Raw genomic sequence first — 57,671 nt, 5'->3', positions numbered from 1 at the left:
AGATTTTTGCCATAACGCTTGCTGCGGAAAGGAAGGTGACAATGTCATGCAAGCCCAGGCTGAGGTAATAATTTAGTATGACAAAATCATACTATAGAAAGTTCAAAGCCTGCGCTGCAGAAATATCAGGCATAAAAAAGCGCCGTACAGCAAATCACTGTACGGCGCTTTATCAGATATCAGATCGGATGCAGTTTACAACTTACTTCTTGCCAGGTTTCTGAAAGCTTGGTCTCACCAAACTGGCGGCCTTGCCCGCTGCCTGCACTGTCAGAGTCACAGCTGGCACGTCATCCGTTTGCAACTTCGCTTGCACAGTCAGTAATTCATCGCGACGGAAGGCATGAATCTGCACCGTCTCACCTACGCGATAACGACCCAGCGCCGTAGCCAGACTATCAGCAGCATCTGCAGCAGTTACACGCAAACCATTTATGGCGATGATGACATCGTTTGGCGACAAACCAGCGACATGTGCTGCACGGCCTTCATGTGCATTGGCGATCTTGCAGTCATTGCCGTCACGCACCACACGCACGCCAAGACTGGCTTTTTTGCTTGCACTGCCATCGTTTACCTGCAAGGCGAAGTCTGCATACAGACTTGCCAGCGGAACGTCTTCAGTACCACGCACATGCTTGTCGAGGAAGCGACGCACATTCACGCCAGTGACTTGCTCCACCAGACTTTCAAATTCAGTCTCGCCCAGGCCTTGCTGTTTGCCTGACAGGCTGCGCTCATAAAAGTCGCGGCCGAATTTTTGCCACATGGTGCGCATGACGTCATCAAGGGATTTTTTACCTGCAGTTTCTGCACGTATCATCAAATCCAGGCCCAGTGCCACCAGAGAACCTTTGGTGTAATAGCTGACTATCGCATTCGGTGAATTTTCATCCTGGCGATAATACTTGGTCCAGGCATCAAAGCTAGATTCAGCCACGCTTTGCTTTGTACGACCGCTGCCACGTGTCACCATATTGATGGTCTTGGCCAGCAACTTGAAGTAAGCAGCTTCATCAATCACGCCTGAGCGCACCAGCATCAGGTCATCATAGTAGCTGGTGAAACCTTCAAATACCCACAACAGGCTGGTGTAGTTTTCGTGACGCAAATCATAGTTGGCAAAGGCCGCAGGCTTGATACGCTTGACGTTCCAGGTGTGGAAATATTCATGGCTGCACAGGCCCAGGAAGCCGCGATAGCCATCGCTCATTTCTGCATGGTGTTTGACTGGCAAATCAGTGCGGTTGCAAATTAACGCGGTAGAAGCACGATGCTCCAGGCCGCCATAACCTTCGCCGACCACCATGGTCATGAAGACATAGCGGTCCATCGGTGCTTTCCTGGTACGCGGCTCAAAAAAGGCGATCTGGCTTTCGCAGATTTTTTGCACATCAGCGACGATGCGCTCCATGTCCATATTAGGTACTTTGCCGGTGACGACAAAATCATGCGAGATGCCGTGCGCATCAAATGTCGCCAGTGCGAAATCACCCATTTCAACCGGGTGATCTATCAACTCGTCATAATTGGCGGCTATATAAGTGCCAAAGCCGTAGCGCTTGGCTTTCAACTCGGGCAAGGACGTAGCAACGCGCCAGGTATTGCAGGCGATATCATCAGAACGCTGGATATCAACCACATGCGGATTCATTTCCTGGCCATGCACACTCAGAAACACGCTGGTGCCGTTGAAGAAGCCATGGCTTTGATCCAGGTGGGCTGCACGAACAGACAAATCCCAGGCATAGACTTCATAAGTGATACGCAAAGCGCCTTTGCAAGGCGCGGCTTGCCATGTGTGCTTGTCGAGCTTTTTCAGTGCGACTTTTTTGCCGTCAGAGCTGGCCTTGATCTGCACGATATTGCGGGCAAATTCACGCACCATGTAACTACCAGGTATCCATGCCGGCAGGCTGACAATCTGGCCTTCCGCATCAGGTGCTGCGATATCCAGTGTGACCAGGTACATATGGCCAGCCAGATCTTTGGGAACAATACTATAAGCCAGTGCATGCGCTGATACAGCCGCGCCAGGTCTCTTTGTTGTTGTCGTTTTTTTCATGCTGAACGATCTTTCTGATACTTTATTTATTAATTAGTCTGCTGATTCAAGCCGGGTACCAAGGCTGTGTATGCATGAATTATATGAATACATAACTCAATTTTAAGCTGTGGGATAGTTGCGTACATTCGCGGCGATAAAGGTAAAAATTTGCGCGCCGACTACCACACGGGTCAGTTGCAAACGTAAATTGATAAACCATTCTGGCACGCCATAACTTTGGTACAGCCGCTTGTCTATCTTATAGGTCATGATAAAACCAGCGACCTGCACCACGAAGCCAATCAACATTTGACTCATAAACAACCAGGCAATAATAATCGGGACCACGCCCCAGATAAGAGCCTTTTTTGTTTCTTTCTCATTAGCGCCACCTGCCATGAGAACCACTCCCCAGTGCAAACCACCAAGGAAAGAAAGAATCACAATGCCATAATGCAATTGCGCTTTGATGAGTGCTCCCAACCATTCCGGGTGGACGATCCAGCAAGCCAGTGTCAAGAAGACAAATGGCGCAAGTCCAGCAAAACCTATCCGTACCGCCAGTTTTTGATTGAGATTATTCATAGATTTTGGCAGCACCAATACCGCCACGTCTTAAATCAGGTGGAAGAAAACCGCTATTCTATGGTTATTTTAGTTGTATAGATATATCTGAAAGCTATTTAGAAGCAACAAAGCTGAATGGGAAAGTGAAAAATTGTAGAAAATCCATATAGACTTCAAGCATCCTCTGCGAAAACATGTCTTATTTGCAGTATTTTTATCACAAAATCATCTATCTGGATAATTCAAGCCCCCGGCTTGCCCATCGCTGCAAGGTGAAGCATCAAGGCATCCGGGGTATCTATATCCTCATGAATGCCAGGGTCATCGACCGTCACCTGCGTCACCAGATCACTATGCAAAAGACTGCGAGCTCCCACATCTCCCTGCAAATACAGCAATTGCGATAAATACTGATGCGCAAACCCAACCGGGTTGCCACGCCGACCCTGATATACAGGTACGGCTATCCCTGCGCCCGCTTGCAGGGCGTCAAAGAGTTGCATCATGGTGGAAAGATGTACTGCAGGCATATCAGCGAGAGCGATCAGCCAGCCTGCACTATCGGCGGTGGCGCGCAATGCATGCTTGAGGGAATTGGCCATACCTGCATCTGCATCATGACAGACCAGACAATCAATACCCAGGGCCTGCAACTGATCTGCCAGCACAGGTGTATCTGGCCTCAGCATCGCTACACTATGCGGCATGACAGCCAGCAAATTCTGCGCACTATGCTGTGCCACAGATAGCCCATCAGCCAGTTTTTGCAAGAGCTTGTCTTGCTGGCCACTGGCATCAAAACGACGGCCACGCCCCGCTGCCAGCAAAATACCTGTCCAGCGTGGCGGCGAAGTCATAGCAAAAAGTTTTAGTTGGCTTTATTGCCGCTGGCTGCCGCAGCGATCCTGCTCTCCAGCACTTTGATATCCAGCGCGCCTGGCGCGCGGCTACCATCTGAGAAAATAACAGAGGGAGTACCGCTCACCCGCATTTTTTGCCCCAGTGCAAATATCTTATCATTTGGCGTATTGCAATTGGCTGGCGCTTCTGGCGCTGCCTTGCCATTCAACATCCAGTCATCCCATGCTTTATTACGGTCAGCAGAACACCAGATATTTTTTGATTTGACCTTGGAATCGTCGGCCAGAATGTTATACATGAAAGTATAGACCGTGATGTTATCCAGACTATTGAGCGTCTTGCGGAACTGTTTGCAATAGCCGCAGTTCGGGTCTTCAAACACAGCGATGACGCGCTTGCCATCACCCTTGACCATCTTCAGCGCAGATTCCAGTGGCAGGTCAGAAAACTTCACCTTGCTCAAATCATCTATCCTGGCCTTGGTATAGTTTGTACCGGTTTTTGCGTCAATGACATCGCCAGTGAACAAGTATTGTGCTTTTTCATCTGTGTACATCACATCCGAACCTATACGCACTTCATACAGGCCAGAATAAGGTGTCTTGGTCACCGAATCAATTTTCACACCTTCACGAAAAGTGGTTTGCACCAGCTTGCGTACAGTCGCCTCTTGCGGCGTCTCGGCAAAGGCAGAAGCACTCAATATGCTGCTACCAACAGCCAGCGCCATGACCAACAGGCCTTGTATTGTTTTATTCATCTTTATTTTTTCTTTCATATACGGGACAAAGCTCACATCAACACTATCGCATGAGGATTTCATCACCAGTTGCTCGCATCGCACACTCCAAACTTACCAGAGTGCCGGGTTTATTTCCCCATGGCGTGAGCGATTAATTTGTTCTTTATGACTGGCAAGCGGTCCAGCAAGTTCAATCCCAGATCACGTATTGTACGCAAAGGCGTCAAGTCAGATGCAAACAGGCGCGCCAGACCATCTGTAGTCGCCAGCATCAGCATCACTTCTTCCTTGCGCGCACGCTGGTAACGGCCCAGCAAACGGGCATCACCACAATCGCGGTGCGCTTCTTTTTCTTTAATTACCTTCAGCAAGTCCACCACATCAGCAAAACCCAGATTCATACCATGCCCCGCCAGCGGATGCACAGCATGCGCAGCATCACCCACCAACGCCACCCGTTCCGCGATCATGCTGTGCGGGCGTATCAGGCGTAGCGGGAAAGCCTTGATCGCCTCCGGCAACACTGGCTGCAAAGCCCCCAGCACCTCACCACAATACGGCATCAAACGTTCAACCAGAGCAGACAAAGGCTCGCGCAATAAAGTCTCGGCCAGTGCATCAGGTGCCGACCATACCAGAGAAACACGATTACCAGGCAAAGGCAGCAGGGCGATAATGCCCTGCTCTTGCACAAACCATTGGTGAGCGACGCCATGATGTGGTTTCGCGCATTCAAAATTGGAAACCACACCTTGCTGATTATACGACCGGTAATCGAGGCCAATATCGCAGGCACCACGCACCCACGACTGCGCACCATCAGCACCAATGACCAGAGATGCACGTATGCTGCTGCCATCATCCAGCACCACTTGTGCCGCATCAGGCTGCACCGATAAAGCCTGCGCCCTCCCCGACACCAGCGTCAGATTTTGTGCAAACCGCAAAGCCGTATCCAGCGCCTGGCTGAGATTCTTGTCTTCGATGATCCAGGCCAGTTCATTCACATGCGCGCCATAAGCATCAAAACCCAGCTTGCCCGCATCGATCCCGCCACCCTGCACCTGCATGGCCGACACCGGCGCCACCCGCGCCTGATCCAGCGCATCCCAGACCTTCAATGAAGACAGCAAATCATGCGCCACATGGTTCAGCGCATATACCCGCACATCCCATTCAGCAGAACCAGGAATAACAGCAGACGAACCAGAACCCGGCGCACATAGCAAACTGACACGCAAACCCGCCTGAGCAAAGCCCAGAGCCGCAGCCTTGCCAACAGCCCCATTACCAACGATACAAATATCGCAATCCCGCACCTGAGCAGACATCAGTCCCCCATCAAAAACCAGATAATGCCCCATTATACGGGAAGCCCACCCACCTGCCAGATGCGCCAGATCAATGCCCCTTCATAGAGAGGAACACAGGTTTTTTCAGAAAAAGCTTGCAAACCGCCTCCGACATGTCTATAATTCTTGGTCTTGGCCTGGTAGCTCAGTCGGTAGAGCAGAGGATTGAAAATCCTTGTGTCGGTGGTTCGATTCCGCCCCGGGCCACCAAGGAATATGTAGTAAAAAGAAGGACTTACAGCGATGTAAGTCCTTTTTGCATTGGTCTCCGAGTTCTACAAATTTTGGTATAGTTCTACAATTTTAATGCGTTTATTAAATAACTATAATTGTGAAGAGGGCTATGACTTGCGAATTGAGCGCGTTAACAGAACTTGTACTGGTCCTTTCAGCGTTCGCAGCATCAATATCTGATCTCAGTCGTCATCAACGCCAACCCTTCAGGTTGGCTTTTTTGTTTTCGCAAGGATAAGATGCCTCAAAGTCCCCAACTATTACGACGTTTGCTGCGAGCGAAAGACCGGATGGATGGGGCTGCTCATGAGGACTGGCCTATCCACAAGCTGGCTGAAGTGAGTGCCGTATCGGCGGCGCACTTTGCGCGTGAATTCAAGAAGGCTTTTGGCCTGCCTCCTCATCGTTACCTGCTTACGCGTCGCATCGAGCGAGCCAAAACCCTGTTGCGCGATACTGATCTGCCGGTTACTGAGATCGCTCTCCAGACTGGCTGGACCAGCCTGGGCACCTTTGGGCGCATTTTTCGTGATATTACCGGTGAAAGCCCGGGAGAACTGCGGGAACGCGAACGCACACTTCCGCATGCGGGCGTGCATATCCCGGAGTGTGTCATGCGCAATGCCGCGCGTCCTGATCTCAATACAGCAGTTTTGGAGAAGCGGCGAATCGAAGCCGCTGGCAAACTGGAGCCTCAATCAAATCAGGAGGATATATGACTCAAGGTGTTAATGTGGCAGGTCTGTACGTGCATGATCAGGATGAAGCGCTGGCATTCTACGTTGGCAAGCTGGGGTTTCTCGTCCACACCGATGTTCGTAATGGTAATTATCGCTGGCTGACGGTCCAGCATCGTGACCAGCCGTCTTTCCAGCTCGGTTTGTTCGTACCCGGCGCACCGCTGCATGATGCGGCAACCGCGCAAACCTTGCATGAGATGGTGGCAAAAGGTGCCATGCCAGCAAACGTACTTGTGGTGGATGACTGCCGCGCTGCCTACGAGCGCCTGAGCAAATGCGGCGTTGAGTTCACGCAAGAACCCGTCGATCGCTATGGCACTGTGGATGCAGGCTTTCGCGATCCTTCTGGCAATGGCTGGAAAATGATAGAAGCTGCGTCCAAGCCACAAAAGGGGAAATCATCATGAACTTGAGCAATTGGATACGACAAAGTCACCGCTGGCTGTCCATTGTTTTCACGCTGACAGTCATCGCCAATTTTGCAGCAAGAGCAATCAGTCAGGGTGAGCCCTCAGCGTGGATAACATATGCGCCGCTGCCGCCACTTTTTCTGATGTTACTTTCAGGTTTATACATGTTCGCCTTGCCTTATACAAACAAGAGGCGCATCAGGTCACATACATAAGCTTTACTACCTGAGTTACCAAGAAATGAAAGCCGGTTAACAAATTACATTGTTAAGCGGCTGTTCGCATTGATCTGATTTTTCTTTTACTTTTTCTGGTAAAAATCTGAAATTGGAAACACAACACATAAAAAAATGCAGCTATAGTCTTTACGGATCAGCAATCTCTGTTCTAGTTTACTGCTTTAGCAGTATAAGAAAATAATTTCGCCAAATTTCTCCTTTTGATATCCACCTTTACTGATTTCGCATTTGCCGAAAACAAAATTTATGACGCCTCAAAAAGCGAAAACCATTCTGGAATCTCTGGCACTCGGAATACACCCGGAAACTGGAGAAGCTTTGCCAGATCAAGGAATTTTTAATCAACCCCAGATTATCCGAGCCTTGTTTCTTGCAACCCAGGCGCTGAATGCCGGGGAGCCGCGCGCCGAAACAGCAACAACAAGCGTCACGACTGTCGCGACAGGTAAGTCATTGCCAACAAATGCAGGAAAACCCTGGACGACAATTGATGACACCGAGCTCCTGACTGCCTTTGATGCTGGGGCACAGGTAAGCGAAATCGCCAGGGAATTTGAACGCTCAAGGGGATCAATCAACTCCAGACTTGTGCGCCTGGGACGATTGCAGGAAGCAGACAAAACTTCGGAAGTTGATCCAGGCAATTCATGATGATCGCAAACCTTGTGTGATGCGATAAATTGAACAACTTGTTTTTACAGGCGATGCTTGATTGCATCACTGTCTTAGGCGTGATCCCCCTCCCTGCGTCCTGATACATATTGGGTTTTCAATAAATATATACGGTCACATATATTTCCTGTTTTTTGCCTGAAACTCAAAAAAATATACACAAACGTATATATTTCTTTATTCGATCCCGCATTTACACTAAAATATATACGTTCGCATATATTTTAGGTGCAGCATGATAAAAATCCAGATAACGACAGTAGCAGAACTTGGTGAGGTGATTCGTGCTACGCGCAAGGCCAACAACATTCGGCTTGATGATGTGGCCAGCATGGCTGGACTCAGTCCCGTTTTTGTTGGTGATGTCGAATATGGCAAAAGTACCGTTCAAATGGGTCGCGTACTGCAGCTACTGCGGGAGCTGGGTCTCAAACTGGTCGTCGATGTACCAGTATCGACAATGCCGGAGCTGCAAAAAATTCATGAACGAGGCGGTCTGGTTCGTCCGGGCATGCGCAAAAATCAGCCGGACCTTGAAAAATGACAGGCACCCTGCTCGCGTATATCAATGATGTCCATGTCGGCACGCTGAGTGCCGACAACAATATCTGGCAATTTAAGTACACCCAAGCCTGGGCAAGTGCCAATGACGGGTATGACCTCTCCCCAGCGCTGCCACGCGCTACGGCCCAAGGTTCGCCCGGGATTCACATTGATGGCAGCAGTACGCGACCAGTGCAATGGTATTTCGATAACCTGCTACCTGAAGAAGCCATGCGCACAGTATTGGCTGGCCAAGCCAAAGTATCGGTAGAAGATGCATTTGGCCTGTTGACTTACTATGGTCGTGAATCGGCAGGTTCGCTGACGCTACTCCCCGAAGGTGAGGTGCCTGTAGTGGGTGGCATGAGCCCACTCCCATTGGATCAACTATCTGCGCGCATCAGGGCGATGCCAAGGATCCCGCTGAACGCCAATTCACCGAAACACATGTCACTGGCTGGCGCGCAGCACAAACTGGCAGTCATCTACCAGAATGGTGAACTCTTTGAACCCGACGGCCCGACCGCATCAACACATATTCTCAAACCGCAGCATCCAGAAAAAAAAGCCTACCCCTCGACAGTCGTGAACGAGTACTTCACTATGCGCGTCGCGCGCGAAGCAGGTTTGGACGTTCCACAAGTACATCGCTTGTTTTGTCCAGAGCCGGTGTACATCATTGAGCGGTTTGACCGGGGCCCGAACGCCTCTGGCGGAGTTGACAGGTTGCACGTAATCGATGCATGCCAGTTGCTCAACACTGACCGCGTATTTAAATACAAAGCCGCAACTGTCGAGACGCTGGCCAAGTTGGTCGACAAGCTTCAGGTGCCAGCGGCTGGTCGCCAATGGCTATATGACTGGGTAGTGTTTAACATCCTGATGGGCAACGCCGATAACCATCTTAAGAACATTTCGTTCATGGTTTCGCATACAGGGATAGTCATTTCACCTTGCTACGACCTGTTATGCACTGCGGCTTACGATACATTGGCTGTTAACCCAGACTCTGGTTCATGGCCCGAAACCAGCATCACCCTCATGCTCAATAGTGAAGCAAGATTTTTCTCAGACATCACCCGTGATGTAGTGATCGCTGCTGGCATCACTCTGGGACTGGGTCGCACGACAGCACAGCGCAGGCTAGACAGGCTTATTAGAATAGTGCCGCCCGCCGTCGCCAAGGTTCGCGCAGAAATTCTTTCTGAAAACTCACAGCAAACCGAAGAAGTGCAATGGGAACTTGAGAACGACTCGCGTATGCTGGGTATTATTGAGAATCTTGTCGTGAAGTGGATGGTCGAACAGCTTCAGTAACCCCCTGTTGGCAATCCAGAACTCGGCCCCGCTGGATAAGCAAGATAAGCTCTTCATAAAAACTCAATGAACAGAAATTCTGTCTGTCAGAGCTACATTCCCCGTCGAACATTTATCTAAAGAGCGCAATCTTTGCAAGCTCTCGCAGATTCAAGACTAAGCCAGTTATCACTTGCAGTTCGCTCGCTTATGTATAACGGTGGTGATCAAGTTACCGCGACCAATACCTTGAATCAAGCTTTAAGCGAGTAGGTATTACAAAGCACTCAGCTCCCGCATATTCATAGTCGGAAAGATTCGTTTTGCTGCGCAAAGTGCCCTCCTATACTGGGCCGTCTATCAATTGCCTGCCAATCCACTAAGTCACTACATATATGAAAAAGAATCTACTTGCCCTCGCCGTTGGCGTTTTCCTTATGGGAAATGCTGTTGCCGAAACCAAAGAGGTTGTTATTGCTTACCAGGACATGGTCGTGCCGTGGCGCTATGCACAGGAAACGCACAACCTGGAACAAAAAACCGGGTACAAGGTGACGTTTCGCAAGCTGGCCAGTGGTGCTGATGTTATCCGTGCGCTGGCTTCTGGTTCAGTACAGATAGGTGAAGCAGGTTCGGCACCGATTGCGTCTGGCTTGTCGCAAGGTTTGAATATACAGTTATTCTGGATACTGGATAACATCAATGACGCCGAAGCACTGGTTGTACGTAATGGCAGCAATGTCAAAACGCTGGCCGATCTGAATGGCAAGCGTATTGCCGTGCCGTTTGTCTCGACCTCGCATTTCCATACCTTGCTGGCATTGGAACATGCCAAAGTTGATGCGCGCGGTGTCAAGATTATCAACTTGCGTCCACCAGAAATTGCTGCAGCGTGGGAACGGGGCGATATTGATGCAACCTTCATCTGGGACCCGGTGCTGGCCAAAGTGAAGAAGACCGGCAAGACCCTGATCTCTTCTGGCGAGATCGCCAAACAGACTGGCACTGCAACCTTTGATGGCATCGTGGTCAACAAGGATTTCGCCAAACAGAATGATGTATTCCTGACTGAACTGGTGAAGCTGCTAGCGGCGACGGATGCAGATTACCGCAACAACAAGGCAAACTGGAAAACAGACTCAGCGCAAATCAAGGCAGTCGCCAAATGGGCTGGCGCCGAGGCGGCTGAAGTGCCTGCCAGCCTGGCCTTGTATGAGTTTCCGACTTTGCAGCAACAGGCCTCTGCACAATGGCTGGGTGGTGGTGCGGCTAAATCACTGGCTGCTACAGCTGCCTTCCTGAAAAGCCAGGGCACCATCCAGACGGTTTTGCCAGACTACAGCGTAGGAGTCAATGCCACATGGGTACGCAAAGCAGCACAGTAAGCACATCTGCGGCTCACAATGGCGGCCGGCTAGATATACGGCGGCTGTCGGTGCGCTTTGCCGGTACCGGGCCACATGAAGCACTGGCCTTGTCCGACGTCAACCTGTCTATCGCGCCAGGAGAATTTGTCGTCGCGCTTGGCCCTTCAGGATGTGGCAAAACGACTTTGCTGAATTGCCTGGCCGGTTTCATACAGGCATCTGAAGGTGAGCTTACGCTGGACGATGTGGCAATCACCGGCCCCAGCCCTGAGGTGGGTGTGGTGTTTCAAAAGCATGCGCTGATGCCATGGTTGAATGTGCTCGACAATGTCGCACTGGGATTGCGCTTCCGCGGTATCGCGCGTGAGCAACGCAATGCGCTTGCGCTGGACCAGTTGCGTCTGGTGGGGCTGGAGCAATTTGCTGCGTCCCCCGTCTATCAATTATCTGGTGGCATGCAGCAGCGCGTAGGGATTGCCCGTGCGCTGGTTAATAATCCGCGTGTGCTGCTGATGGATGAACCCATGGGTGCACTCGATGCCTTGACGCGCGAGGCCATACAAGAGCTGCTGGTCAAGGTCTGGCAACGCAGCGGCAAAACTATTTTCTTCATTACCCATAGTGTTGAGGAAGCGCTTTTTCTGGGTACGAGGGTGATCGTCATGTCGCCACGTCCAGGCCGTATTGCCCAACAATTCGAGTTGCCGTTTTCTGGCGAATATCTGGCCTCGGGCGATGCGCGTGCCGTCAAGTCTTCGCCTGATTTCATCGCATGGCGTGAACGCCTGCTGCAGCTTGTGCATCATCCTGTTTGAAGGTATCACCATGTCACCACCATCCACCTCAGCTATAACCCCTGATACCGTTTATACAGAACTTGCAAAGCAAGATGCTGCGCCGCAAATTCCTGTGGCCAGGGTGTACCCGCGACCGGGCAGTGGTAAGACCCTGGGCGTGACTATCGTCACCGTCGCAGTACTGCTGTCTGGCTGGTGGCTCCTCACCGCAAGGGCCTGGGTGGAGCCCTTGTTCCTACCCTCGCCTGCTGCCGTATGGCTGGCTGCTCAACAGGCCTGGACAGGCAATATACAAGGCGGGCTGCCCTTACTCCAGCATCTGGCCTGGAGCCTGGTACGCGTGTTTGGTGCATTCTTGCTGGCGGCTATCAGCGCCGTACCGCTGGGTTTATTGATGGGCACCAACCGTATCGTGCGCGGCATCTTTGATCCCATCCTGGAATTTTATAGACCGTTGCCACCACTGGCCTATCTGCCCTTGATCGTGATCTGGTTCGGCATCGATGAGACAGCCAAGATATTGCTGATCTACCTGGCCTGCTTTGCGCCCATAGCAGTAGCTACCCGCGCTGGTGTCATCAAGGTAGCGTCGGAACAATTGCATGCGGCATTGTCCATGGGTGCAAGCCAGTGGCAGTTATTGCGGCATGTGATCTTGCCAGCGGCACTGCCTGATATTCTGACCGGCCTGAGGATAGCCATAGGTTTTGGCTGGACCACCCTGGTCGCGGCAGAAATGGTGGCGGCCACGGCTGGCGTGGGCCAGCTGGTATTGAATGCATCCAGCTTCTTGCGCACTGATATCGTGGTCATGGGCATCATACTCATCGCTATCGTGGCTTATCTGTTCGACCTGCTCATGCGCCGTCTCGAACGCCATCTCGTGCCATGGAAAACGCAGGGCTGAAATATCTACTCCGACGACATCTTCATCAATATTAAGCCTGAAACGATGAGCAAGGCAGCACAAATGCGGGTGAAGTTCAGGTGCTCACCCAGAAAGATGATGCCTGCGATGAAACTGCCGACCGCACCTATGCCAGTCCAGATGGTGTAGGCCGTGCCGAGTGGAAGGCTGCGCATGGAAAATGCCAGCAAGACAAAGCTGACGATCATGCCAGCGATGGTGACTACTGAAGGGACCAGTTTGGTGAAACCGGCAGATTGCTTCATTGAAAAAGCCCAGATGACTTCAAAGAGTCCTGCTACGACCAACATTATCCAAGCCATGATGGCTCTCCTTTCAAAGAGCCGGGCCGTCCCGGACATTCGTTCCCAAGATGGGGAAGGTCGTTCCTTCTGCTTTACTTTTGCGTTTGGTTTATACGGGGCAGTAAGCCCTGCCTGCAAATTATAGCTCAGTTGAAAATCACCTGCTTCGGCAACATGTAGTACTGCTGGTCTTGCCGGACCGGAGATTACCTGTCCGGCAAGATACTCCCTTACATCATTTTCCAGAAGATATAGTCAGCCTGATAGTTGACAGTTTGTTTGCTGCCAACTGCACCTGCATCACAAACACTTGATGGTGCGACACCGCCCTTGGTGGCAGTGCGCTGGATATAGCTGACGCCTGTCATCGCGCCATTGCCAGTGGCGGGATTGGCTTTGACCAGTTGATGGGGGATATTGCCCGCACCGGCCGGGGCCACTGCGACCTGAGTGGCGGTGACTTTGGAACCGTCCATGCTTTCCCATGTAGCTGGTGGGCCATAGTATTTGCCGACCTTGCTGCCGTTACGCGCATTCAGGCTGGCGTCCGGGCCGACGAAGGCCCATTCAAACTGGCCTGCCATGTCTTTCTTGGCACGGCACTCATAGGTGATCAAGCCAGCGCCTACGGTTTCCATGACAACCTTATGTCCAGCCGGTACCTTGACGGCATCCGGCAGGCTGTCTTGTGAAAAACTAGACGCCTTGGGTGGCATGGAAGAACAACCAGTCAGCAGGACCAGCAGAGTGGAAGCAGCGGCGCAGGATACAGTAGTCAGGGTGAAGGCTTTCATTTACGGCTCCTTTTATAGTGTGGGGTATTAGTCTTTGCGACCAATAAGTGAGATACGCAGCAGATGCCTTGCTGGATTCAAGATCTTTCAAAAAAATGCATGGCGATTGCAAATTACTATTTACTTACCATTAATATTACTTAAAATATAAATATTAAATAGTGCTGTCAGTAGCAGCACCGTGCTTGCCGTCCATCGTCATTAATCTCCAATATCAATCAAAGCTAAACATCATGAATGCGAAAAAATCTCTATTGACTCTGTGCCTGTCCATGGGCGTACTGGCGCTGGCCCAGCCTGGCTATGCGGCGGTATGCCCAGGAGAGCAACAAATTGCTCTCAGCTTTGAAGGCAAACAACTGGATAGCTGGACTGGTACCTCAGCCAGCATGCGCAGCTACACGCTGGCGAATGGCTTTGTGCTGGGCTTGAAAGTGGAACAGGCCCCCAGGGAAATTTATGCGCGTGACTTTGCCCGCAGCCCGGAAGCTCAGCCAGAATGGGTCAAAATCAGTATCTATGATGCCAGCAGCAAACAGCCACGCTACCTGACCTCAACTTATGGCGGCAGCAATTCACAACAGGGTTATAGCGCCAAGGGTGGTGCGGACCGCGTCGATGAACTTGGCAGCAAAGGGATCAAATTATCCCTGAGCAAGCCCGAATGCAAGGTCAACCAGGCAGATCTTGCCGCCATCCCCACAGAAAAAGAACTGGGTCAGGTCAAGGAGCAGCTTGTCGCCACCGCACAGACCTTGCGCTGGACAGCCCAGGCCAGAGAAGATATCAACAAGGGTAAATACGTCATCAGCTACCATCAGGGCAGCTTGCCAGAAAATGTACTGGCACGCCTGACCAGCCTGTTGCAAAAGGATGGTATAGAAATCCAGTTGATCGCTGAGGGGGATGCGCGCAATAGCAAGGATTATTTCATCGGCTATGGCCGCACCATGTTTGATGCGATTCAGGCACGCTTTGGCGCTGAACATCTGAAAAATATTGAGCTGCAGTTGAAACAGGAATACAAGAGCTGAGTCTTGCGTGGCACAATGCGCGCATCTCTTTCTGATTCATCACCATGAACAACAATCCGGCAACATCTGAAAAAGACTTGCGTACCCTGCTGAGGCTGAATAAACAAACACTCAAGGGCATGTTATTGCCGCAAGCCCTGGGCCTGATGGCGGGGTATTACCAGGATACCCATTACGACGTTGCCAGCCCTGGTGATGATGCGCTCATTGTGTACAAGGACATTACCAATCGCGGTCGTGGCACACGTTTTGAAATAGGCATCATACGTCTGTTTTGTATGCCGGATACAGGTGCGGGTGTGGAACCACAAGCCGCCCTGCGCTTGCGGCTACGTCTTTGCTACAGATTTGATATGGAGATCATCACCGAATTGATGTCGGAAGACTTCTGGTCTTATCAATGCTGGTCTGTGCAAGATTTACCAGCTTTGCTGCAAAAAGTACTGGCTACACCAGCCTACCAGCTACTGCAGGGGAATCTACCTGCAGAAGTTAATATCAATCTGGAAGAAACCACTTACCTGCCCGCTGACAAACGTCCTGGCCCAGATCCTGAGGAAAACTGGTGGGGAGTGTGGGACCAGTTTTAAGCCACCGACTGGCTTACCTGAATGTCAGCGATACGCAAGGGCGATACGGACAGTATTAGCCCTCTTCCTGCCATGCAGCCAACTTCATGTCAGGCTTGATTCCTCAAATTTGACAAACTTATCAGTTTGTAAGCATATGTATTTGTCATGACCTCGTCACACACAACTTATATCGTCGCTCTTTTTTCACCGAGAGACGTTCATGTCAGCTACACGCACTCCAGAATATTTGTTGGCCTCATCCCTGTTGATCTTGTTGAGCGCCTGCGGCGGTAATAGCCTGCAAGCCCTGCCCACCCTGAATGGTGAAAAGCCTGTGGTGGTTGCCCACCGCGGTGCTTCCGGTTATTTGCCTGAAGAGACTTATGAAGCCTATGTCAAAGCCATCGATCTCGGTGCTGATGCGATTGAGCCTGACTTGGTTTCCACCAAGGACGGTATCCTGATTGCACGCCATGACCCTAATCTGGCCTATAGCACAGACGTGGACAAGCATCCTGAATTTGCTGCACGCAAGAAAACCATCAGTGTCGATGGTGAAACGCAAACTGGCTGGTTTGCCAGTGATTTTACCTTTGCCGAGATCAAGACCCTGGGCGGTATTTCCACCGATGCAGAGCGCCCGCAACAATACAATGGCTTATACAAAATCGTCAGCTTTCAGGAGATCATCGATCTGGTCAAAGCCAAGTCCAAAGAGACAGGCCGCACGATTGCGGTCTATCCAGAAACCAAGAACCCCAGCTACCATCGCAATCTTGGCTTGCCACTGGAAGACAAGCTCATAGACATCATCAACAAGGCAGGCTGGAATGACAAGAGTGCACCCATCTATGTGCAATCCTTTGAACCTGGCAGCTTGAAAGAAATGCGCAAGAAGGGCTTGAACGTCAAGCTGGTGCAATTGATTGATGCCGATGATGTGGACATGAAAACTGGTGCACTGACATTTGCGGCACCGTATGACAGGCCGTATGACTGGGCGCTGGCAGGTGACAAACGTTTGTTCAGTGACATGGTGACGCCTGCCGGTCTGGCAGAAATCAAGACTTATGCTGATGGCATAGGACCGTGGAAACGCTACATCGTCAGCGTCAAGGGTACAGTGGGTGCTGATGGCAAACTGGTGGACGTGAACAACGACGGCAAGATCAATGAAACCGATGCGACCACGCTGGCACCTACCAGCCTGATCAGTGATGCACACAAGGCTGGTTTGCTGATTCACCCTTACACTTTCCGTAATGAAAAGCGCAGGCTGGCAGCAAACTACAATGGCGACCCAAAAGCAGAATACCTGCAATTCTTCCGCCTGGGTGTGGATGGCATGTTCTCGGACTTTGCCGACACGGCACTGGCTGCCCGTGCAGATTATCTGAAAGAAACTGGTCGCTGATTTTTTATCGTATCTGCATGCTCAGACGTGAAGTAAATGTACTTCACGTCTGATCTCCAGCTTAAAGCCCTTTGGCCAAAGCACCCAGGCGGGTAATATCATTGATCAAAAATGCTGGTACGCAGGGGATGTGCTCTGCCGGTTTTGCCGGACAATCCATACGATCCAGCAATGTTGCAGCACCGCGCTTGCTCATGGACTGGAAGGCTGAATCGGTATTCCCATAAGGCACGGTCGTATCATCACGACCATGGAAGAAGGAGATAGGCGATTGTGGTGTCCAGTCATTGACATTGCTTTGCACGATGATGGCAGCGTCATCATCGTTAAGGAAATTGTCGAGGAAGGTCGGATCAAAACTGATGTCGCTATTATTACCCAGTGCAGAAGACAAAAGCAGATTGCGCACATTGGCCCTGTCGTTCGCACCCAGTTTTTTCAAGAAGCCAGGGCTGATCAAAGCGCCCAGGATCGGATTTTCCTTGCGCACCGCGTCCAGCATGGCATTGAGTGTGAGTACCACATCATAAGGCCCGGCACCGATGAAGGTACTGACTGGCAGTACACCCACTTTATTGAGAGTCAGGTGACGCAAGGTTGCCATAGTGGCATAGGCGCCTTCAGAATAACCCGTCAGGAATAGCTGGCCATTTTCTGCAAACGACTTCATTTGTCGCCAGCGTGTGTTGGCCGTCATGAAATCTGCCACGGAAAGCGCGGTTGGCGCAGCCAGCAAATAGGGGTGCGGCGTACCCCTGGTTGTTCCATAGCCGACATAATCAGCGGCACTGACGAGATAACCCATGGAAGCAAACAATACTGCTGGTTCATCTGCCGTTGCATGATTGCTGGGTGCTTCGGCATTGGTCTTGATGGTGGCATGCTGGTAACTCAGCACGGGGCTGGGCAAAGTGCTGGTCTTGCGCGGGATAGCCGCAAGGCCGGATGCAGTCACACTGCGGCCACTGGCGTCCGTGGTGGTATAGGTGATTTTATAAGTGTCTACCGCGTACAGGGGTTTGACTATGGCTGTCACTTCCTTGGGCAGGGCCGCAGTTACTTCAGCGGCGCTGATGGTCTTGATGAAAGTGGCAGCTTCAAAATGCCCTGGGCCGGGCGGGTTGGCCACTTCCGGCGTGACTATGGGCGTGGTATTGGTATTGGAAGAACTACCTCCGCCGCCACAGGCACTCAGGCCCAGGCATACGGCCAGGCTGGCTACTTTGCCCAGGTTTGTCAGACTCATTAATTCAGGTTTCATATTTACTCCCGTGATGACCAGTAGCTAAATATCGCTGGTAGTCATGTGTAACAGCAAAGGCAAACACACCTACAACTTTGCCTCAATCATCTAATAACGCAGCACGGCGCAAAGGGATGACAAGATCGAGCGTCATCAATTTCGCAAAGACAATATCTGTTGACGTATTTCAGCTATCCATTCTGGCAATGCAGACTGTGTCGAATAACTTATATGCTGGCCTTCGAGTACCAGATGGCAAATTGCCTGCCTGCCAGAATTGTCCCGTATGAAAACCAGGTCACAAATGGGAATGGCTTTCAGTAAATTTTGCAGGCTCTCCTGATAACGCCTGCGGATAACATCTTCATCTATATGATGGCCACCCCTGGCTACGCGGTGGGCGACACGTGCGATATTCAAATCAACACTTTTCAAACCGACATAGCGCAGTTGTACCTGAAAACCTGCCGACCTGGCTTCTGCCATGCGCCTGAGTATGCCACTTCCCGTCAGCGTACTTTCCAGGGTGAATGACGTCTTGCTGGCAATGACTTCTGCAAACTGGCGTATTGCCTCGCGCCCCGCCGCCACATCAACAGCACGCGGATCAAGCGGATTAAGCATGCGGGCGATGGCGTCGGGATCTATATGTCTTGTGATTACACCATTCAAACCATCGGCATCCATTTCCCGCAATGTAGATTTACCGGAACCATTGGTGCCTCCATAGAACAAGGCAATAGGCTGGTGCATGTTCAAGACTGCACGCAGGGTTTATCTTTCAACCTGGTGATGACACCATCGGGTGTACGCGAAACCAGATATCCTTCTTCATCGATATAACTGACGGTCTCGGTTTCGCTGAGTTTTTTAATATGCTCGGCAAACTTTTTATCCAGTTCCAGCTCACGCATGACAGTGTCGCTGAATTGTGGTTTCATCTCAGGCTGGCTCATGTCTTTTCCTCAAATTCCAGGTTCAATCATCTTGCGATAACGGTAACAGATCAATATGCATTGTAGTCAATCACGGCAAAAACCGCAGAGGACTTACATAGTGTTGCAAACAGTGACGAGACTCTGCTTGCGCCAGGCTGCTCTGCCTCGCGTGATTTATTTTTTAAAAATTCTTGCCAAAACCAAAAAGCTTGGGCTAATATCAAGCCCTCACATCAACCAACTTATTTTGAAAGGAGATACAAATGCGACTACTACAAAACCTCTCTCCTTCATTGGGTCTGGTTTTCTGCTGCCTGCATTAATTCGTATTTTGCGCTGCTGAACAATAGTCAGCGCACACATCTGCAAGCATCTCATCCTGATGTTCATCTTGTCGGCAATTGCCGGTGAAGTGACGCGTCTGTATCAGCATACCAGTGCCCAATTCCTTAAAAAAATAATATTTGGAATTCCTTTATGGGCAATTTTATTCAGCAATTGTCTGAGCGCGTATCTGTGATCGCCTCAGACCGCTTGTGGCTTGAAGACAGCGCAATACAGCAACTCAAGACCACAGCACAATTAACACATATGAGCAGCGTAGTCGGCCTGCCTGATTTGCATCCGGGACGTGGCTACCCTGTAGGAGCTGCATTTTTATCGCAAAACCATTTCTACCCTGCCCTGGTTGGCAATGACATAGGCTGCGGCATGAGCCTGTATCAGACCGACCTGGCAATCAACAAAGTCAAACTGGACAAACTCGACAAGCAAATCGGTAATCTTGATGAGCCTGTTGATGAAGATGAATGGCAGCAATTGCTGGACATTTATCCTGATCTGTCCACAAGAAAACAGCTAGTCGCTGAGGGTCTGCTGGCAGCGGGACTGGATTTACTGCAAATGCGCTCACTCGGCACGATAGGTGGTGGCAATCATTTTGCAGAACTGCAAATCACTGACAGAGTCGACGATGCAGGCAGCTATAAAGCAGCGAATTTGCACAACAAACGCGTGCAATTACTGGTGCATAGTGGTTCGCGTGGTCTGGGGCAATTTATCCTTCGCCAGCATGTAGATGCGCATAGCCATGCTGGTCTCGCAAGTGACAGCGAAGCAGCGACAGACTACTTGCGCAAGCATAATGCAGCCCTGGATTACGCTGCACTGAACCGTGCCATGATTGCCGCACGCATCTTGCGCCGCCTGCGTTGCAATGGGGAACTGGTTCTTGATGTACATCACAATCTGGTCACACCTGTGCAGGCAGATGGCAAGAGTTTGTGGCTGCATCGCAAAGGTGCCACACCCAGTGACCAGGGGCTGGTGATGTTGCCGGGTTCACGTGGTGATTACAGTTATCTGTTACAACCAAAAACAGAAAATGGCGCTGTCAGCTTGTATTCGCTGGCGCATGGTGCAGGTCGCAAATGGCAACGCACTGACTGCAAGGACAGGCTGTTCAAACTGGCGACACCGGATCAACTGAGCCGCACAGAATTTGGCAGCCGCGTGATTTGCGCAGACCGCGCCCTGATTTATGAAGAAGCACCACAAGCCTATAAAAACCTCGATAGCGTACTTAATTGCTTGCTGGGTGCGGATCTCGTTACTGTCATTGCCCGCAACAAGCCCTTGCTGACCTACAAAACACGTGGGGAGTGCTGCTGATGTTATATCTGCAAATCACCGCGAATACCGGCCCGGCAGAATGCTGTCTGGCTGTTGCCAAGGCTTTGCAACTCTTCAATAAGGAGGCGACAAAAGCGGGCGTCACTGCGCGCATCATTGAGCAAGTCGATGGCCCGCATGCAGGCAGCTTGCGCTCTGCCTTGCTGGAATTGACGACCGATAAAAATGAAGATGCCGTGCAACATCTGGCGCAGGCGTGGGAAGGCAGCTTGCTATGGATATGCAATAGTCCTTACCGCTTGGGCCATAAACGCAAGAACTGGTTTTTGGGTTGCAAGGTATTTCAGCCTGGTAGCACTATGCCTGAAAGTGAAATACGCTATGAAGCCACCCGCGCATCCGGGCCAGGCGGGCAACATGTCAACAAGACTGACAGTGCCATACGCGCCACCCATATTGCTACCGGCATTTCAGTCAAGGTCCAGACTGAACGCAGCCAGCATGCCAACAAGCGGCTGGCCGCGCAACTGCTGAGTAGCAAACTGGAAGAATTACATGCCGCCAAAGAACGCGACAGCAAGGCTGAAAGACGCATGCAACATCACGATACAGAAAGGGGAAATGCCAGGCGCATCTTTGTGGGCATGGCATTCAAGGAACAGAAAGCTTAAGAAATTTTTGCGGCAGGTTTCTTGAAAGCCTTCTTTGCCATTGCCGCACCAGCACCGCTGCCGCTATCGGTGGCGGTGCTTTGTGGGGTAGTCACTGGCAACTCTGGCTTGCAAGTCAGGGAGGCGAAGGTCGCCTGCAGTTCTTTTTTAAGGGTTTTTAGCTGGCGCATATGTTCATCTATCTGCGCCATTTTTTTTAACAATTGTTGTTCTATATCGGCACGGGCAAACTTGCCCTCTGCCAGTCGCGGCAAGATGTTTTGTATCTCCGCCAGAGAAAAGCCCAGTGCCTGAGCACCACGGACAAAGCGCAGGGTCTGCACATCGGCATCACCATATTTGCGATAGCCATTACCCTGGCGCGGGGCAGGCTTGATGATGCCCTGCTTTTCGTAATAGCGCACGGTATCGGCTGATACTTCACAGACAGCCGCAAACTGGCTGATATTCATGGGCTGCTCCAGATTGAAATCCTTCTTGACTATGGAGTGTAGTCCAGGCTTTAGGCTGTGCACAAGGCTAAATACCCGCTTTGCAGCGAGAAACCTTACTCGGTGATTATTGCTTGACTGCGCTAGCGGCTTACGAAATGATGAGAGCCTTGCTTAAAAAGGCAAGCAAATACAACAATGGGCAGGCCAGACCCTGACCCAGACGGAGACAAGATGAGTAAAATATTGAAACGCACGGCCATAGGCCTGGCGATCGTACTTGCCCTGGGCGCTACTGCCGGGTATATGAAGCTGCGTAGTTCCGGTCATCCACAAATTGATGGTGAGATGCAGTTGGCAGGCTTGTCTGCGCCCGTCAAAGTCTTGCGCGATGAACTGGGCATACCCTATATTTTTGCCAGCAATACACCTGACCTGTTACGTGCGCAAGGCTTTGTGACTGCACAAAACCGGCTGATGCAGATGGAATTATTTCGCGCGACCTGGCGTGGTGAATTATCTGCCAGCCTGGGGGCTGAGACCCTTCCCAGCGACATACGCATGCGCGTGCTGGGCATACACCGCAACGGCATGAAGCATGCAGAAAAGCTCAACCCTGAATCACGGGCCTTCTTTCAGCATTATGTTGATGGCATCAATGCCTATATCAAGACTTATCCTGATGAACACCCTATAGAACTCAAGGCCGTAGGCCTGGTGCCACAGACATGGACGGTGGCTGACCTGGTGGCGCTGGTGCATTACATCCACTATACCCACTCGACCAATTTCAAGGCGGAAGTCATCGCACAAAAACTGATTGATCATCTGGGTATGGAAAAGGCGCGTGAGATTTTCCCGCTGACGATCAATCCTGACTGGAAGAATGCGCCCGTGGCACAGGCCACGCAAAGTCAATCCACACAATTGAATCTGGCATGGAGTGATCTCAATATCGCGCCAGAAACCCTGAATCATCAGGGCCTGGGTTCAAACAACTGGGCCATTGGGCCATCACGCTCGCAATCTGGCAAGGCCATGGTGGCGAATGACCCGCATCTGGATAATCGCATCTTGCCGGGCACCTGGCATCCGATAGGTTTGTTCACACCCGACATTCAGGCGGTAGGTGTGGCCATACCCGGCATGCCTGGCATCATGGTGGGACGTAACAAGCATGTGGCTTTTGGTGTCACCAACGCCTATGGCGATGTGCAGGATTTGTATGTGGAAAGCCTGGACCCGGCCAATAAAGATCATTACATGGATGCCGGTCGCAGCCTGCCGTTTACGGTTATCAATGAAAGCATACGCATCAAAGACAAGAGTGCCGCAAATGGCTACAGAGAACAGCCACTCGTCATACGCTATACCAAGCGCGGGCCAGTGATTACCGATCACCCCGGTCTTGGCCCCAAGGGCGACAAAGTGCTGGTCTTGCGTTCTACCGATGCAGAAGTGCTGACACCACAAATAGGCATAGAAGGCATGCTGACCGCCGCCAATGCCGCAGACTTTGACAAGCAAGTACAAAAGATAGATTTGATGATGTTCAATTTTGTCTTTGGTGATGACCAGGGTGCTATTGCCCACAGGGCCACAGGCGCAGTGCCGATACGCTCCGGCGCTGATGGCGGCTTCCCTCGTCTGCCACCGGCAGATGGCAGTGATGACTGGACAGGCTTTATCCCAAAAGACCGGATGCCCGGCATGCTTAACCCTGCTCGCGCCTGGGTGGGTACGGCCAACCATGATACCCGGCCTGAAGGCTTCCCCTGGTATTACACCAATTATGTCTCGCCCAATTACCGCTATACCCGCATAGGACAAGTCCTGGAATCAGCACAAAAGATGACGGTGGAAGATCACTGGAAGCTCATGCATGACAGCCGCAACCTGCAGGCAGATGCCTTGCGCCCTGCCCTCATCGCTGCACTGGAAAATGATACTGCGAACAAAGACCTTGCTGCCATACTCAAAGCCTGGGATGGCAGGGATGATGTGAATCTGGCTGCACCATTGGTATATCAGGCACTGTATCGAGAAGTCGTAACAGGCACATTCAGTGATGAGCTGGGCGAGGATGTTGCCAAGGACATGCTGTCTACCTGGTATTTCTGGCAGCAGCGGTTTGATGCCTTGCTGAGCAAGCCCGATGCTATCTGGTTTGACGATGTGCGTACCAAAGACAAACGTGAAACCCTGGCCGATGTGATACGGGCAGCAGCGCCACGCGCCCGTGCAGAGATCGAGGCCCTGCAAGGCAAGGACACCAGTCAGTGGCGCTGGGGCAAGGCGCATACCGTGCGCTTTGTCAGCCCCTTGCGCCGCAATGGCGCAGGACAGGAATTGCTGGGAGGCTTTACGGTTGAGCGTTCAGGCAGTGGCGAGACTGTCAGCCGCGGTGTCTATGATTTCCAGAAACCGTATGAAACGAATTTTTTCGCATCCATGCAAGTCATCATGGATTTTGGCGACAAGGACAAAATCGAAGCAGCCATGGCTGGCGGTGTCAGTGAAAGACATTTCCAGCCTCATCAGAATGACATGGCCAAACTATGGGCCAAAGATGAGCGCCGCCCCTGGTGGTTTGCACCTGACAAGGTGGAAGCCAATGCCCGACACAGGCAGACTCTGAAACCCTAAGATGTGAAAAAAGGGGCAGCCTGATCGCCGCCCCTTTTCCTTTTCTAACCCTTCAAGTCCACGCTGACCTGTCGCTCGCGCAAGGCTCTGGCATGACGATGCCTCGCCCGCAAACGGGGATTGGTGATCACGCGCCCCAGCGTTTCACCCACTACCATCGCTATGCCCAGTATGGGTAGCACCAGCATCAGGCCCGGCACCCCGGCCAGTTCGCCGCCCACAAAAATCATCAATACAGAAATCAATGGATGCATGTGCAGGCTGCGTCCCAGGGTCATGGGCATGAAGATAAAATCATCCAGCAAGCGCACCGTGACAAACACCATGATGGCACTGTAAGCCAGTAAAGGCGTATCGGGCGTATCAGTGGCTGCAACCAGCACCACCATCATGCACCCCAGCACTGAGCCGACGAAAGGCACCCATGCAAGGATGGCGGATATCAGGGCCAGCGTAAAGGGTGCGGAGATGCCGATAGCCCACAAACCCAGTGCCAGTATGATGGTGTCTATCAGCGTCAACTTTAGCAAACCCTGGAAATAACGACGGGCGGTCTGGTCCACTTCATGCATGAGAAACAGGGTTTCTTCAAAAAAGGCATTCGGCACCGCATTTGCCAGAAATTGCTTGAACTTGCGACCATCGCGTAAGAAAAAGAAAGTCAGGAAAGGTGTTAAAAATACCGCAGGCAATACCGCGGCCATGGAGACCAGGATATTTGCCACATATTGCTGGGCGAAGTTGTCAGTATTACTGGCCATCCAGGCATCCACAGATTCACTGGCATGGGCCTTGTGCAGGATGGGGAAATTTTCTTCCAGAGCTTGCATGCTATTGCGCACAAAGCGTATGCCACCATCGACATAATGTGCCAGCATATCTTGCAGGGAACCCGCGCGCAGGCTGATTTTATTGATGGCGTAAGCCAGCACCAGGGCCAGCAAGATAAAGAAAACACCTCCCACCAGCATCGCCGCCAGATCGCGCGGCAAACCCAGGAGACTCAGGCGCGCCACGGCAGGCACGAGTATGTAATACAGTATCATCGCAAACAGGAAGGGCACCAGCAACCACAAGACCTTGGGCAATAAAAACAGCAGCAGGCAAGTGGAAAACAGTACGCATGCCCAGACTATGGGGCCAGATTGACGCTGGTTCACAAGGCCTCACTACGCGAATTGGCGTCCAGGGAATCGCGCAGGCGACGGCTGTTGAGGCGTGCCAGTTCCAGCGATATCTTATAGCCAATGACGGCATTGGTTTCCAGCAAAGAACTGAAATCTGCACGGAAAAATACGGCGACCTCACAATTTTCTATGGCCTTGACCTGGGCGCTGCGAGGAGAATTATCCAGCAGGGCGACATCACCAAAAAAATTACCCGCTGCCAGCTCGGCAATCATTTCATCACCATGCTCACGCCGGCGATTGATGCTCACCTTCCCGGACAGGATGATATACAGGGCTTGCCCTTCTTCTCCTTCATCAAAGATGATTTCATTGGCAAGGTAATTCCTGTTATGCAGCATGCCGTCGATGATTTTCAATTCACGCGGGCTCAGGGTGGCGAACAGGGACATACCCGACAGGCGCTGCATGCGATAAGAGGTAGGTGGTTGTCTTATCCAGGTGAGTGTCATGTATATCCTTTTTATTATTGATAGCAGAGCAAGCCTGTAATTATGCTTCACCCGGCGACCCTTGCCCATGAAAATCTCATGTATGGCACCCGGGCGTTCTACTAAAAACGTAGATATTAGCACCACAAATACCGCTAAGACACACTCACACTTGTTTTACCTAACCTGTACCAACATTTGCCGCCTGCCTCAAACTGGCAGGACGCAGGCACACATACGTCTTTCGTCTGCAGGTCTGGCGCTTAAATGTCGCGCCCTGGTTCAGATCATCGGTCCACCATGGCCATTCTTTCCTTGCTATAACGCTCTCCTGCCACAGTCTGCATTGCCAGGCCCAAGGCTTGCATGTCCGCATCGTCGAGCACTACTTCGCTGGCATGCAGATTTTCTTCCAGGTACTTCACCCGTTTGGTACCTGGAATGGCCACAATATCCTCTCCCCGATGCATGACCCAGGCCAGCGCCAATTGAGCGGAACTGATATTTTTAGCAATGGCAATCGCCGTGACCTGGTCGGCGGCCTGCATATTGCGATCAAAATTCTCACCCTGCAAGCGCGGATCAAGATGGCGAAAATCGGTCGCAGAATAAGCTTCAGCACGCAGTGCGCTACCGCTGAGAAACCCGCGCCCCAGAGGGCTGAACGGTACCAGGCCTATACCCAGTTCACGCAAAAGTGGCAAAATCTGGTCTTCCAGATTGCGCTCCCATAAAGAATATTCGCTCTGCAAAGCACTGATGGGATGGACCGCATGTGCGCGGCGTATGGTATTGAAACCTGCTTCTGACAAGCCCAGGAAGCGCACTTTGCCTTTTTGCACCAAATCTGCCATACAGCCTATGACTTCTTCGATCGGGATAGCAGGATCTACCCTGTGCTGGTATAGCAAGTCAATATAATCCGTACCCAGTCTTTGCAAAGAGCCTTCTACTGCCTGACGTATATGTCTGGGGTGGCTGTCCAGGCCAGTTATTTGATTATTCTCGATCTTGAAACCAAACTTCGTGGCGAGTACGACCTCACTTCGCCTGCCCCGTAAGGCTTTGCCCAGCAAAGCTTCGTTGGCATAAGGGCCGTATTGTTCTGCCGTATCAAAAAAATTCAAACCCAGTTCCAGCGCCCTGTGGATGGTGGCTATGCTTTCATTTTCATCGGCAGCGCCATAAGCAGTGCTCATGCCCATGCATCCCAGTCCCAGCTCAGAGACGAGCAAACCTTGTTGTCCCAGTTGACGAGTTTTCATCATTTGATTCCATTTTTAAAATTCAAGGTCCGCATCAACGCAGCCAGATTCCAGTCGCGCTGATTTGCCAGAACGGCGATCAATATCATCGCCATGCCCAGCAATTGCACAGTACTCAAGACCGTAGAAAAAAACCACATATCAACCAACAAGGCCACCAGCGGATAAATAAAGGACAAGCTAGCAATACTCGTTGCTGGCAACTTTTGAAAAGCATCGTACATGAGTTTATACATCAGCCCGGTATGGACAAAGCCCAGCAACAATAAACTGCCCCAGCTTTGCCAGTGCCAGTTCCAGCCTGATAAATCTGCCATTGGCGCCAGCACAACGGCACCAAGCAGTAATTGCACACTGGCGATCTGCGCTGGGGCTATACCCTGCAACTTGCGCGTCGCCAGGGTAGCGAAGGCATACAGCAATGCGGCCAGCAAAGCCAACCCGGCACCTGCCAGGGCATGACTGACATGTCCGTCTGCACTGCGCAGGAAATCATGCCGGATATCCAGACCCGAACTCAGCACCACGCCTGCAAACGCAACTAGCAAGAAAGGCAGCTTGCGCCAGAGTTGCCCATCTCTTTGCGTCATGGCCAGCAAGATCAGCAAGAAGAAGGGTTGCACATGGTAGACCACCGTGGCGATTGAAATACTGCTGAGCCTGTAGGCAGAAAACAGGCATAACCAGTTGATGATGAGCGCTGCGGCTCCCAACAATAGCCACTTCACTTGCCTGGCATTCAAGTTTTGCCAACCGCCTTGCCAGTACAGCAAGGCCAGCAGGCTGAGGCCCCCAATCAGACAGCGTAATAAAACCACCGTCATTGCAGGCTGGCCACTTGCCAGCACGAACAGGCCTATGCTGCCGGACAATGTCATTGCCGCTACCATTTGCCATTTTCCTGAACTACCGGAGTTGCTATTCATCGTATCCGCCTGCTTCTGATTTAAGTTGCCTCCATTATCGACAAGCTGACACTCTTCAACAATACGCATAAAATGCAAATTATTATTGCCCTGTAGGCATAAATAAAAGGATATGCATAATGGAAATGCTCAATGAAATGGCGATCTTTGCCCAGGTAGTGGAAAGCGGCAGTTTTTCGGCTGCGGCCCGGCAACTAGGTGTGAATACCTCGGCCATCAGCCGCCATGTCACCAGGCTGGAAGCGCATATGGGCGGCAGGCTGTTGCAAAGAACCACGCGCTCATTTGCCCTGACCGAACTGGGGCAGGAAGTGCTGACAGGCAGCATGCGTATCTTGCAGGCAGCACGTGAAACCCATGCGCTGGCAGGCACTTACAGCCAGCATCCCAGCGGCGTGATACGCGTAACTGCTCCAGTCGCATTTGGTGAAGTCTGGCTGGCCCCCTTGCTACCGGGTTTTCTGGATGCCTATCCCGATGTGTCTGTGCGCCTCACGCTGATAGACCATACCCTGGACCTCATCGATGAAGGCGTGGATCTGGCGATACGCATTTCTCGCGAACTATCACCCGGTCTGGCAGCCCGGCCACTGGGCAAGATGCGCTATGTGCTGGTGGCTACGCCAGATTATCTGCAACAGTATGGCTATCCCACTGAGCCAGATGAGTTAACTGCACATAGCTGTATTTATCTGGGCTATGGCAGCTTTGGTGATCACTGGAACATGCAAAAGGGCAAGCAGCAATGCAATGTGAAAATCCCGGCGCGACTGACCATCAACAATAGTTCAGCCATACTCGCTGCCACCCTGGCGGGTGGTGGCATAGGCCTGGTCCCGGACTTTACTGCGCGAGCTGCCTTCGCAGCGAAGCAGGTGGAAGTTGTTTTACCCGATTGGGAATTTTGCGCACCTTATACGGGCAATATTTATGCTGTTTACACTCCCGGTAAACATCTGGCCTTGAAGATCAGGGTCTTCATCGATTATCTGCTACAGGCACAAAATTCAAAGGCATCATAAGCAAAATCATCATGCACATTTCAACTATCCAATCTTGATTTTCTTCATAGGTCAATAACGCATAAGATAAGCTGGATTTGTTCGTGTACGCGCATAAGGAGCAATGTAATACTGATTTTTCAGATCATTTAGAAATATCAGGTTGAACATCATGCCCTTTGCTCTGCACAGCCGCGCTCTACCTACCGCTACTTCAAATCAGCAAGAAGACGCCCTGGCTATCGCCAGCGCTTTGGCTGGTCAACTGGCCAGCACCGCCGTAGCACGTGATCGTGCAGGCGGGCATGCGCAACAAGAGCGCGAATGGATACGCGCCTCGGGCTTGTTGACACTATCCATCCCGGTAGAATTTGGTGGTCAGGGTGCAGACTGGTCACTGGTGTTTCAGGTGATACGCCTGCTGGCCAAGGCCGACAGTGCGCTGGCGCATGTGTTCGCTTTCCATCATTTGCAACTCGCTGGCATACAGCTGTATGGTAATGCTCAACAACAGCGCCGCTTGCTGGCAGCAACCGTAGAACAAAAATTTTTCTGGGGCAATGCCCTTAACCCTCTGGACAAGCGCACTACAGCGACAAGGACAGATGGTGGCTATATCCTGAATGGCATCAAGAGTTTTTCATCTGGCTCTGTGGGTGCAGAATGGCTGACGATCTCGGCCTGGGATGAACAGACTCAAAGTGCCCTGATCGCCGCAGTACCAACAACGCAAAAAGGTATCTCGGTACAAGCAGACTGGGATGCCTTTGGTCAAAAGCAGACAGATAGTGGCAATGTGCATTTTGAAAATGTCTTCCTGCCTGTTGATCTGGTGTTGCAAGCGCCAGCAACACTGCCCACTGCACAGGCCACTCTGCGCTCGCAAGTTGCCCAGCTCATCATGACGAATCTGTATCTGGGCATAGGCCTGGGTGCCTTTGATGCTGCCCGCCAATACACGCAAGAACAGGCCAGGGCATGGTTTGCAGCGGGCGTGGAGAAAGCTACGGACGACCCTTTCATACAACACCGCTATGGCGAGCTGTGGCTGCTATTGCGCCCTGCAGTTGCACTAGCAGACCAAGCGGCAGCGAGTCTGGAAAAAGCTTTTCGTCAAGGGCCGCTGGTCACGGCAGAAACCCGCGGTGAACTGGCGATTGCAGTAGCAGAAGCAAAATGCCTGGCGCACCGCGCTGGCATAGAAGTCAGCTCGCAAATGTTTGAACTGACTGGTGCGCGTTCCACGTCGGCACGTTATGGCTATGACAGGTTCTGGCGGAATGTCAGGGTACATACCCTCCATGACCCCATCGATTACAAATTGCGCGACCTGGGTCGCTATGTATTGAATGGCAGCCTTCCTGAACCTACAGCATATTCTTGATCGGCAATAAACGTGAGCACACCTCTTATACAAATACAGTCAGTCAGCAAGGCTTTTGCTCTGCCGGATGGCAAGACTTTTCATGCAGTTAAATCTGTCAGTCTCGATATTGAACAAGGCGATATCTTTGGCCTGATAGGCAAGAGTGGCGCGGGTAAATCAACCTTGCTGCGACTGATCAATTTGCTCGAACGTCCGGATAGCGGCACCGTCACCGTCGCCGGTCAGGAACTGACCAGACTCGGTAAAAAAGAACTGCGTGTCGCCAGGCAAAACATAGGCATGATTTTCCAGCAATTTAATCTCTTGCAAAACGCCAGTGTGTTTGAGAACGTGGCCTTTCCATTGAGAATACACACGAAGCAAAGCAGGCATGAAATCGCCGCGCGTGTCGCTGAATGCCTGGACATCGTTGGTCTTTCCAATAAGTCAGACAGTTATCCAGCCCAATTGTCCGGCGGACAAAAACAGCGCGTGGCAATTGCACGAGCACTGGCCAGCAAACCCAATGTGGTTTTGTGCGATGAGCCCACCTCGGCACTGGATGCAGAAACCACACGAGAAGTTTTGGATACCCTGCGTGATATTAATCAGCGTCTGGGTGTCACTATCGTCATCGTCAGCCACGAGTTATCGGTGCTCAGCACCATCTGTAACAAGGTGGCAGTCATAGAAGATGGTGAAATTGCCGAGAGTTTTTCATTGGCAGATACGGGAATACTAAGAAAAACTGCATTGGGCCGTGAGCTGGCTTTTCATGGTCAGGAGAATGGCAGCAATGCACAGTGGAAGGAGTTAAGCCATGTTTGAAAACCTGATTTCATTATTGCCTGAGCTGGGTACAGCAGCGCTACAGACTTTCACCATGCTGGCCATAGGCCTGAGTGCAGCAGTGTTGATAGGCGGCCCTCTGGGTGTCTTGCTTTTCCTCGTCGGTGATGGACAGTCGATGCAAAACCGTCCGCTGGCTGTTTTGCTGGGTTGGCTGGTGAATACCATACGCTCCTTCCCTTTCATTATTTTGCTGGTGGCGCTGGTGCCGTTCACACGTTTCATAGTCGGCACCTCAATAGGCCCGCTGGCGGCAGCCGTGCCTTTGTCGATTGCGGCGATTCCCTATTTCGCACGACTGGTAGAGCAAAGTTTTCGTGAAGTACCACGCGGCGTGATTGAAGCTGCGCACGCCATGGGCGCGTCTGAGTTGCAAATCATTCTCCGCGTCTTGCTGGTAGAAGCGCGCAGTGGCCTGGTGCTGGCACTGACTGTGTTGGCGATCAGTTTCCTGTCTTACTCTGCTGTCGCCGGTGTGGTTGGCGGCGGTGGCATAGGTGATCTGGCGATACGCTATGGTTACTACCGCTTCCAGACAGACGTCATGTTCATCACAGTTGCGCTGCTGATTGCACTGGTGCAGATCATACAGTTCACTGGCAACCGCATTGCCCGTCATATCGATAAACGCTAACTCTTTATTTTTCAAAAGGACACTCTCATGTATCGTCGCCCATTCCTGCTAGCTACGCTCGCTCTTGCCCTCGCCACTACCTTGACTAACTCAGCTTTCGCCAAAGACCCGAAAGAACTGGTGATAGGCACCAGTGCTGGTCCCTACGCTGACCAGGTCAAACTGGGTATCAAACCCATACTGGAAAAACAGGGTTACAAGGTCAAGGTCGTTGAATTCAATGATTACATCCAGCCCAACTTTGCACTGGCAGAAGGCTCACTGGATGCGAATGCCTTCCAGCACATCATCTATCTGAAGAAATTCTCGACCGACAATAAACTCGCCTTGTCAGAATTAATCAAGGTACCAACTGCGCCGATTGCCATCTACAGCAAAAAGCACAAGTCCCTGAGCGAAGTTAAAGAGGGAACGACAGTCGCCTTGCCCAATGACCCGACCAACCAGGCACGGGCGCTGGTCTTGTTGGATCAACTGGGCTGGATCAAGCTGAAGGCAAATATCGATCCTATCCGTGCATCTGAAAAAGATGTCGCGGACAACCTCAAGAAAATCAAACTGATACCGCTGGAAGCAGCACAATTGCCGCGCTCTCTCGAAGATACTGACTTCTCTTTCGTGAACGGCAATTTCGCACTGGCGTCTGGTTTGAAACTCAATGAAGCACTGGCTCGTGAAAAAATCTCGACCAATTATCAAAACCTGGTTGCCATACGCACTGATGACAAGAGCAAGCCCTGGGTAAAAGACCTGGAAGCAGCTTATCGCTCCAAAGAATTTCTGGAAGTGACGAATAAGCATTTCGCCGGTTTCTCCAAGCCTGATTATCAGCAGGCACTTGAAGTCGCAGCCAAATAAATATTTGTATGAGTAAAAAGCTGATCCGCTTCAATGCATTCCAGATGAACACTGTCGGACATCAATCGCCCGGTATGTGGCGTCATCCCAGGGATAATAGTCATCGCTACACCAGCGCAGATCACTGGACAGAGTTGGCGCGCCTGCTGGAAGAAGGCCTGTTTGATGCCATCTTCCTGGCAGATGTACTGGGTGTATATGACGTATATGCCGGGGACACCGATGCAGCATTGCGCCATGCAATTCAGGTGCCGCTGAATGATCCACTGGCGCTGGTGCCGCTGATGGCCAGCGTCACCACACACCTGGGCTTTGGCGTGACTTGCGCACTGACCTATGAACACCCCTATACCTTTGCGCGACGTATCTCTACGCTGGATCATCTGACACAGGGGCGCATAGGCTGGAATATAGTGACCGGCTATCTGGATAGCGCAGCCCGCAACCTGGGCCTGCAAAAGCAACTAAGCCATGATGAACGTTATGACCTGGCGGATGAGTACATGGAAGTGGTTTATAAGTTATGGGAAAAAAGCTGGGATGATCAGGCAGTGGTGCGCGATAAGGAAAGTGGTATTTATACCGACCCGGCGCATGTGCATGCCATAAATCATCATGGCAAATACTATAGCGTGCCTGGCATACATTTGTCCGAGCCTTCACCGCAGAGAACGCCCCTGTTATTCCAGGCGGGTAATTCCGCGCGCGGTACAGCCTTTGCGGCTCAGCATGCAGAATGCACTTTCGTCAGCGGCCCCAGCAAGCAGGTGGTTAAACGTTATGTTGATGACACGCGCGCGGCGTTGAAAACTGCCGGGCGTGAAGCTGGCGATGTGTATATCTACGCACAGGCATTGATCATCTCGGCAGAAAGCAGCGAAGCCGCAAAAGCAAAATATCAGGACTATCGCCAGTACATCGATATTGATGCTTCACTGGCCTTATTGTCTGGCTGGACAGGTGTGGATTTTTCGAAGTTGCCACTGGATGCGACTATCGATTACATAGAATCTGAAGCGGGCCGCTCTGCACTGGCTTCCTTCAGTTCTGCTGACCCTGGCAAGAAATGGACAGTGCGCGAAGCCGCAGAATTTATCGCCCTCGGTGGCCGTGGCCCTGTGCTTGTTGGCGATGCAAGGGAAGTGGCCGATCAACTGGAAGCATGGCTTGATGAAACCGGCATTGATGGCTTCAACCTGACTTTCGCGCTGGCGCATGAAACCATCAGGGACGTGGTGGAATTCATCGTGCCTGAATTGCAGGCACGTGGCCGTTACAAGACCAGTTACAGCGATGGCACTTTGCGCCAGCAACTGTTCCAGCGCGGCTCACGTCTGCCAGAAAACCATATAGGCAGGAATACGCATATTCACAACACACTGGCTGACGCCGCTTAAGAAGGAATGTCATGAAACGCCGCCACTTTCTACAACTATCTACTGTCGCTGCAACTACTGGCATTGCAAGCTTGCCATCGCTCGTCCATGCCGCATCTGCGCTCAAGGAATTGCGTCTCGACTATGCCTATTACTCACCGACCAGCCTGGTGTTGCGCCGTTTTGGCTGGCTGGAAGAAGAGTTCAAGACTGATGGCACGAATATCAAATGGGTGCTCAGTGCAGGCAGTAACCGCGCACTGGAATACCTGAATGCGAATAGCCTGGACATAGGTTCCACCGCTGGCCTGGCAGCCTTGCTGGCCAAGGCCAATGGCAACCCCATCAAGACACCGTATATTTTTTCACGCCCTGAATGGACGGCGCTGGTAGTGCGCAAGGATACTGCTATCCACACTTTGGCCGATCTGAAAGGCAAGAAGGTCGCCGCGACCAAGGGTACTGATCCTTATCTATTTTTGTTGCGTGCCTTGAAAACTGCGGGCCTGAAACGTTCAGATATAGAGCATGTCAGCCTGCAACATGCCGATGGCCGCGCTGCGCTGGAACAAGGCAAGGTAGATGCCTGGGCCGGGCTTGACCCGCATATGGCAGCCAGTGAACTGGAAGCCAATTCGCGCCTGATTTATCGTAACGTCGCTTTCAATACTTATGGCTTTTTGAATGTACGTGAAGAATTTCTGAATAACCATGGCCCGGAAGTGAGTCGCGTATTGCGGGCCTATGAAAAAGCCAGGGCATGGATACGCAGTAACCCGACTGAAGCGGCAAAAATCCTGTCTGAAGAAGCCAAGGTCAGTTTACCTGTGGCTTTGTTGCAAATTAAATTGCGCAGCGACTTTAGCAATGCCCTGCCATCGAATGAGCATATACAGGCCTTGCAGGTCGCCGCACCTATACTGCAGGATGAAGGTCTGGTAAAACCAGGTGTTGACCTGAGCCGTACCATACGCGATCTTGTTGATACCCGCTTTGCCCAAAAGCTGATCACTGTGTAATCCAGACTAGCGAACCAGTATCATGCCATCGACCAGCGCCACCATTATTGCGGATACGCCCGTCAAAGCCACCTCTGCCAGCAGGCAGCGCCCTGCCATGCCGCGTTTCCTGTTGGGCCTGATACTGCCTTTTGCTTTGATCGCACTGGCAGAAATCAGTGTCAGCCGTGGCTGGATCGCGGCCAACCACTTGCCTGCTCCCAGCGAGATTTTCAACACCATTGCTCACCTTGCACAGCAAGGCTTGCTGGCACACATAGGCATCAGTAGCGCCAGGGTGGTCGCTGGTTTTATCGCAGGTGCGGCACTAGCTATCCTGACCGGTTCTGTGGTGGGTCTGAGTACCCGACTGGAGGCGATACTTGACCCCAGCTTTCAGGCTTTGCGTGCGATACCTTCACTGGCCTGGGTGCCTTTGCTCTTGCTATGGCTGGGCATAGATGAAGCGCCCAAACTAGTGCTGATTGCCATTGGTGCTTTCTTCCCGGTGTATATGGGCGTGGTATCTGGCATACGCGGGGTGGACCGGCGACTTATAGAAGTGGGGAAGCTGTATCACTTGTCCACCACCGCCATGATCAGGCGCATACTCTTGCCTGCTGCTTTGCCAGCCATTATCACAGGCTTGCGCAATGGCCTCAGTCTGGCCTGGATGTTCATGGTGGCGGCAGAGCTGATTGCTGCCAGTCAGGGTCTGGGTTATCTGCTGACAGATGGCCGTGAAACCAGCCGTGCCGATATTGTACTGGCGGCGATTGCCATACTCGCGGTACTGGGCAAGAGTAGTGACTGGCTCATGCAAAAGCTGGAAACGCATTTACTGGCCTGGCGGGATACTTACCAGCATGGTAGTGGGGCTTGAGATGAACAGCTTTTCGCCCCCCTTTTTACAAATCGAAGTCGCCAGGAAATCCTACGGCACACGTCAGATACTCAAGAACCTGCAACTGAGCGTGCAACAAGGTGAAATCCTCAGCCTGATCGGTGCGAGTGGCTGTGGCAAGAGTACCCTGCTATCCATCATTGCCGGTCTGGATGGCAATTTTGAAGGGCAAATCAGCCTGGATGGCAGCAAGCTGCAAGGTGTCAGCCGCGACATCGGTTTTATCTTCCAGGAACCACGCTTGTTCCCCTGGCTGACTGTAGCGCAGAATATTGCTTTCGATAGCAATGATATGCATCGTGACAGCGCTAAACTCACCAAACTATTGGCCGAAGTCGGTATGCATGGCTATGAACATGTCCTGCCCAAGCAATTGTCCGGCGGCCAGGCACAGCGCGTAGCGATTGCCCGTGGTTTATTCTCCAGCCCAAAAATCCTGCTGCTGGATGAGCCTTTTTCTGCAGTAGATGCCTTCACCCGCATGAAATTGCAGGATTTACTGCTCAATATCGCCAGTGAATATGGCCTGACCATCATCCTGGTCACCCACGATATCGACGAGGCCCTGTATCTGAGCGACCGTGTCGTACTCATGGATCAGCACGCGGCAACAAGCCGGCAGGAATTCGCGGTATTACAGGAAAGACCACGTAACCGGGCCAAGGCGAGCTTGTCGCATTTGAAAGCTGATATATTGGAAAGCTTGCATGCAGCACATGCTTTTTGAGTAAGCAAATCGAGAATCAAGACCTGCTTAAGTGTTTTGAATAGCAAGTTGGCATATCAAGTCGACACTGGTTTTTGTAGCTTTACAAAGAAAAAGTGCATAATTTTGCAATCCTGCCCGCCTATTGGTAGGATTAGTCCTTTTCAAGCCTGCCATTAATTGTGCGTATGGGTTGCATACGGGTATATATGGCAGGTGAATACAATTCTGACACGATGAGAGACTGGAAATATTTCTCATGTGAAAGTATTTGGGCAATAAGCAGATTTATCACTATTTTCCACCGGATGCCATGCAAAACAGCCTGACGCGTAAGCCTATCGAAATCAAGATTTCTACTGTTGTTGCTGTTGCAATTTTGCTACATGACTCTTCTTTTCCAGTGCTGGAAGCTGCACTAAAAGAAATGACCGCAGGGTCTCCTGATTTTTTTGATGATGAGTTTGCCGTCATTGATGTGGAAGCCATTACTGAGCAGGCACTGGACTGGAACGCGCTTATCCCCTTGTTCAAGTCACATGGCCTGAACCCGGTTGCCGTGCGCCATGCGCGCGAAGAAGATCATGGCACCATACGTGGGCATGGTTTGAGCATAGACGTGGTTAGCAAACCCCGGGCTGAGCCAGAACTGAAAGTTGAAGCTCAGTCTGCACCTGCGCCGCTTGAAGTAGTGGCTGAAATAGCTGCGGCTCCTGCACCCGTTGCAGTTGAGCCACAGGTCATCATTCGCAATATGCCTGCCATGGTGATAGACACGCCAGTGCGCGCTGGCCAGCGCATTTATGCCCGCGGGGCTGACCTGATCATTACTGCCTCAGTCAATAACGGGGCTGAAGTGATTGCCGATGGCAGCATCCATATTTATGCACCTTTGCGCGGCCGCGCCCTGGCTGGCGCAACGGGAAATACCGAAGCCAGAATTTTTGCCCTGACCATGGAGCCTGAACTGGTTTCCATTGCCGGGATATATCGTACGTTTGAAAATGGCTTCCCGGCCTTACTACCCCATCATCCGGTTCAAGTTAAACTGCTTGGTGACAGTATTGAAGTATCATCAGTGAAATCAGCAGGCTAATTTGCAAGAAAACGCCCTCAATTTTCAGTATCTTCGGATAGATTAAAGGAGTTATTTGTGGCAAGAATCATCGTTGTAACATCCGGTAAGGGCGGCGTAGGCAAGACCACTTCCAGTGCCAGTTTTTCTTCTGGCCTGGCCATGCGTGGCCATAAAACAGCCGTGCTGGACTTTGACGTGGGTTTGCGTAATCTTGACCTCATTATGGGTTGCGAACGCCGCGTCGTGTATGACCTGGTGAATGTCATCAGTGGTGAAGCGACCCTGAACCAGGCCCTGATCAAGGATAAGCACTGCGACAACCTGTTCATTTTGCCCGCCTCACAAACCCGCGACAAAGATGCCCTGACGGAAGAAGGCGTTGAACGGGTATTGAATGACCTGATCAAGATGGATTTTGAATTTATCGTCTGCGATTCGCCTGCCGGTATCGAGCGCGGCGCAGTGATGGCACTGACTTTTGCCGATGAAGCCATCGTCGTGACCAATCCTGAAGTCTCGTCGGTCAGGGATTCTGATCGCATCCTGGGCATTATCCAGGCCAAGTCCAAGCGTGCCCAGGCTGGTGGTGAACCAGTCAAGGAACATCTGCTGATCACCCGTTATTCACCAAAACGGGTGGAAGCCGGTGAGATGTTGTCCTATACCGATGTACAAGAAATCTTGCGCATCCCATTGATTGGTGTTATTCCTGAATCCGAAGCGGTACTTCATGCATCTAATCAAGGTAACCCTGCCATTCATATGAAGGGCAGTGATGTTTCTGATGCCTATGAAGACGTGGTTTCACGCTTTTTGGGCACAGAAGTACCTTTGCGTTTCATTACTTACGAAAAACCGGGGCTGCTGCAACGCATTTTCGGAGGCAAATAATATGGCTCTGCTTTCATTTTTATTTAATACCAAACCCAAAACCGCCAATATGGCGAAGGAACGCCTGCAAATCATCATTGCACGCGAGCGCACTGGCCGCGAAGGTGGCTACGATTTTTTGCCTGCATTGCGCGAAGAGCTGATCGCTGTCATTTCCAAGTACACCAAGGTCAATCCGGAAGACATCAAAGTTTCGCTGGACAAGCAAGGTAACCTGGAAGTACTGGACGTCAACGTGGTCTTGCCGGAACTCGAATTACGTAGTTAAGGTCCAATTTGTGTTTGCATTGCTGAAGCCAGTGATGCAAATTTGGCGAAACAGTAACTAGCAAGCAACAAAATTTGAATTTATCGCCTCCATTTGTCGAAAATTTGTAACAACAAGTAAGATGTGTTTTTTTCACATTTTTTCACATTTACTTATTTTTTCACTTGCTTTCGATATAATGGAAGTTATTCCACTTTATTTGCCGGACATCAACGGTAACATCCCATGAGAATCGCTGTACTTGACGACGACAATAATTTGCTCGAATTGGTCTGCACCATATTGAATGCAGCCGGTCATACGACTCACCCTTTCCTTAGCGGGAAAGAGATGCTGCATCAATTGCGCAGGGAGAGTTACGACATGCTGATACTCGACTGGCAAGTACCAGACCTGAGCGGCACCGAGATTTTGCACTGGGTACGCGAAAAACTCTCGCCTACCCTGCCGGTCTTGTTCATGACCAGCCGCTCCGGCGAAGACGATATCGTCGCTGGCCTGGCTGCCGGTGCCGATGATTACATGATCAAGCCCATACGCCGCAGTGAAATGGTGGCGCGTGTGCAGGCTTTGTTACGCCGCGCCTACCCTACCCAGGCAGCATCTGAACATCTGCAATTTGGCATCTACAAATTTGAAACACGCGCGGGCCGCGTCAGTGTCAATGAAGTACCGGTAGAAATGACACAAAAGGAATTTGACCTGGCTCTGCTACTGTTCCGCAACCTTGGCCGCCCACTGTCGCGCGCTTACATACTGGAAGCGGTATGGTCACGCGATGTGGATATCCCGTCCCGTACCATGGATACACATATCTCCCGTGTACGCAGCAAACTGGAATTGCGACCGGAAAACGGCTACCGCCTGGCACCCGTCTATAGTTACGGTTACCGCCTCGAACAGATGACACCAGAATAAACACCTCCGGGGCAGCCAAGGCTGCCCCGGAAAGCTTTTCCCAACAAGGAGTCCCGCATGAGACTAAGCACCCCCACACTCTTGCGACAAGTACCGTTTTGCCTGTTCTCCAGTCTGGCCCTGGCAACACCTGCCTATGTCTTTGCCAGCCAGCCTGCAGCCGCCCCCGGCAGTTTCATCAATACCCCGCCAGACATGACTTATTTCGCCCTGCAAGGCGATACGCTGTCGGCCATCGCCAAGCGCTATACCGAGAAAACCAGCAACTGGCAAATCCTCGGCAAGCGTAACAATATCGGCAACGACAGGACCATCCCCATAGGCACGGCCATCCTGATACCTCTAGAGTTATTGCCGGAAGAAGCCAGTGAAGCCAGGGTCATCGCCATGACGGGTAACCCGGCCTATAAAGCCGCTGACGGTACGACCGGCAACCTGGCACTGGGCAGCGTCCTGAAAGAAGGCGCGCAAATCAGTACCGATAAAAATGGCTTCCTGACGCTGGCCTTGCCGGATGAATCACGCATTTCCATTCCATCGAACAGCAATGTCAGCCTCTCCAAACTGCGCAAGACCAAGTATACGGCCAGCCCGCGCACTGAAGTCACGCTACTGCAGGGCAAGGTGGAGTCACGCGTATCTTCACTGGTCGGCAACAAGGGCCGTTTTGAAGTGCGCACTAATCTGGCCGTGGCGGGTGTACGTGGCACGAATTTCCGTGTTGGCGTGAATGAAGATGGCATTGCCAATGAAGTGCTGGAAGGTGGCGTTGCCGTCAATAATGCCAGCGCCAAAAAGAAAGAAGAGCTGGTGCTGACTGCAGGCAAGGGCAATATCATCTCTGCGTCAGGCATAGGCAAGGTCGTCGATTTGCTGCCACCACCAAAGATGAGCGACAGCTATTTGCTGCAAGAACGTCCTACCCTGCAATTCCAGGTTGACACCACGCCGGAAGCAGCAGGCTATCGCGTGCAAATTGCCAAGGACAAGGACATTATCGATGTCCTGGCAGAGAACCGCTACAAGGATAACCGCTTCAAGTTTGATGGCTTTGCCGATGGCAATTATTTTGTGCGCATTACCGCCATCGACAAACTGGGCCTGGAAGGCTTGCCACTGGTCAAAGCCGTGACCCTGAAAGCCCGCCCAGAACCACCTTTCACCGTGCAACCCAAAAACAAGGTACGCGCCGAGCGTCTGGATTTTGCCTGGACCGAAGCCAGCAATGCCGTCAGCTACCACCTGCAGTTTGCCAGGGATGCAGCATTCAAGGACTTGCTGATCGACAAACCTGACCTGAAAGAAGTGCAGTTCAGTGCTGAGCGTCCCAAGGATGGTGAGTACTACTGGCGCGTAGCGACGATAGCGAATACTAACGGCAAGGCTGACCACGGCCCGTATAGCGACGTGCAGAAATTTACAGTCTTGCCTGCCACCAGCCTGGCACCGCCAGATGAAGGCAATGGTAATCAGTTGTCGTTTAGCTGGGCATCTGAACCGGGGCAGAAATTCCTGATACAGATCAGTATGGATGCTGAATTCAAAAAACTGTATCTGGACAAGGAACTCGACAAGGCTGAACTGAAGATACAAAGGCCACAAGCTGGTACTTACTTCATCCGTGTCCGTTCCACCGACCCGGATGGCTATGTCAGCGCCTTTACCGCCACCCAGAAAATCACTCTGCTGCCACGCTGGACCAGTGGTGATGGCACGGCGATACAAAGCGGCGGCGGGCCGGTAGGCACGAATTATTGAGAGACTATTGCGTTACAATCACATAAGGTCAGATCAATAGCAAAATTACATGAAAAACAGCCACTTACAGGTAGAACGTATTGCATTACGGGAGTGGCTGGTTCTCAGTACCCTTATCCTCCTCTTCACCACTGGCCTCTTGTACTACAGGTCGCTGGAGCGGGCAGACCTGGTCTTGTATGACAGGCTCATGCAACTCAATTCCCGCCCGGCGCGGGATGACATCATCATCGTAGGCATAGACAGCCATAGCCTTGCTGAACTGGGCAAGTGGCCCTGGCCGCGCCTGCGTCATGCCGAACTCATCAAGCAAATCAGTGCTGCCCAGCCTGTCGCCATCGGCATGGACTTTGTATTTACCGAAGCCGAAGAACGTGATGAGCAAGCACAAAACGGTGACCAGCAACTGGCTGAAGCCCTGGTACGCAGCAATAATGTGGTCTTGCCGCTGATTTCGGAAAATGCAGGCAGGGGTTTGACGACTGTGCGCCCTATACCCTTGCTGGCCAGTGCCGCACGCCAGCTGGCCCATATAAATCTTGAGCTGGACAAGGATGGCGTCGCGCGCAGCGTGTTTTTGCGCGAAGGCATGAATGGAGAGTGGTGGCCGCATTTTTCCCTGGCCATGGCCGATGTGGCGAAGAACATCACACCCGGGACCGAGACTGATTTACCCGGCGAACGCCTGGCCGCAGCCATACGCAATGCCCCGGTTGAACCTGGCACCTGGCAGCGTGACTACCTCATGCATATTCCTTTTGCTGGCAGCAGTGGTCATTTTCGTTCCGTACCCTATGTCAGTGTCTTGCGCGGTGAAGTACCTGCTGACTTTTTCAGGAACAAATATGTGCTGGTAGGGCCGACGGCCAGCGCCATGGCGGACTCTTTCCCCACCCCGGTATCCGGCAACGAAGGCATGATTTCCGGGGTGGAAATCAATGCCAATATCCTCGCTGCCCTGCTGGATCAGCGCAGCATACGCTCTGCCCCCGCGGCTTACCTGTACTTGTTGAATTTGCTGGCAGTAGCAGTAGCACTCATGGCATATCAAATGCTGTCGCCGCGCAAAGCCTTGCTGGCGACTGCCGTAGTGGCCTTGATTACCACGCTGGGTAGCTGGGCCATGCTGCGCTATACCGGTTTTTGGGCCGCACCCACCACGGCCCTGCTGGCGCTGGTGATTGCCTACCCATTGTGGAGCTGGCGCAGGCTGGAAGCTGCCATACGCTTCCTGGCAGAAGAATTTCGCATACTCGACAAGGAACCGCATCTCTTGCCCGAGTTTATCGATGACGATGAAGAACAACCAGCACGCGCCCTGACCGACACCCTGGAACAAAGCATCAATGCCATGCGCGAAGCGGTCGACCGGGTGCGCGACTTGCGCCAGTTTGTCAGCGACAGCCTGGCCAGCCTTCCCGACGCCACCATGGTCACCACCACTGACGGAAATGTCTTGCTGGCCAACCAGCCAGCTTTGACTTACTTTGCGGGCATAGGCATGCCCAAGGTAAATGATGCCCTGGTACCTTATCTGTTTGCCAAGATGTCGCCACCACAAAGCGGCGAAACCGGGCCAGACACCAGTTTTAGCTGGTGGGACTTGCTCGACATCAAACACACCAAAACCATGTCGCAAGGCATAGAAGTACGCGACCCGCAGGGCAAGGATTTGCTCATCAAGAGCGCACCAAGTTACAACGGTGAAAAACAGCTGGTGGGCTGGATAGTCAGCCTCATCGATATCACCAGCGTGCGTGCCGCCGAGCGCAGCCGGGATGAAACCCTGCATTTTATTTCGCACGATATGCGCGCACCGCAGGCATCGATACTGGCTTTGCTGGAATTGCAAAAAGACAGTGCTACTGCCCTGCCTGCTGATGAATTCATGGCGCGCATAGAAAGAGCTTCACGTTCTACGCTGGGCCTGGCAGATAATTTTGTACAACTGGCGCAGGCCGAGTCGCAGAACTATCGCTATGAGGAAGCCGACTTCCAGGACATCCTGCTGGTAGCAACCGAAGAAATGTGGTCACTGGCCCGCAGCAAGAATATCCGCATACAAACAAAAATTCAGGATGAAGAATTCCCTGTGCTGGTAGACAACTCCCTGATGACCAGGGTGTTGACGAATCTGTTGTCGAATGCCATCAAATACAGCCCCAAGGACACCACCATCACCTGCTCACTGGTGCGTGAGCAGCGCCTGGCTGACTCTGTCATTGTCTGCTCGATTGCTGACCAGGGCTATGGCATTACCCATGCAGATCAAACCAAGCTGTTCCAGCGCTTCCAGCGCTTCAAGACCAATGACCAGCCTAAAAATGACGGCATAGGTCTGGGCATGGTCTTCGTCAAGGCTGTACTGGACAGACATCAGGCGACCATAGACTTCAGCAGCGTGCCTAACGAAGGCACGACATTTAATATTCGCATCCCGGCTGATCTGGACTAAGCTGATCAGTCTGGGCGAAGGAACGCGCCTTTTTCTGCAAGAAAGTAAGAATTACCTTGCTGATTTGCATGTTGCAAAAAAGGCATAATTTCATGGCAGTAGCGGCTCTTGATATACATCAAGTACCTGCGCTCAAGAAAATGCTGATGCAAAGCGTTATAATGTAAGCTTAAATCCTCCCTCCCTTATTTTCAGCTTATTTGCAATGCAACTGTCTGCCGTAGGCCTCAACCACACGACCGCGCCGCTTTCCCTGCGCGAAAAAGTCGCCTTCTCGCCTGAGCAAATAGCTCAGGCGGTAGTGGCTGCGCGTGCCTGGTTTGGTCGCGATGACAATGTGGCAAGGCACGGTAATGAAGCAGCAATCCTGTCTACCTGCAACCGCACAGAGCTGTATGCAGCCTGTACTGGTGCGAATGCCATTGATTCTACTGCGCACTTCCTGGCGGATTTTCATAAACTGTCTTACACCGACTTACGCCCGCATTTGTATACGCTGCCGCAAGACAATGCGGTAAGGCATGCCTTCCGCGTTGCCTCTGGCCTGGATTCCATGGTCATAGGCGAGCCACAAATCCTCGGGCAAATGAAAGATGCGGTGCGCCAGGCAGAAGCTGCCGGTGGCCTGGGTACTTATCTGCACCAGATGTTCCAGCGCAGCTTTGCGGTTGCGAAGGAAGTACGTACTACCACAGAAATAGGCGCGCACAGTGTTTCCATGGCAGCCGCTGCGGTGCGTCTGTCACAAAGAATTTTTGACAAGATAGCTGACCAGCATGTCTTGTTCATCGGTGCGGGTGAGATGATAGAGCTGTGCGCCACTCATTTTGCGGCGCAAAACCCCAAGTCACTCACTATAGCCAACCGCACGCTGGAACGCGGTGAATCACTGGCCCACCGCTTCAGCGGCAAGGCCATACGCCTGGCAGACTTGCCGCAGCAACTGGCGCAATTCGATATTATTGTTTCTTGCACGGCCTCATCCCTGCCCATCATCGGTCTGGGTCTGGTGGAACGTGTCGTCAAGGCGCGCAAGCACCGTCCCATCTTCATGGTGGATCTGGCAGTGCCACGCGATATAGAACCTGAAGTCGCCAAGCTGGATGACGTGTTTTTATACACTGTCGACGACCTTGGCACGGTTGTGCAAACCGGCCTGGAAAACCGCCAGGCTGCTGTTGCTCAGGCAGAAGCCATCATAGAAACCCGCGTGCAATCCTTCATGCACTGGGTAGATGGCCGCGCTGTTGTACCAGTGATACAGGACTTACATGAAAGCAGCGAGCAATTACGTTTAATAGAACTCGAGCGTGCGCGCAAGATGCTGGCGCGTGGTGAAGATATAGACGCCGTACTCGAAGCCCTGTCCAAAGGCATCACAGCCAAATTTCTGCATGGCCCGCAACAGGCACTGCATCAGGCCAGCGGCGATGAACGCGCCCGCCTGGCAACGCTGTTACCTCAATTATTCCGCACCAAGCGTTAGCGATTCGCTACGCCGCTGGCCTGTACGCGTATGCGCTTACGGGCATTTTCTTCTGGGTCAGTCTGACCCGCCCCATCCTTAGCGTAATCAGCATCATTAGCTATACAGTCAAAGAATATAATATGAAACCATCAATGCTACACAAGCTGGACCAGCTTGCCGAACGCCTGGACGAAGTCGGCCACCTGCTCATGCAGGAAGGTGCCACCAATGACATGGATGCCTACCGCAAACTGAACCGCGAACATGCCGAGCTGGAGCCACTGGTCGCGCTGTACAACAATTACAAACAAGCCCAGGCCGATATCGCCGAAGCCGAACTCATGCTCAGCGACCCCGACATGAAGGCCTTTGCCCAGGACGAGATCGAAGCCGCCAAGAACACCATGCAAACACTGGAAAGTGATTTGCAAAAAATGCTGCTGCCCAAAGACCCGAATGACGACCGCAACATCCTCATGGAGATACGCGCCGGTACAGGCGGTGATGAAGCCGCCCTGTTCGCTGGCGATTTGCTGCGCATGTATATGCGCTTTGCCGAGCGCAACCGCTGGCAGACCGAGATCATGTCTGAGTCTCCATCCGAGCTGGGCGGCTATAAAGAGGTCATCGTGCGCCTGGCTGGCCAGGGCGTGTATTCCAAACTCAAATTTGAATCTGGCGGGCATCGTGTACAGCGCGTACCGGCGACAGAAACCCAGGGCCGCATCCATACCTCGGCCTGTACTGTTGCTGTCATGCCCGAAGCAGATGAGCTGGCAGACGTGGTCATCAACAATGCCGACCTGCGTATAGACACCTTCCGCGCCAGCGGTGCCGGTGGCCAGCATATCAACAAGACTGACTCTGCCGTGCGCCTGACGCATATCCCTACCGGCATCGTCGTCGAATGCCAGGATGGCCGCAGCCAGCATCAAAACAAGGCGCAAGCCATGCGTGTTTTGGCAACCCGCATCATGGATGGCCAGTTGCGTGAGAAGCAAGCCAAGGAAGCCGCAACCCGCAAGAGCCTGATAGGCTCAGGTGACCGTAGTGAGCGCATACGCACCTACAACTACCCGCAAGGCCGTATGACAGATCACCGCATCAACCTGACGCTGTACAAGCTGGACTTCATCATGGACGGTGAACTGAATGAGCTGACAACCGCCCTGGTGGCGGAACACCAGGCAGAATTGCTGGCTGAGCTGGGCGATGATTGATACCGGTAGTGCAGCCAGTAGTCCAGCCGGCAGTACAGCCTATATTTAGGGTAAAACATGCTTTCGCGTAATTTCATGAACTTTTGATTGCGCAATCACATCAAACTGTCGGATACTCGCTGCCACTATCAGGCGATGCAGAACTAAAACATCAGGTCTGCATCCAACTACAATTCTTTCACCGCGTTCACCATGAATCTGTCGAAAAAAATTCTGCTATCGGTTGCTGTTACTTGCGTGGGTTTGCTGGCGGCTGCCATGTATTTGCAACTCGTGGAAAAAATGCTGCCTTGCCCCTATTGTGTATTCCAGCGTTATGCCTTTGTCCTGATCGCAGTTTTTTGCCTCATCGCCGTTGCTACTGAAGGTATAGTCCACCGCATCACGACTGGCCTGGCATTATTGTCGGCCCTGATAGGTGCTGGCGTGGCTGGCAAGCATATCTGGATACTTGAGCACCCTGCCCTGTCCTGCGGCATAGACCCGTTGGAAACCGGCTTGAACAGCATCTTCCTGGCGCAATGGTGGCCAGCCATGTTCAAGGCAGATGGCTTGTGCGAAACACCTTATCCACCTACCCTGGGCTTGTCACTGCCAGCCTGGGCAGGCATATTCTTTATATTATTTAGCCTGACCTTGCTGATTGTGTTGATACGCAATCAAAAAACCAAGCGCGGCATGTTTGGCCCCTCACGCTGATGCTGGACTGGCTACAGCCTGGCATCACCCTGGCTGGCTGTGAAAACGCCAGCCCGCTGGAACGCATAGACACCCGCCTGTTGCTCATGCACGGCCTGGGCTTGACGCGCATACAATTGATTACGCAGTCCGAACTGGTGCTCAATACAGAACAACTCGCTATCATGGATGGCTTGTTCAGCCGTCGCATCCAGGGTGAACCGATTGCCTACATAGTGCAGGAACGCGAATTTTTTGGTCTGAACTTCCATGTCACGCCGGATGTGCTGATCCCCCGTCCCGATACAGAGTTACTGGTCGAACTAGCTTTGCAATATGCCCCAGTCAATTCCGGGTTACTGGATATGGGTACGGGTTCTGGCGCGATTGCCGTTGCCATCGCGCATCAAAGACCAGACTTGCAAGTAACTGCTCTTGATGTCAGCCCAGCCGTACTGGCAGTGGCGCAAGAAAATGCCAGCAGGCATCTGCCAGCAGCCAAGGTGAAATTCTATTGCAGCAACTGGTATACCGCTCTCTCTGAACAACAGTTCCAGACCATCGTCAGCAACCCGCCTTACATCGTAGCCAATGATGCGCATTTGCAACAAGGTGATTTGCGCTTTGAACCTGTCGATGCCCTGACCGACTATGCTGATGGCTTGTCTGCCTATCGCCACATCATAGGTCAGGCCCATTTGCATTTACTGGCAGATGGCTGGATCTTGCTGGAACATGGTTATGATCAGGCAGAATCAGTACGGGACTTATTGATAAAAGCCCGGTTTACCGAAGTACAAAGCTGGCGAGACCTGGCGGGAATAGAGCGGGTATCAGGCGGAAAACTTCTGGCACTGACATCAGAACAGACATAAAAAATGGCGCAGACTGCGCCATTTTTTATCGGACAGGAAAAACTTAGTTCCTGGATGGGAAGATACCTTCCATCGCGATGATGTAGTTCAAACCCAGGTAAGGTTGCATGATAGAGATCGTAGCACTCGATACGACTGGCACAGTCAGCGGACTACCAGTGCCTGTGTTCCCAGAAGTAACGTTTGCAGTACCAGTCAAAGTAGTCTCCACACTCTTGGTGTTGAGCGCTACCAAATTTGTTGCATCGCCAGTTGTTGGCAAATAGACTGCCCCGGCAGTACCACCTGTGCCAGAGTTGCAAAGCGCAGCGTTTGCAGACGGAGCTGTTCCGCCTGATGCAGGTGACGCAGGTCCGTTACTTGTCGCATTCAACACAGAAGTTGCGCCAAAACTACTGCCGCTTATTGAAACGCTATGATTGTGTGAAGGCAAATTGGTTGAGTTCAAGGTGACCGTGGCAGTACCATTGGAAATGACAGTTACATTATTACTACCCGCTCTTTCACCTTGCGACACATTCTGCAAACCAGGTCCTTGCGCTTGGGAGCCAACAACAACACGTCCACGCAGATCAGGTATGCCAAATGTATTTTGGCCATCACCACCATACATGGTACCCAACAGGGCAAACATGGCAGAATTTTGCTGGATAGGCACAGTTTGTCCATTGCAGAACAGCCAGCCACGAGGAGGATAGTTAAAGCCTACGGCCAATACGGTACCCATAAATGCATCCATTGCATACTCCAATTCAAGTTATCGTTTAAATAGGGATTGTGCTATCTAGTCTCTTCTGCATCCACCCCTTCACCAGGGAGTTGAATTCAGGGCTTTCATCAATGGCTTTAATATGCAAACAAACAAGCAATTTCAAAAAAAGCAAACCAATTCTACAACCCTTGTGCAAAAAATACACTGCAAATTTTTCATCGTCACATCAGTTAACAAATTTTAACTTTTGTGCGCAATTGCTCTAGTTGACTATACTTTTGCTCGCAGAGGTCTGCAAAATCTGAACCTGGCTTTGCTGGTACGAGACCGCTGGGTTGAGGATCGCCGTTAAAGCTGATGTGCCGGTGTTTTGAATGCAAGCCTGATCGCTGTTTCAGTTTCTCCAATAATTGTTCATCGCAATCAAGTTGAAAAAGACTCAGCAAATCTGACCAAACCACATCAGGCAATTGCTGATAATTCAACAGGAGCAAATCTTCAGCCTCAGCATGTTCCAGCCCTGCGCAATACATGCTGTGCAGCATACTCGCAGCATAGGCATCAAAATCTGCGGCAGGAAAGCCAGATACAACGGGTTTGAGCCGGGACGTATTAAGCAAGCCAGGTATCATCTGCGGCCCACGTTGACGCTGGTGTGAAGCAAGCACAGCCTGCGGTTCACGGTATAAAAAAATGATAGGGATGGCAGGATAGGCCTTGCGCACAAAGGGTAGCCAGGGCAAATGCCAGCTATCAAATTTGATAAAAAAATGAGTCTCTTCGTCACGCCGTCTTTGTCCCAGAGCGGCGATCAGGGCCCGAAAAACAGGTATCGCATTTTCTGCTGCAGCTTGCTCGTGGCAATAGCGAAAAAATGCATCAATGACAGGCGGTTCAGACATCACGATGCAATGTGGCAGCGACGCCAGCATCTGCGTCAGCAAGGTAGAACCGCAGCGTGACACATGGAAAATAAAAGCCGTGGGTGCCACCTGTGGCATGCATGCAAGTCGCTCATGCAAGCTTTCTATCGGTGTGTGGCAAACTTGCCTTTGCTCGCGGCTTTGCTGGTTCAGTGTGTCGAGAAAAAAAGACTCCAGAAACCGCGCCTCTCCCAAATAACGCCAGCATACATTTTCCGTAGCAGCATCAATTGTTACCGGATACCAGCCCAGCATCGAAGGCAAATCACCTTCATTGATCTGCTGGCCGCGCAACAAAGCTCTTTCTTCGGCCACAAAACCGACTTTATTACCTATGCGATTAATTTGCATATTCAACCCGCTGATGCCTGTCCGAGCCGGATTGCTTCAAGGCGGCTGGCAATTTGGAGACCAGCACTTTGCCCCGTGGCACGCAGCATGGCGATCACTTCCTGTACATTGCCGTCATGAATGGCCGGATCATCATATTTTGGTTTTGGTCTGGCAATCCATCCAGCCTCCAGAAACACTCGCTCCAGCCAGTCATTACTGATGCAATCTATCATCAAATGCACCCGTGCCTGGCTGCCCCGATTCACCACGCCATGCAGGCAAGCGGCATTCAGATACCAGGTATCACCAGCAGAAAAATGCACTTCTTCGCCATCAATGGTGAACAGCACGTCGGGTGTCGTGGTGATGGGTACATGCAGACGGGTAATCCCATCCTCCAGCGAAGTACCATCGTCCCTGTGCTCTTTGATAATACCGCCAGCCTCCAGCGACATCAGGCGCACAGATGTTTTGTCACATTGAAACGTATCAACCACTTCCCGTAAATAAGGGCAACTTTGCATGAGTGCCGTATCCTGAAAATTGCCTTCATTCACAGGCATGATGTGATCAATACGGCCATCCACCGCACGCAAGGGCAGGCAGGTCCAGTTGTTGACGTAGGCATTGGTATTGAAATGACTGATCCAATCTGAGGCCTCGAGTTGCAGCAGTTCTGCATGCAAGCGGGCTAAATCAAAACTGAAAGGTAACTTCAGATAACGGCTAGGCTGTCGCATCAAACTGCCCTTGTTGTGTGATCTTGTTAGCGAGAGTGTTGGCGGGCAATACCTCGTTTAAAGTGTTTGTCCCGGCAAGCTCCTGAGCCTGCCAGTGCATTTGCTCAAACAGGGCATCAGCCCCGAGTGCCACAAAACCCAATTTCAAATACAAACCGCGCGCGGCGAAGTTAGTTTGTTCAACGGCGAGGCTGACTCCCTTTCCCTGGTCTTGTGCATCTGCCTGCAGAGCCAGCAAAATAGTCTTGGCGATACCTTGACGTTGCGCTGAAGGAATAATCGCAATATCGATCAGACGCAATTCATCGCTGCCAGCATGGATAATGACACGCCCGACAGGCTGACCAGCGTGCTCAACAATCACATGCCTGGCCTCAGGATAATTCAGCCTGACGCCCTCCATCTGTACATGCTGTTGCATTTTGATCATTTGCGCGATGAAGGCAGCATCCATGGGCATTTGTCGCAAGTCTTCACGGCGGCTGGCATACAGTACATCCAGAAACGCCTGATCGTCTTCATGCACTTCACGCAATCCAAGCGCAGCAGGTAATTTATACACAAGCACTCCCAAGCTGGTTAAAATAACATGCATATTATCCTGCCTATGCTTGTGTTTTCTTGCAAGTGAAACTTTTCACAACATTGATCATGACCATCAGCCTAGAACAAGTACACCCCCTCATCGGCAACAAATTTCAACTCGAAACCTCGAATGGCGTCATGCATCTCGAACTGGTAGAAGCAGAAGAACGTCCACGCCGGGGCATACCAGAAAATTTCCGCACCCCTTTGCTATTGATTTTTGCAGGATCATCCAGGCAGCCACTGGCACAAGATAATTATTTTGTTGAACACCCTGCCTTGGGCAGACACATCTGGACTGTCGCACCTACCCTGGCTGACCATGCCAAAGGGCAATATCAACGTCCACATGAAGACGGTGGAACCTGTGTTTATTACCAGGTTTTCTTCAATTAATTTCTCTGTGACAAGACTTTTTAAGCTTATCTATGTGTCATTCAAATTTTTCATCTAATTTGCTTAATTAATTAGCAGATTTTTTGTTACATTTGCACGCAAAAAAAGTTTTCAATGTTAATATTGCAGTTAATTTTTTAACACTTAATCATTTATCTTCTTGATTTATCAAGATAAATTGCAAATCAGAAATATCGGCGATCCAACTGATTGACGGCGATAATGCAATGGCAGTGCCCTTTATTCAGTCCTGGATTTTTGATTTGTTACGTATCGGGTTTCTGCTTAGTCCCGATTTTTTTAGCTTATCGGTGGTGTGCGGATGCCTGGAAGTAATCAAACGGAAAGCAGTGCAGAACCTGCTGCAAACAGAGTCAAAACCTGGTGGCTAAGTGGCCTGCCCGGCGCGGGGAAAACAACACTTGCGCAAACCCTTGCCCGGCATCTGCGAGAACTATCTATCCCCGTGTGCGTGCTGGACGGCGATGAAATAAGACAGGGCTTATCCAAGGACCTGGGCTTTAGCCTGGCTGACCGTGAAGAGCAAGGCCGCAGAACGGCAGAAGTCGCTCGCTTGCTTAATCTCAACGGCATATCTGCCATAGTCGCTCTGGTCTCTCCCAGCATGCGTGGGCGAGCCCTGGCCCGTGGCATCATAGGTCATGACAAGTTTGTCGAAACCTACGTTTCGACCCCCTTACATGTCTGCCAGCAACGTGACCCGAAGGGCTGGTATGCAAAAGCCAAACAAAATCCCTCGCTTCAATTGACTGGTATATCAGCGCCTTATGAAGCACCAACTTCTGCCGAATGTGTAATAGACACGAATCAAACAAGCTTGGCAGATGCAATTGTTCAACTGACTTCATTTTTGCGAGTGTGAACATATGGCAATTATTAAAACTCATTTCCGATCTGGTGAATCAGGCTATAGACATTTTTTTCGCTATTACGATGAGCTTACGGCTTTGCATTAACTTGATTAATTTTTCGATAATCTAGCCGATAAACATTGCAATATAAATTGCGTTAATACCATTTTTCAATTTGGACAACACAAATATCCCATGTCACTAGCCAAATACCATTTCATTTCAGGCTTACCACGTTCTGGCTCAACCTTGCTGGCAGCCATCTTGAGGCAAAATCCGCGTTTCCAGGCTGGAATGAGCAGCGCTGTTGGCGCTCTGGTAAATGCTGTGCTCGCACAAATGAGTGCCGGAAGTGAGGTATCCAGTCTGCTTAGCCAGACACAGCGAAAAGACGTCATGCAAGGTCTTTTCGATGCCTATTACAAAAATGAACTGAACAAAGAAGTGATTTTTGACACCAACCGCATGTGGAGTTCCAAGTTACCGCTGTTAATGGATTTATTTCCTCGTGCCAAAATGATCGCTTGCGTACGCAATGTTGGCTGGGTCATGGATAGTATAGAGCGCCAATTTCGTAGTAACCCTTATGAGAACAGTAAACTGTTTGGCGGCAATATGTCACGCAGCACTGTCTATCAACGCTGTGAAGGTCTTGCACAACATGATCAGATGGTTGGCTATTCGTGGGCAGGATTGCGAGAAGCCTTTTACGGGGAGCATGCAAAATCTCTGCTGGTGATTGACTACGACTTGCTGGCTCAAGCACCAGAAAAAATCATGCGACTGTTGTACCAGTTCATCGATGAACCTTATTTCCAGCACGATTTTGAAACACTGGAATACGACGCACCAGATTTTGACTTGCAACTCGGTGCGCCTGGCCTTCACAGGGTAAAACCAAAAGTTGAATTTACTGAAAGACGTACCGTCCTCCCCCCTGATTTATTTGACAAATACTCGAAACTGACGTTCTGGTCCGACCCTAGTGGTAGTGCAGCAAATGTCATTGCTCCCAAGTTAAATGTGAAAGAAAACGAATCATGAACAACTCAATCATCAACAAACAAACTGAATTCGATATCCTGAGCATTAACAGTGGTGTTACCACGCAACCTGAAGCGCCCAAATTTGATGCTGCAGCCCTGGAAATATTGACGGCACCAGCCAATTCAAGCGCCCCTTCGGCTCCACCAGTAACTGGCCGGGTAGAAATTGTCTTCGTCGAAGACAATGTGCGCGACATCGATACGCTGCTCAAAGGCATAGGGAATGGTCGGGAAATACATATTCTGGATTCCAGCAAAGACGGTCTCAAGCAAATGGCCGACATTCTTGCTGGCCGCAAGGACATCGATGCCTTGCATTTGATTTCTCACGGCAAGGAAGCATCGGTCAATCTGGGGGGGCTAATACTTGATCAGTCCAGTTTGGGAAGCCATGCGGCAGAACTGAAAATCATCGGTGACTCTCTGAGCAAGGACGGCGACATCCTTCTGTATGGTTGCGATATTGGTGCCAATCAGGGAAAAACGTTTATTGACCAGTTGGCTGTCATGACGGGTGCAGATATTGCAGCTTCGAATGACTTGACTGGTGGTAAGCCATTTAATGCCAACTGGGATCTTGAGGTCAACAGTGGCAGTATTGAGGCAAGCACTGTTGGAAATCCACAGTTGGCAGCGCTCTACCACAATGTACTGAATATTGCTTCGGCAACGCTGAATTTTGGTACCGCAGCAAACTTCAATGCCCCAGGGAGCCCAGGCGGTGTTGCAGGTGGTGCTTCAAGTGGAGTGAACGACGTCATTTACCAGGTAAACGGTAATTCAGCCTATTTATTCAAGATTGACGGGACTGTAAAAGATATTTCCAGAGATCCCTCCGGCTACATTACAACCGATTACTACGATGCCGGGACCGAGACCTCTATTACTTTTTCTTTCCAAACCGGCCAACAGTTTGATGCAACTTCTATTGTATTAATTACCCAGAGCCTGTCTCAGGACTTAGTATTCAAAGGATATAACGCGAGTAATACCCTGGTTGCGACGAACAACAAGTCGATTGCAGGCGCTAGCGGTACGCAAACAACTCTCAATTTTAGCGGGATGACTGGCGTTACCAAGATTGTCATGACCGCGACCTCGAACAGTAGCAAGGTGCGTTATGCAAGTTTCGATGACATTGTTCTTGCCAACATACAACCAGGCACGTCTATTACCAGCGCAACCTATGACGCAAGCACTGGCGTTCTGTCTGTTACCGGTAGTAGTATCACTAATGGTGGTACGATTGATGTATCCAAGCTGTCGCTTACCGGCCAGGGTGGGACCTATACTCTAACGTCACCCAACGTTACTGCCAGCAGTAGCTCGGCTTTCTCAGTCACTCTTAGTGCGGCCGACAAGATTGCTGTCAATGGCGTGCTCAACAACAACGGGACTACCTCCGCGACCGGTGGCATCACTTTCAACCTGGCAGCCGCTGCCAACTGGGATGTGACTGCCGCTGCATCTGCCGACTTGACTGGCAATGGAGTTACAGTCTCCAACGTCACAGCACCAACAATCACCTCTGCCGCCTATGACGCTGCAACAGGTATCCTGTCTGTCACAGGCACGGGCCTGGTAAAAACCATAGGCGCGACCAATGATATTACAGTCAATAAACTTCGCATCGTTGGCGAAGGTGGAACAGGGCGCACACTGACCATTTCCAGCAACGTTGAGATTACAGACGGCACCACTTTTTCTGTACAGTTAAGCGGCAATGACAGGATTATTGTTGATAGCTTGCTCAACAAAAACGGCACGACTTCGACCAGCGGCTCAACATACAATGTGGTCGCATTTGATGACTGGAACAGCAGCATTACGAACGGCGATATTTCTGATGCCACCAACGCGCTGACTGTATCGAATGTCCCTACACCCACCATTACTTCTGCCACCTACGATTCCTCTACCGGAACTCTGGTTGTCACAGGCACTGGTTTCCTGCAGCTTACTGGGGCAAACAACGATATTGTCGCGAATAAATTCACACTGACTGGTGAAGGTGGCAGCACTTATACGCTCACTGACACCAGCAATGTTGATATCGCCACCACCAGCAATACACAATTTACGCTGGTCCTGAGCGCAACCGACAAATCCGGCGTCAATCAGATCATCAACAAAAACGGCGCCAGTTCCACCGGTGGCACTACCTACAACCTGGCCGCTGCAGAAAACTGGACAGCTGGTGCTGATGCTGCGGTCGTCGATGCTGATCTGACTGGCAATGGCATCACTGCCACGGTTGCGGCACCCACTGTCACCTCAGCCACTTATGATGCCAGCACAGGCACGCTGGTGGTCACCGGTACCGGATTTACCCATCGTGCAGGTGCCACCAACGATATTATCGCCAATAAGTTCACGCTAACCGGACAAGGTGGTAGTACCTATGCATTGACTGATACGGCTAATGTAGAAATCACTTCTGACACCAGCTTTACACTGGTACTGTCTGCGACCGATAAACTGGGCTTGCGCACCCTGCTCAATAACAATGGTACGCAGTCGGTAGGTGGCACGACTTACAACCTGGCGGCGGCGGATGACTGGGCCAACGGTGCTGATGCGACGCTCAATATCGCTGACCTGGCAGGCAATGGTATTACCGTATCGAACGTCGCTTCACCAACAATCACCTCAGCCACCTATGACGCCAGCACCGGCATATTGTCCGTTACAGGTACTAACCTGGCCAATGGTGATACCATTGATGTATCCAAACTTTCCGTCACTGGTCAGGCTGGGTCATATACCCTGACAACCGCAAACATCACTGCTACCAGTGCCACTGCATTCGCAGTAACCCTGAATGCTGCCGACAAACTGGCAGTGAATGGTGTACTGAACAATAACGGTACAACGGCTGTTGATACCACAACATTTAATCTTGCTGCCGCGGCTGGCTGGGATACCACAGTTAATACCACCGCGGACCTGACTGGCAATGGCGTGACTGTATCCAACGTCACATCCCCAACGATCACCTCAGCAACCTACGACGGTACAACACACGTCTTCACCATCACCGGCACCAACCTGGTCAAGACCATAGGTGCCACGAATGACGTCACGATTTCCAAACTGACCATTACCGGTGAAGGCGGAGCCACCCGCACCCTGTCCACGACAGGCAACGTTGAAGTCACATCAGATACCAGCTTTACCTTTACTCTGGCCGGTGCGGATATTGCGGCCGTGGATAGCCTGCTCAATAAAAACGGCACCTCCTCCGCAAGCAGTTCCACAACTTATAACATCGCCGCAGCCGACGACTGGAACAGCGTCATCACCGGCGGCAACATCGCTGACTTGACTGGCAATGGCATTACGGTATCGAATGCCGCACCAAGCATCCTGAGTTCCACCTACGATGCAGCAACTGGCGTTTTATCAGTCTCCGCCGTCAACATCGTCGGTGGCGACACCATTGATGTATCGAAACTGTCCCTGACTGGTCAGGCGGGTTCTTATACTCTCACCACTGCCAA

58 protein-coding genes and 1 tRNA gene (1 of these 59 running past the window's edge) are annotated in these 57,671 nt (G+C 51.5%); 39 read left to right on the top strand and 20 right to left on the bottom strand.

The window, feature by feature from the left end:
- The 6 genes from DFR42_RS27070 to DFR42_RS27045 form a co-directional block, all read right to left on the bottom strand.
- Window positions 1–48 carry the beginning of a hypothetical protein gene (locus DFR42_RS27070; RefSeq protein ID WP_110258191.1) on the bottom strand. Its footprint begins 585 nt before the window's first position, so only the first 48 of its 633 coding nucleotides appear in the window; its start codon is at window positions 46–48; its stop codon lies beyond the left edge, outside the window.
- A gap of 154 nt (window positions 49–202) precedes the next feature.
- On the bottom strand, window positions 203–2,065 hold the full coding sequence (locus DFR42_RS27065; protein ID WP_110258190.1) for a M61 family metallopeptidase: 1,863 nt from the start codon (window positions 2,063–2,065) through the stop codon (window positions 203–205).
- 102 nt (window positions 2,066–2,167) lie between these two features.
- Window positions 2,168–2,632, bottom strand: coding sequence for a DUF3429 domain-containing protein (locus DFR42_RS27060; protein WP_110258189.1), 465 nt, complete (start codon window positions 2,630–2,632; stop codon window positions 2,168–2,170).
- A 224-nt stretch (window positions 2,633–2,856) separates the two neighbouring features.
- On the bottom strand, window positions 2,857–3,471 hold the full coding sequence (locus DFR42_RS27055; RefSeq protein ID WP_110258188.1) for a nucleotidyltransferase family protein: 615 nt from the start codon (window positions 3,469–3,471) through the stop codon (window positions 2,857–2,859).
- An 11-nt stretch (window positions 3,472–3,482) separates the two neighbouring features.
- Window positions 3,483–4,235: a DsbC family protein gene (locus tag DFR42_RS27050; RefSeq protein WP_110258204.1), complete on the bottom strand. Its 753-nt coding sequence runs from the start codon at window positions 4,233–4,235 to the stop codon at window positions 3,483–3,485.
- 110 nt (window positions 4,236–4,345) lie between these two features.
- Window positions 4,346–5,548, bottom strand: a complete 1,203-nt coding sequence (locus tag DFR42_RS27045; RefSeq protein ID WP_110258203.1) for an FAD-dependent monooxygenase — start codon at window positions 5,546–5,548, stop codon at window positions 4,346–4,348.
- A 155-nt stretch (window positions 5,549–5,703) separates the two neighbouring features.
- Between DFR42_RS27045 and DFR42_RS27040 the strand changes: the two genes are divergently transcribed.
- The 10 genes from DFR42_RS27040 (at window position 5,704) to DFR42_RS26995 (ending at window position 12,774) form a co-directional block, all read left to right on the top strand.
- A tRNA-Phe gene (locus tag DFR42_RS27040) sits at window positions 5,704–5,779 on the top strand.
- Between the two features lie 263 nt (window positions 5,780–6,042).
- A complete protein-coding gene (locus DFR42_RS27035) occupies window positions 6,043–6,522 on the top strand; it encodes a helix-turn-helix transcriptional regulator (RefSeq protein ID WP_110258202.1) in 480 nt (159 codons plus the stop codon).
- The gene (locus tag DFR42_RS27030) at window positions 6,519–6,950 is read left to right on the top strand and encodes a VOC family protein (protein WP_110258187.1); all 432 of its coding nucleotides are present in this window, start codon (window positions 6,519–6,521) and stop codon (window positions 6,948–6,950) included. Before DFR42_RS27035 ends, DFR42_RS27030 begins: the two co-directional genes overlap by 4 nt.
- Window positions 6,947–7,168, top strand: coding sequence for a hypothetical protein (locus DFR42_RS27025; RefSeq protein ID WP_110258186.1), 222 nt, complete (start codon window positions 6,947–6,949; stop codon window positions 7,166–7,168). Before DFR42_RS27030 ends, DFR42_RS27025 begins: the two co-directional genes overlap by 4 nt.
- 252 nt (window positions 7,169–7,420) lie before the next feature.
- Window positions 7,421–7,843, top strand: a complete 423-nt coding sequence (locus tag DFR42_RS27020; protein WP_245937107.1) for a hypothetical protein — start codon at window positions 7,421–7,423, stop codon at window positions 7,841–7,843.
- A gap of 256 nt (window positions 7,844–8,099) precedes the next feature.
- Window positions 8,100–8,408, top strand: coding sequence for a helix-turn-helix domain-containing protein (locus tag DFR42_RS27015; RefSeq protein ID WP_110258184.1), 309 nt, complete (start codon window positions 8,100–8,102; stop codon window positions 8,406–8,408).
- On the top strand, window positions 8,405–9,724 hold the full coding sequence (locus tag DFR42_RS27010; RefSeq protein ID WP_110258183.1) for a HipA domain-containing protein: 1,320 nt from the start codon (window positions 8,405–8,407) through the stop codon (window positions 9,722–9,724). Before DFR42_RS27015 ends, DFR42_RS27010 begins: the two co-directional genes overlap by 4 nt.
- Window positions 9,725–10,098: 374 nt before the next feature.
- Entirely contained in the window at window positions 10,099–11,088 is a 990-nt protein-coding gene (gene tauA, locus DFR42_RS27005) for a taurine ABC transporter substrate-binding protein (protein WP_110258182.1), read from the top strand.
- Window positions 11,064–11,885, top strand: a complete 822-nt coding sequence (locus DFR42_RS27000) for a taurine ABC transporter ATP-binding protein (protein ID WP_110258181.1) — start codon at window positions 11,064–11,066, stop codon at window positions 11,883–11,885. The genes tauA and DFR42_RS27000 overlap by 25 nt, the downstream gene beginning before the upstream one ends.
- 10 nt (window positions 11,886–11,895) lie before the next feature.
- Window positions 11,896–12,774: an ABC transporter permease subunit gene (locus tag DFR42_RS26995; protein ID WP_110258201.1), complete on the top strand. Its 879-nt coding sequence runs from the start codon at window positions 11,896–11,898 to the stop codon at window positions 12,772–12,774.
- Window positions 12,775–12,779: 5 nt separating this feature from the next.
- On the opposite strand, the gene sugE is transcribed toward DFR42_RS26995, so the two are convergent.
- Both sugE and DFR42_RS26985 read right to left on the bottom strand, forming a co-directional pair.
- Window positions 12,780–13,097, bottom strand: coding sequence for a quaternary ammonium compound efflux SMR transporter SugE (gene sugE, locus DFR42_RS26990; protein WP_110258180.1), 318 nt, complete (start codon window positions 13,095–13,097; stop codon window positions 12,780–12,782).
- Window positions 13,098–13,309: 212 nt separating this feature from the next.
- Window positions 13,310–13,873 carry a DUF3455 domain-containing protein gene (locus tag DFR42_RS26985; protein ID WP_110258179.1) on the bottom strand — a complete coding sequence of 188 codons (564 nt, stop codon included), beginning with the start codon at window positions 13,871–13,873 and terminating at the stop codon, window positions 13,310–13,312.
- A 233-nt stretch (window positions 13,874–14,106) separates the two neighbouring features.
- Between DFR42_RS26985 and DFR42_RS26980 the strand changes: the two genes are divergently transcribed.
- The 3 genes from DFR42_RS26980 to DFR42_RS26970 all read left to right on the top strand — a co-directional run bounded on the left by DFR42_RS26980 (window position 14,107) and on the right by DFR42_RS26970 (window position 16,893).
- A complete protein-coding gene (locus tag DFR42_RS26980; RefSeq protein WP_110258178.1) occupies window positions 14,107–14,907 on the top strand; it encodes a hypothetical protein in 801 nt (266 codons plus the stop codon).
- Between the two features lie 44 nt (window positions 14,908–14,951).
- Window positions 14,952–15,497 (top strand): hypothetical protein, encoded by a 546-nt coding sequence (locus DFR42_RS26975; protein ID WP_110258177.1) that lies wholly within the window; start codon window positions 14,952–14,954, stop codon window positions 15,495–15,497.
- A gap of 202 nt (window positions 15,498–15,699) precedes the next feature.
- Complete coding sequence (locus DFR42_RS26970) at window positions 15,700–16,893, top strand: glycerophosphodiester phosphodiesterase (RefSeq protein WP_110258176.1); 1,194 nt, start codon at window positions 15,700–15,702, stop codon at window positions 16,891–16,893.
- 61 nt (window positions 16,894–16,954) lie between these two features.
- Here the strand turns inward: DFR42_RS26970 and DFR42_RS26965 are convergent, their stop codons facing one another.
- The 3 genes from DFR42_RS26965 to DFR42_RS26955 form a co-directional block, all read right to left on the bottom strand.
- On the bottom strand, window positions 16,955–18,154 hold the full coding sequence (locus DFR42_RS26965; protein WP_146218983.1) for an alpha/beta hydrolase family protein: 1,200 nt from the start codon (window positions 18,152–18,154) through the stop codon (window positions 16,955–16,957).
- 135 nt (window positions 18,155–18,289) lie between these two features.
- Window positions 18,290–18,889, bottom strand: coding sequence for an ATPase (locus DFR42_RS26960; RefSeq protein ID WP_110258174.1), 600 nt, complete (start codon window positions 18,887–18,889; stop codon window positions 18,290–18,292).
- Between the two features lie 2 nt (window positions 18,890–18,891).
- Complete coding sequence (locus tag DFR42_RS26955; protein ID WP_110258173.1) at window positions 18,892–19,092, bottom strand: hypothetical protein; 201 nt, start codon at window positions 19,090–19,092, stop codon at window positions 18,892–18,894.
- Window positions 19,093–19,551: 459 nt separating this feature from the next.
- Here DFR42_RS26955 and DFR42_RS26950 point away from each other — a divergent pair, with 459 nt between their 5' ends.
- Complete coding sequence (locus tag DFR42_RS26950) at window positions 19,552–20,745, top strand: RNA ligase RtcB family protein (RefSeq protein ID WP_110258172.1); 1,194 nt, start codon at window positions 19,552–19,554, stop codon at window positions 20,743–20,745.
- Window positions 20,745–21,377, top strand: a complete 633-nt coding sequence (gene prfH, locus DFR42_RS26945; protein WP_110258171.1) for a peptide chain release factor H — start codon at window positions 20,745–20,747, stop codon at window positions 21,375–21,377. Before DFR42_RS26950 ends, prfH begins: the two co-directional genes overlap by 1 nt.
- Here prfH and DFR42_RS26940 read toward each other — a convergent pair.
- Window positions 21,374–21,829, bottom strand: a complete 456-nt coding sequence (locus DFR42_RS26940) for a MerR family transcriptional regulator (protein ID WP_110258170.1) — start codon at window positions 21,827–21,829, stop codon at window positions 21,374–21,376. The genes prfH and DFR42_RS26940 overlap by 4 nt on opposite strands.
- A gap of 213 nt (window positions 21,830–22,042) precedes the next feature.
- Between DFR42_RS26940 and DFR42_RS26935 the strand changes: the two genes are divergently transcribed.
- Complete coding sequence (locus DFR42_RS26935; protein WP_170133711.1) at window positions 22,043–24,454, top strand: penicillin acylase family protein; 2,412 nt, start codon at window positions 22,043–22,045, stop codon at window positions 24,452–24,454.
- Between the two features lie 44 nt (window positions 24,455–24,498).
- Here DFR42_RS26935 and DFR42_RS26930 read toward each other — a convergent pair whose 3' ends face one another.
- The 4 genes from DFR42_RS26930 to DFR42_RS26915 form a co-directional block, all read right to left on the bottom strand.
- Window positions 24,499–25,614, bottom strand: coding sequence for an AI-2E family transporter (locus DFR42_RS26930; RefSeq protein ID WP_110258168.1), 1,116 nt, complete (start codon window positions 25,612–25,614; stop codon window positions 24,499–24,501).
- Window positions 25,611–26,093, bottom strand: coding sequence for a cyclic nucleotide-binding domain-containing protein (locus DFR42_RS26925; RefSeq protein WP_110258167.1), 483 nt, complete (start codon window positions 26,091–26,093; stop codon window positions 25,611–25,613). The genes DFR42_RS26930 and DFR42_RS26925 overlap by 4 nt, the downstream gene beginning before the upstream one ends.
- 266 nt (window positions 26,094–26,359) lie before the next feature.
- Window positions 26,360–27,340: an aldo/keto reductase gene (locus DFR42_RS26920; RefSeq protein WP_110258166.1), complete on the bottom strand. Its 981-nt coding sequence runs from the start codon at window positions 27,338–27,340 to the stop codon at window positions 26,360–26,362.
- Window positions 27,337–28,263: a DMT family transporter gene (locus tag DFR42_RS26915; RefSeq protein WP_245937106.1), complete on the bottom strand. Its 927-nt coding sequence runs from the start codon at window positions 28,261–28,263 to the stop codon at window positions 27,337–27,339. The genes DFR42_RS26920 and DFR42_RS26915 overlap by 4 nt, the downstream gene beginning before the upstream one ends.
- Before the next feature lie 119 nt (window positions 28,264–28,382).
- Between DFR42_RS26915 and DFR42_RS26910 the strand changes: the two genes are divergently transcribed.
- The 19 genes from DFR42_RS26910 to prmC all read left to right on the top strand — a co-directional run bounded on the left by DFR42_RS26910 (window position 28,383) and on the right by prmC (window position 48,564).
- Window positions 28,383–29,285, top strand: coding sequence for a LysR family transcriptional regulator (locus DFR42_RS26910; protein WP_110258164.1), 903 nt, complete (start codon window positions 28,383–28,385; stop codon window positions 29,283–29,285).
- A 151-nt stretch (window positions 29,286–29,436) separates the two neighbouring features.
- Window positions 29,437–30,648 (top strand): acyl-CoA dehydrogenase family protein, encoded by a 1,212-nt coding sequence (locus DFR42_RS26905; RefSeq protein WP_110258163.1) that lies wholly within the window; start codon window positions 29,437–29,439, stop codon window positions 30,646–30,648.
- Between the two features lie 12 nt (window positions 30,649–30,660).
- A complete protein-coding gene (locus tag DFR42_RS26900) occupies window positions 30,661–31,458 on the top strand; it encodes a methionine ABC transporter ATP-binding protein (protein ID WP_110258162.1) in 798 nt (265 codons plus the stop codon).
- Window positions 31,451–32,113, top strand: coding sequence for a methionine ABC transporter permease (locus DFR42_RS26895; RefSeq protein ID WP_110258161.1), 663 nt, complete (start codon window positions 31,451–31,453; stop codon window positions 32,111–32,113). The genes DFR42_RS26900 and DFR42_RS26895 overlap by 8 nt, the downstream gene beginning before the upstream one ends.
- Before the next feature lie 27 nt (window positions 32,114–32,140).
- Window positions 32,141–32,971 (top strand): MetQ/NlpA family ABC transporter substrate-binding protein, encoded by an 831-nt coding sequence (locus DFR42_RS26890; protein WP_110258160.1) that lies wholly within the window; start codon window positions 32,141–32,143, stop codon window positions 32,969–32,971.
- 8 nt (window positions 32,972–32,979) lie between these two features.
- On the top strand, window positions 32,980–34,368 hold the full coding sequence (locus DFR42_RS26885; protein WP_110258159.1) for an LLM class flavin-dependent oxidoreductase: 1,389 nt from the start codon (window positions 32,980–32,982) through the stop codon (window positions 34,366–34,368).
- Window positions 34,369–34,379: 11 nt separating this feature from the next.
- A complete protein-coding gene (locus DFR42_RS26880; protein WP_110258158.1) occupies window positions 34,380–35,366 on the top strand; it encodes an aliphatic sulfonate ABC transporter substrate-binding protein in 987 nt (328 codons plus the stop codon).
- Window positions 35,367–35,388: 22 nt separating this feature from the next.
- Window positions 35,389–36,228 carry an ABC transporter permease gene (locus tag DFR42_RS26875; protein WP_110258157.1) on the top strand — a complete coding sequence of 280 codons (840 nt, stop codon included), beginning with the start codon at window positions 35,389–35,391 and terminating at the stop codon, window positions 36,226–36,228.
- A gap of 1 nt (window position 36,229) precedes the next feature.
- Window positions 36,230–36,976 carry an ABC transporter ATP-binding protein gene (locus tag DFR42_RS26870; RefSeq protein ID WP_110258156.1) on the top strand — a complete coding sequence of 249 codons (747 nt, stop codon included), beginning with the start codon at window positions 36,230–36,232 and terminating at the stop codon, window positions 36,974–36,976.
- Window positions 36,977–37,268: 292 nt separating this feature from the next.
- Window positions 37,269–38,051: a septum site-determining protein MinC gene (gene minC, locus DFR42_RS26865; RefSeq protein ID WP_110258200.1), complete on the top strand. Its 783-nt coding sequence runs from the start codon at window positions 37,269–37,271 to the stop codon at window positions 38,049–38,051.
- A gap of 57 nt (window positions 38,052–38,108) precedes the next feature.
- Complete coding sequence (gene minD, locus DFR42_RS26860; RefSeq protein WP_110258155.1) at window positions 38,109–38,924, top strand: septum site-determining protein MinD; 816 nt, start codon at window positions 38,109–38,111, stop codon at window positions 38,922–38,924.
- Between the two features lies 1 nt (window position 38,925).
- Window positions 38,926–39,192 (top strand): cell division topological specificity factor MinE, encoded by a 267-nt coding sequence (gene minE / locus DFR42_RS26855; protein WP_110258154.1) that lies wholly within the window; start codon window positions 38,926–38,928, stop codon window positions 39,190–39,192.
- A 225-nt stretch (window positions 39,193–39,417) separates the two neighbouring features.
- Entirely contained in the window at window positions 39,418–40,110 is a 693-nt protein-coding gene (locus DFR42_RS26850) for a response regulator transcription factor (protein WP_110258153.1), read from the top strand.
- 57 nt (window positions 40,111–40,167) lie between these two features.
- Window positions 40,168–41,868 (top strand): FecR family protein, encoded by a 1,701-nt coding sequence (locus tag DFR42_RS26845; RefSeq protein ID WP_110258152.1) that lies wholly within the window; start codon window positions 40,168–40,170, stop codon window positions 41,866–41,868.
- 49 nt (window positions 41,869–41,917) lie between these two features.
- Entirely contained in the window at window positions 41,918–44,323 is a 2,406-nt protein-coding gene (locus DFR42_RS26840; RefSeq protein ID WP_110258151.1) for a CHASE2 domain-containing protein, read from the top strand.
- A gap of 205 nt (window positions 44,324–44,528) precedes the next feature.
- Entirely contained in the window at window positions 44,529–45,809 is a 1,281-nt protein-coding gene (gene hemA / locus DFR42_RS26835) for a glutamyl-tRNA reductase (RefSeq protein WP_110258150.1), read from the top strand.
- Between the two features lie 122 nt (window positions 45,810–45,931).
- Window positions 45,932–47,011, top strand: a complete 1,080-nt coding sequence (gene prfA / locus DFR42_RS26830) for a peptide chain release factor 1 (protein WP_110258149.1) — start codon at window positions 45,932–45,934, stop codon at window positions 47,009–47,011.
- A gap of 192 nt (window positions 47,012–47,203) precedes the next feature.
- The gene (locus DFR42_RS26825; protein ID WP_110258148.1) at window positions 47,204–47,710 is read left to right on the top strand and encodes a disulfide bond formation protein B; all 507 of its coding nucleotides are present in this window, start codon (window positions 47,204–47,206) and stop codon (window positions 47,708–47,710) included.
- The gene (gene prmC / locus DFR42_RS26820) at window positions 47,710–48,564 is read left to right on the top strand and encodes a peptide chain release factor N(5)-glutamine methyltransferase (RefSeq protein WP_110258147.1); all 855 of its coding nucleotides are present in this window, start codon (window positions 47,710–47,712) and stop codon (window positions 48,562–48,564) included. The genes DFR42_RS26825 and prmC overlap by 1 nt, the downstream gene beginning before the upstream one ends.
- Window positions 48,565–48,607: 43 nt before the next feature.
- Here prmC and DFR42_RS26815 read toward each other — a convergent pair whose 3' ends face one another.
- The 4 genes from DFR42_RS26815 to DFR42_RS26800 form a co-directional block, all read right to left on the bottom strand.
- Window positions 48,608–49,303: a phage tail protein gene (locus DFR42_RS26815; protein WP_110258146.1), complete on the bottom strand. Its 696-nt coding sequence runs from the start codon at window positions 49,301–49,303 to the stop codon at window positions 48,608–48,610.
- 203 nt (window positions 49,304–49,506) lie between these two features.
- The gene (locus DFR42_RS26810; protein ID WP_110258145.1) at window positions 49,507–50,550 is read right to left on the bottom strand and encodes a sulfotransferase; all 1,044 of its coding nucleotides are present in this window, start codon (window positions 50,548–50,550) and stop codon (window positions 49,507–49,509) included.
- Between the two features lie 2 nt (window positions 50,551–50,552).
- Window positions 50,553–51,272: an aspartyl/asparaginyl beta-hydroxylase domain-containing protein gene (locus DFR42_RS26805; RefSeq protein WP_110258144.1), complete on the bottom strand. Its 720-nt coding sequence runs from the start codon at window positions 51,270–51,272 to the stop codon at window positions 50,553–50,555.
- Window positions 51,259–51,834: a GNAT family N-acetyltransferase gene (locus DFR42_RS26800; protein WP_170133710.1), complete on the bottom strand. Its 576-nt coding sequence runs from the start codon at window positions 51,832–51,834 to the stop codon at window positions 51,259–51,261. Before DFR42_RS26800 ends, DFR42_RS26805 begins: the two co-directional genes overlap by 14 nt.
- A gap of 89 nt (window positions 51,835–51,923) precedes the next feature.
- Between DFR42_RS26800 and DFR42_RS26795 the strand changes: the two genes are divergently transcribed.
- The 4 genes from DFR42_RS26795 to DFR42_RS26780 form a co-directional block, all read left to right on the top strand.
- Window positions 51,924–52,253, top strand: a complete 330-nt coding sequence (locus tag DFR42_RS26795) for a DUF6916 family protein (RefSeq protein ID WP_110258142.1) — start codon at window positions 51,924–51,926, stop codon at window positions 52,251–52,253.
- Window positions 52,254–52,575: 322 nt separating this feature from the next.
- Complete coding sequence (gene cysC / locus DFR42_RS26790; protein WP_110258141.1) at window positions 52,576–53,136, top strand: adenylyl-sulfate kinase; 561 nt, start codon at window positions 52,576–52,578, stop codon at window positions 53,134–53,136.
- Between the two features lie 184 nt (window positions 53,137–53,320).
- Window positions 53,321–54,169 carry a sulfotransferase family protein gene (locus DFR42_RS26785; protein ID WP_110258140.1) on the top strand — a complete coding sequence of 283 codons (849 nt, stop codon included), beginning with the start codon at window positions 53,321–53,323 and terminating at the stop codon, window positions 54,167–54,169.
- On the top strand, window positions 54,166–57,671 hold a 3,506-nt coding region (locus tag DFR42_RS26780; protein ID WP_146218982.1), incomplete at its 3' end, for a DUF4347 domain-containing protein. The genes DFR42_RS26785 and DFR42_RS26780, both read left to right, overlap by 4 nt.

This window comes from Undibacterium pigrum, from assembly GCF_003201815.1.
GTDB classification, from domain to species: domain Bacteria; phylum Pseudomonadota; class Gammaproteobacteria; order Burkholderiales; family Burkholderiaceae_D; genus Undibacterium; species Undibacterium pigrum.
Note: the sequence above shows the minus strand (reverse complement) of the source record. Positions and strands in the feature narration are given on the sequence as shown.

Bases quoted from the DNA above. Each gene is read 5' to 3' on its own strand.
- DFR42_RS26840 (WP_110258151.1), top strand. From the start codon at position 41,918: ATGAAAAACAGCCACTTACAGGTAGAACGTATTGCATTACGGGAGTGG.
- DFR42_RS27055 (WP_110258188.1), bottom strand. From the start codon at position 3,471: ATGACTTCGCCGCCACGCTGGACAGGTATTTTGCTGGCAGCGGGGCGT.
- minE (WP_110258154.1), top strand. From the start codon at position 38,926: ATGGCTCTGCTTTCATTTTTATTTAATACCAAACCCAAAACCGCCAAT.
- DFR42_RS26895 (WP_110258161.1), top strand. From the start codon at position 31,451: ATGTTTGAAAACCTGATTTCATTATTGCCTGAGCTGGGTACAGCAGCG.
- DFR42_RS26810 (WP_110258145.1), bottom strand. From the start codon at position 50,550: ATGCAAATTAATCGCATAGGTAATAAAGTCGGTTTTGTGGCCGAAGAA.
- DFR42_RS26920 (WP_110258166.1), bottom strand. From the start codon at position 27,340: ATGATGAAAACTCGTCAACTGGGACAACAAGGTTTGCTCGTCTCTGAG.
- DFR42_RS27015 (WP_110258184.1), top strand. From the start codon at position 8,100: ATGATAAAAATCCAGATAACGACAGTAGCAGAACTTGGTGAGGTGATT.
- DFR42_RS27000 (WP_110258181.1), top strand. From the start codon at position 11,064: ATGGGTACGCAAAGCAGCACAGTAAGCACATCTGCGGCTCACAATGGC.
- DFR42_RS26910 (WP_110258164.1), top strand. From the start codon at position 28,383: ATGGAAATGCTCAATGAAATGGCGATCTTTGCCCAGGTAGTGGAAAGC.
- DFR42_RS27065 (WP_110258190.1), bottom strand. From the start codon at position 2,065: ATGAAAAAAACGACAACAACAAAGAGACCTGGCGCGGCTGTATCAGCG.
- sugE (WP_110258180.1), bottom strand. From the start codon at position 13,097: ATGGCTTGGATAATGTTGGTCGTAGCAGGACTCTTTGAAGTCATCTGG.
- DFR42_RS26880 (WP_110258158.1), top strand. From the start codon at position 34,380: ATGAAACGCCGCCACTTTCTACAACTATCTACTGTCGCTGCAACTACT.
- DFR42_RS26845 (WP_110258152.1), top strand. From the start codon at position 40,168: ATGAGACTAAGCACCCCCACACTCTTGCGACAAGTACCGTTTTGCCTG.
- DFR42_RS27045 (WP_110258203.1), bottom strand. From the start codon at position 5,548: ATGTCTGCTCAGGTGCGGGATTGCGATATTTGTATCGTTGGTAATGGG.
- DFR42_RS26875 (WP_110258157.1), top strand. From the start codon at position 35,389: ATGCCATCGACCAGCGCCACCATTATTGCGGATACGCCCGTCAAAGCC.
- DFR42_RS26905 (WP_110258163.1), top strand. From the start codon at position 29,437: ATGCCCTTTGCTCTGCACAGCCGCGCTCTACCTACCGCTACTTCAAAT.
- DFR42_RS26890 (WP_110258160.1), top strand. From the start codon at position 32,141: ATGTATCGTCGCCCATTCCTGCTAGCTACGCTCGCTCTTGCCCTCGCC.
- DFR42_RS26815 (WP_110258146.1), bottom strand. From the start codon at position 49,303: ATGGATGCATTTATGGGTACCGTATTGGCCGTAGGCTTTAACTATCCT.
- DFR42_RS26935 (WP_170133711.1), top strand. From the start codon at position 22,043: ATGAGTAAAATATTGAAACGCACGGCCATAGGCCTGGCGATCGTACTT.
- DFR42_RS26805 (WP_110258144.1), bottom strand. From the start codon at position 51,272: ATGCGACAGCCTAGCCGTTATCTGAAGTTACCTTTCAGTTTTGATTTA.
- DFR42_RS27050 (WP_110258204.1), bottom strand. From the start codon at position 4,235: ATGAATAAAACAATACAAGGCCTGTTGGTCATGGCGCTGGCTGTTGGT.
- DFR42_RS26825 (WP_110258148.1), top strand. From the start codon at position 47,204: ATGAATCTGTCGAAAAAAATTCTGCTATCGGTTGCTGTTACTTGCGTG.
- cysC (WP_110258141.1), top strand. From the start codon at position 52,576: ATGCCTGGAAGTAATCAAACGGAAAGCAGTGCAGAACCTGCTGCAAAC.
- DFR42_RS26785 (WP_110258140.1), top strand. From the start codon at position 53,321: ATGTCACTAGCCAAATACCATTTCATTTCAGGCTTACCACGTTCTGGC.
- DFR42_RS26795 (WP_110258142.1), top strand. From the start codon at position 51,924: ATGACCATCAGCCTAGAACAAGTACACCCCCTCATCGGCAACAAATTT.
- DFR42_RS26940 (WP_110258170.1), bottom strand. From the start codon at position 21,829: ATGAATATCAGCCAGTTTGCGGCTGTCTGTGAAGTATCAGCCGATACC.
- tauA (WP_110258182.1), top strand. From the start codon at position 10,099: ATGAAAAAGAATCTACTTGCCCTCGCCGTTGGCGTTTTCCTTATGGGA.
- DFR42_RS26995 (WP_110258201.1), top strand. From the start codon at position 11,896: ATGTCACCACCATCCACCTCAGCTATAACCCCTGATACCGTTTATACA.
- DFR42_RS26955 (WP_110258173.1), bottom strand. From the start codon at position 19,092: ATGAGCCAGCCTGAGATGAAACCACAATTCAGCGACACTGTCATGCGT.
- DFR42_RS26850 (WP_110258153.1), top strand. From the start codon at position 39,418: ATGAGAATCGCTGTACTTGACGACGACAATAATTTGCTCGAATTGGTC.
- DFR42_RS26970 (WP_110258176.1), top strand. From the start codon at position 15,700: ATGTCAGCTACACGCACTCCAGAATATTTGTTGGCCTCATCCCTGTTG.
- DFR42_RS26975 (WP_110258177.1), top strand. From the start codon at position 14,952: ATGAACAACAATCCGGCAACATCTGAAAAAGACTTGCGTACCCTGCTG.
- minC (WP_110258200.1), top strand. From the start codon at position 37,269: ATGCAAAACAGCCTGACGCGTAAGCCTATCGAAATCAAGATTTCTACT.
- prfH (WP_110258171.1), top strand. From the start codon at position 20,745: ATGTTATATCTGCAAATCACCGCGAATACCGGCCCGGCAGAATGCTGT.
- DFR42_RS26965 (WP_146218983.1), bottom strand. From the start codon at position 18,154: ATGAAACCTGAATTAATGAGTCTGACAAACCTGGGCAAAGTAGCCAGC.
- DFR42_RS27035 (WP_110258202.1), top strand. From the start codon at position 6,043: ATGCCTCAAAGTCCCCAACTATTACGACGTTTGCTGCGAGCGAAAGAC.
- DFR42_RS26915 (WP_245937106.1), bottom strand. From the start codon at position 28,263: ATGAATAGCAACTCCGGTAGTTCAGGAAAATGGCAAATGGTAGCGGCA.
- DFR42_RS26925 (WP_110258167.1), bottom strand. From the start codon at position 26,093: ATGACACTCACCTGGATAAGACAACCACCTACCTCTTATCGCATGCAG.
- DFR42_RS27025 (WP_110258186.1), top strand. From the start codon at position 6,947: ATGAACTTGAGCAATTGGATACGACAAAGTCACCGCTGGCTGTCCATT.
- DFR42_RS26985 (WP_110258179.1), bottom strand. From the start codon at position 13,873: ATGAAAGCCTTCACCCTGACTACTGTATCCTGCGCCGCTGCTTCCACT.
- DFR42_RS26960 (WP_110258174.1), bottom strand. From the start codon at position 18,889: ATGCACCAGCCTATTGCCTTGTTCTATGGAGGCACCAATGGTTCCGGT.
- DFR42_RS26950 (WP_110258172.1), top strand. From the start codon at position 19,552: ATGGGCAATTTTATTCAGCAATTGTCTGAGCGCGTATCTGTGATCGCC.
- DFR42_RS26870 (WP_110258156.1), top strand. From the start codon at position 36,230: ATGAACAGCTTTTCGCCCCCCTTTTTACAAATCGAAGTCGCCAGGAAA.
- DFR42_RS27010 (WP_110258183.1), top strand. From the start codon at position 8,405: ATGACAGGCACCCTGCTCGCGTATATCAATGATGTCCATGTCGGCACG.
- DFR42_RS27060 (WP_110258189.1), bottom strand. From the start codon at position 2,632: ATGAATAATCTCAATCAAAAACTGGCGGTACGGATAGGTTTTGCTGGA.
- hemA (WP_110258150.1), top strand. From the start codon at position 44,529: ATGCAACTGTCTGCCGTAGGCCTCAACCACACGACCGCGCCGCTTTCC.
- DFR42_RS27030 (WP_110258187.1), top strand. From the start codon at position 6,519: ATGACTCAAGGTGTTAATGTGGCAGGTCTGTACGTGCATGATCAGGAT.
- prmC (WP_110258147.1), top strand. From the start codon at position 47,710: ATGCTGGACTGGCTACAGCCTGGCATCACCCTGGCTGGCTGTGAAAAC.
- prfA (WP_110258149.1), top strand. From the start codon at position 45,932: ATGAAACCATCAATGCTACACAAGCTGGACCAGCTTGCCGAACGCCTG.
- DFR42_RS26980 (WP_110258178.1), top strand. From the start codon at position 14,107: ATGAATGCGAAAAAATCTCTATTGACTCTGTGCCTGTCCATGGGCGTA.
- DFR42_RS26885 (WP_110258159.1), top strand. From the start codon at position 32,980: ATGAGTAAAAAGCTGATCCGCTTCAATGCATTCCAGATGAACACTGTC.